Source organism: Paenibacillus sp. PvP094 (assembly GCF_040546835.1).
GTDB lineage: Bacteria > Bacillota > Bacilli > Paenibacillales > Paenibacillaceae > Paenibacillus > Paenibacillus illinoisensis.
Genome location: NZ_JBEPOM010000001.1, coordinates 6521048 through 6578718 on the forward strand (window position 1 = coordinate 6521048; position 57671 = coordinate 6578718).

The following is a 57671-nucleotide window of genomic DNA, read 5'->3' on the forward strand; positions in this document are numbered from 1 at the left end:
TTATATCAAGTCACGTCATCTGGATGACAAAGCTAGCGTAGCTGCCCTTTTCGGCATTTTGGAATCTGCTTATCGGGAAGGCTGGAAGCCTCTACATAACGTCTCACTGCTTATTTCGAATTACGAAGAAGTTGGACATGGCGCCTCGTATATCCCGTCCGAGATCAGTGAATTGATCGCCGTAGATATGGGGGCAATGGGTGACGATCTCAGCTGTAAAGAAACGGATGTATCCATTTGCGCCAAAGACTCTTCAGGTCCATATGACTATGACATGACGAGTCGCCTGATTGAACTTGCCAAACAAGCAAATCTCGATTATGTCGTTGATATTTATCCACAATACGGATCAGATGGCAGTGCTGCCTTGCGAGGTGGAAACAACATTCGTGCTGCACTGATTGGTCCTGGGGTACATGCTTCCCATTCGATGGAGCGCACGCACAAGAACGCCGTTGTGAATACAGCCAGACTGCTCGCTTCATACATCACAACCAAGTAATTACCCTCTGTATACTTCGGGAATATAGGAAGATGCCAGCAACAGCTCACATCGCTGTCTGGCATCTTTCTTTACCTATCATGTTCTCCTAACTGGACATCAACCTTAGTCAGCCTGTTCCACATACTGACGGTATTGCTGCTCGATTTGTGTTACTTCCCTCTCATGATCACGAATTTCGTTTTTTAACACATGTAATGTACGACGGACGGTATGACGGCCCTCCTCCACCTGGGATTCGGCTTTTCGGATTTTGTCTTGCACCATCCAGTCCACAAAGAGATTATCGAAGAAATAATCTGCAAAGGATAATAATCCCCCAAGCTCCAGGTCAGCGTGTACCGCCATTTTCACATCTTCAAGCTCCTTCTGGAATCGCTTCAAATATCTTCCCGCTTCAGTTAAGGCAGATTGAGCGTCATCCATGCGACCGCGTTTGATATGAGTGGATATCATACCTCCGCCCATCATGTCATACACTCCCCAATTCCCTGCAGACTTGAGCGCATCCCCCGCACGGTTAAGTGCACTTAGCAGGCGTTCCCCTTCGCGGTCTGCCTCCTTAAGTTCCTTCATTTCTCCGCGTAAATGCTCCAGATCCTCTGCCAATTGCCTAAGTTCATCGTGATTCGCCAGCAGTTGATTTTCCTTTTTACCCCACAGCACCTTGTAATCATTTTCCCAGAATCGATATTTACTCTGCTCATCCAGTTCGCGCTGCACTTCTTTCCTCTGCTCGTGAATGTCTTGTAACATTTGGCAGGCTGTATCATACTCAGCCTTACTCTCCATTAATTCGAGTTCTTCCTTCTCCAACTTCTCCTGCTTTTTGCCAATCAAGTTATAGAAAAATGCAGATAAGGTCATGCCATTCAGCCGGTCCACATCATTCTGCTCCTTCTGGAGATGCTCCAGGCGCCGCTGTACTTTTGCCTTCCACTCAGCTTCTTCCTGGTTCAACTTCTCCAGGCGATTGTTCCATTTCTCGTAAATTCTCCCCTTTTCCTTGAGCACAGCCAGTTGTTCATTCAATTCTTTATACATAAATGTGGTGTTCTCTCCTTTCGCTGGAATTAATGCCTTACTACTTACAACGAAATGGATATGGCTAACGTTTCATATAAAAAAATCGCCATCCTTCAAAACAAGGCGTTAAGCCTTATTTCAAATGATGACGATTTGTACTTTTCGATTAGGATTTGCTTTTCTCAATCTGCTCTGCAAGCTCATTCAGGAACGTCCAACGTTCCATCAGTTCTTCCAGATGACGTTCTGCTTCAGCCTGCTCTGCCATGAGTTCCTGCAAACGGGCTGAATCACTGAAGGATTCCTCCATCGCCGTGTTGATCCGCGCAAGGTTTGCCTCCGCTTTCTCAATATTCTCGTCGATCTGATCATACTCCCGTTGTTCCTTGAAGCTAAACTTCAACTTCGGCTTAGCCGTAGATGCAGCAGGCTTAACCTCATCTGTTTTTACTTTTTTCGCTGCTGACCCAGTATCGCTCATCTGAGAAGCTCCAGGTGCATTCTTCAGCATCCATTCCGCATATTCACTGTAGTCGCCAACATGTACCCGGATGGCTCCATTGCCCTCGAAGGCCAGCACTTTATCCACTGTACGGTCCAGGAAATAGCGATCATGGGAGACAACGAAAACAACACCAGGGAAGTCATCCAGGTAATCTTCGAGTACCGCCAGCGTCTGAATATCCAGATCGTTCGTAGGCTCATCCAGCAGCAATACATTGGGCGCAGCCATCAAAATACGCAACAGATATAGACGACGTTTCTCCCCACCTGACAGACGGGATATTGGCGTCCACTGCGACGCAGGAGTAAAGAGAAACCGCTCCAGCATCTGGGCTGCCGTGATCAGGGATCCATCCGCCGTCCGCACATTCTCGGCCACTTCCTTGATATATTCAATGACACGCAGAGATTCATCCATCTCCTGATGCTCTTGCGTAAAATAGCCCAGATTAACGGTTGGACCAAGGACGACTTCTCCAGCATCCGGTTCCAATTTACCTGAGATCAGCTGCAGCAGAGTCGATTTACCACTGCCATTCGGACCCACGATACCTACCCGGTCACCAGGGACGGCGATATAGTTCAGGTCCTCAATTAATTTGCGTCCACCTGCGGATTTGGATAAGTGTTCAATCTCCAGAATCTTCTTGCCCAAACGAGTAGAGCCTACCGAAACCTCCAAAGAGCCAGAACGATTCGGCCCCTGTTGATCCTTTAGCTGTTCGAAACGGTCAATTCTTGCTTTTTGTTTCGTAGTCCGCGCCTTGGCCCCGCGACGGATCCAGGCAAGCTCTGTACGGAGCAGGTTTTGCCGTTTTTGCTCCGAGGCTGATTCGCGCTCTTCCCGCTCAGCCTTGAGCTCAAGGAAGCGGGTGTAGTTTGCTTCATAACGAAACAAACGCCCATGGTCCAGCTCCAGCATCACATTCGCCACACGATCCAGGAAGTAGCGATCATGCGTAATCATGAGGAGTGCACCACGACGTTTTTGCAGATATTGCTCCAGCCAAACAACAGAATCATTATCGATATGGTTCGTCGGCTCATCCAGAATAAGAAGCTCACAGGGGTGAATCAGCGCAGACGCTAGAGCCACCCTCTTGCGTTGTCCTCCGGACAAGGTTCCCATTAGTGCGTCAAATTGACGAATACCCAGTTTGGACAGAATGCTTTTGGCTTCACTTTCCATCTGCCAGGTCTGAAGCTGCTCCATCTGTTGATTCAGACGCAATAACCGCTCTTGCAAGGCAGGATCGGATGGATTCAATTCCAACAGTTCCATCGTCTCCGTGTATTCACGCACTGTTTTCATCTCTGGGCTATCGCCCTCGAATACTTGCTGCAGTACGGTATTGTCAGGGTTAAATTCAGGATTCTGTGCCAAAAACTGAATACGTACATCATTTCCGATAGCAATCTGTCCCTCATCAGCCGGTTCCATGCCTGCAATTACACGCAGAAACGTGGACTTTCCCGTTCCGTTTACGCCAACGACGCCGATCTTATCCTGATCGCCCATGCCAAACGAGGCGTCCTTGAACAATATTTTTTCGCCATAGCTTTTTGAAATTTGCTCTACCGTCATTATGTTCATTGCTCGTTACCCACTTCTCTGTAAATTGAGATTCAAGAGTCTCTTGATTCCATGCTCATGATGATACTTATACTTGTAAAAAAGAACGACAACCGTCCAGAAATAGTGCCGCTGCAAAAGCAATCCGTTTATTCAGATCTTCCTCATTGAACTCCGGATTCAGCATAATATCCATCTTCAATCGATCCAAAATCCCGATATAGGCTTCTGCCAAAAGCACAGGCTCAGGTACACTTGCACTTTTCAGCACCTCACACACCATGCTCATATACTCATTCATAAAGGCCTTCATGAATTTCATTAGATCCGGATCGTTATTAGGTGCCATAAAAAACAGCTTCGTATGATTGCGCCGCTCGTAATAATAAGTCAGGTGAGTTTTGGCGATTGCGCCAAGCTTCTCACCTGTATTCTCCTGAGATTTCAAGGCATAATCAAGCCTGCTGATAAAACTGTTACAGTCCCGCTTGGAAACCGCGACGAATAGTTGTTCCTTGCTCTTGAAATATAAATAAATGGTGCCTTTTGCAATGCCAGCTTCTTCAGCAATATCGGACATTTTCGTCTCATAAAATCCTTTTGATCCAAAAATACCATAAGCCGCATCCAAAATAGCCTCCGACTTGTCTCCCTGCACAGTGCTCACTTGCACTCCCTCCCTACAGCGCCAAAATAATACCCAAACCGATAGCCACACATCCGCCGATCACCGAACTCAGCACGTTGACCAGATCGTTGCTCATCCACGTCCAGCCTCGTGCGCGAACGGTCTTGTGGCCACAGTGTTCACTGACCTCAACTTCTCGGCCGCATTCAGTACAGCGATACATCAACTGGACTGTTGCTCCAAGGTAGGAATCGGCAAATGCTCCAGCCAGTCCACCTACAAGTCCAACACACGTCCAGCTTAGAAATCCGAGCGTTTCAAAGTCTGCGATCCAAGAAAAGATAAATGCCCCTGCTCCAATTAGTGCTCCGCCTATTGCCGCCGCTGTTGTCCCAAGTAACGACACACCACCGGAAGCGCCCGGGGTAAGCACCCTCCAGCTCACCACAGAACGTGGCGGCTTGCGGCTCAGGCTTCCAAGTTCGGTAGCCCAGGTATCGGATGTTACGGTTGCCATTACACCAATGAAAGCATAGATCCAGGCCGGGTGTGGAAATATCCAGTATCCCAAACATAGAAGCATGCCCATTCCGCCGTTGGCAAACACTTGCCCTGCATCCCGATTGCCTGTCTTGGCATACGATTTCTCCAGCTCCTGCTTGCGTTCCTTACGATACTTGGACAACAAGGTTGAAGTTATGAAAAACAACAGCAGTGTGCCAAACCAAAACAAGTTGCCTGCCCCGTAATAGATCGTTCCCATCAACACAGCTGCCAAGCAACCGGACAGGGTTAGCGACTTCTTCGCGTAGGCTGCACCCGCCACAATAAAAGCGCATACGGCGCCGATAATCCAGTCCATAATCTCTCCTGCATGTGGCAGCATCTATGGTCCACATGACGTTTATGTTATTTTTGAAATTCAATTATACCACGGTTTGAGCCCAATGCCGAAACTCCCGTTGCAGGCATGACAAAAACCTGATCCGGCAGCATAGTAAGCTGCGAATCAGGTCTGCTAGATGAAATATAATTGATCGAAACTGCCCTTTTATAACAATCATCGCGTCGTCCGCTTCGCACGGTGTCAGCCTCTCTTGACCCCGCCGATGACACCATACCGATACAATACACGGCGACCAAACCAGTTGAACAAACGATCCGTGAGAAAACCCATGAATCCCAAGGAGATGAGACCAACAAAAATCCAGTCCGTCCGGAAAAATAACCGTGAATTCCATATCAGATAACCTACGCCTTCATTAGAAGCAATCATCTCTGCACCGATAATGGCCATATAGGAAGTTCCCATCGCCAATCGAATACCTGTGAAAATGTATGGGGTCGTAGCAGGGACAACCACATGCAGCAAAATCTGCCACTCATTCGCGCCCATACTGCGGGCTGAACGAATCTTATCCTCTTCAATGGACAGGACACCCGTCAGTGTATTCAGTACAACAATGAAAAATGTCGCATACATGATCAGTGCAATCTTGGACTGTTCCCCAATGCCGAACCAGACCAGGAACAATGTAATGAAAGCAATCGGCGGGATAAATCGAATAAAATTAAGGAAGGGTTCGGCAAACAGACGGATGATGTGAACCTTGCCGATAAGCAGCCCTACCGGAATGGCAATGACACTTCCCAGCACCCATCCGGCCAGTACACGTGTGAAGCTGATCCCGATATACTGCATGAGTGTGCCATCCGCAATTAATTCGCGAGCACCCTGCACAGTATCCCATGGACCAGGAATCACGTCCGGCCCGTAGAGCAATGCACCAAGCTGCCATATCAGAATGACTGTAACCCACAATATCGGTACAGACACCCACTTTTTCTCCAACCATTTCATGGTCCAGATCACCTCAGTTATTCTTCAAAATGGCTTTGAATCTGATCGTACAGGCTATTGAATTCAGCCGAAGCAATATTTCTCGGATAAGACTGAACGTTATGGTAAATGTCCGTTATATTCGACGAAGGTCCCACTGACATGATTCCGATCCGTTCACCGAGCAATAGAGCCTCTTGAATGTCATGGGTAACAAAAATAACGGTCTTATGTGTTTCCCTCCAGATATTCACCAGTTCCTTCTGCATGACTCTTCGAGTCATGGCATCCAGCGCACCGAAAGGTTCATCCATGAGCAGAATCTCGGAGTCATTGGCGAGCACCCGCGCCAGTTGTACCCGCTGCTTCATGCCTCCCGACAGCTCCTTCGGATACTTCCCTTCATGTCCTCCCAACCCCACGAGCTGAATGTATCGGTCCGAAATCGTACGGCGTTCAGATTTGGGCACCTTGGACATCCGAAGTCCGAATTCAACATTTTCCCTTACGGTAAGCCACGGAAAGAGTGAGGAATCCGCCTGTTGGAACACCATCGCACGATCCCTTCCAGGTCTGTCAATCTCCTTGTTATTCACTTTAAGCTGTCCGCCCGACTTGGAGATAAAACCGGCAATCATATTAAGTAACGTTGATTTTCCGCAGCCGCTGGGACCAAGCAGAACGAAGAATTCGCCGCCCTTGATCACCAGATCAACATCCTTGATAATGTAATGCACTTCTCCATTTGTTGGAGCGTTGTAGGTCTTTCGAAGCTGTTCAATATGAATCGAGTGACGATCTGCGGGTAAGGACATAAGGACACCTCCAGTACGTTTTGGGTTATTCGGTATATGTTACTTTATCCGGCAATGCCTGTTTCAGAAGTGCCAGGTTTAACTTGCCTTTAAGATCAAAATCCTGCTCAATGATTCCGTTATCCACCATGTATTGCTTTTGTCCCGCCAAACTATCATAAGCTTCCTGGGTAAAGCCAACGACCCACGGATTGATGGGAAGATCCTTCAAAGTTGCTTCCTTGGGTTGTTTTGTCTCCTTGTACATTAGATCCGCTACCTCATCAGGATGAGCTTGGGCATATGTTGAAGCTTGATCCAGCGCCACAAGAAATCCCTTTACCGTTTCCGGATTCGCTTCAATGAATTCATTGCTTGCAACCAATCCCATGCCAAGCCTTACCGGAGTCTGGGACATATCTGTCAGCTGGTGCACGCCTTCGAGCGTATCGAACTTGTCGGTTAATGCAGATCCGATAACCCAAGTGGCATCCAGTTCCCCTTGCTTCAATGCAATATAGGACTCATCGAAGGCCCCTTGCCCAATCTGCTTCACATCACCAAGCTCAAGCCCCTGATCCTTCAAATACTCATCCCACAGATAAGGAATGAATGTTCCTCGAATAAAGCTTACGCTCTTGCCCTTCAAGTCTGCACCCGTCTGGATCTCCTCCTTGGCATACAGCTTCCATGCAGCTGCTGCTTCATCCGTTGTCTGACCCGCAGAAGCGATGATCGAATAATCCCCTTTGGCCAGAGCGTTCAACACCGGGAAGTCAGCACCATAGGCAATGTCGACCTGTTTGATAAACAGTGCATTCACGCCTTCTGCCGGAGAACCAAACGTGATACTCTCTGCATCAATGCCTTGGCTTTCAAAGAACCCTTTGGCAATGGCTACCCTGAACGTCGGGTTTGTGCTCGTATCCGCTATGCGGATCTTTACCTTGGCGGCACTACCTGCGGAGCCGCCTTTCGCTTCGGACACCGTTCCGTTTGAAGAACATCCGGAGATGATAAAAGTTATGGAGAGGAGCAGCAGGAATGCTCCCTTTAAAATGGCTGTTTTTTTCACAACATGCACCCCGTTCAATCAATTTATCCTCGACTACCGTTAACTGCCTTGTTTTCCTTCATCCGATGTTGCTACGCAAGCTGCTCCTTCAACAAACGGCAGTGTTGCCTCTACACTGACTACCGAGTCAGAGCCTTTGGCTGCTGCTCCCGGCACTCTGTAGACCGATACATCAATGGCTTCGATCGCCACCTCTTCCGGCTTCTCCAGTTGAGGAACCCATTGATATGGAACCCGATACGAACGATAAACCATATTGGTATTACGCCCATCCTTGTATGGAGAAATATATTCCCACACCAGCTCATGCTCTGCTGTAACTTCAAACAATCGGCCATTGGACCCTTCGGTGATCAACGTGTTACCGTTAGGCAAGCGCTGGGCTGAGCTAATATATGGGCTGTAGAATTTATAAGAATCGGTTGGAACGGAAAAGCCAGCTTCGGCAGAGGTATATTGCCACACAACCTCCAGTGTCAACGGGTCAATCTCAAGTACGCGGGAATGATCACGGACCGCGTGTTTCAAGCCATATGGAGAAGCCGGATTCGGAAGACCATAACCTGCCCATCCTCCATTATCAAACACCAGCAGATTGCCCTCGCCCGGCAGTCCTTGTGGAATGATATGCGCATGATGCTGACCGATAATGGTGCCGATATGCTTCGCTTCAGGAGAGGAATAATCCGGGCCGAGTTTCCAAACAATTTTGCCGCTCTGTCTGTCCGTAATGGCAATAATGTTGGCTTCTCTGGCATCCCATATGATGTTATCCGGGTTAAAGCGCTCGTCTCCCGCTTCATAGAACCGGTTGGGGCCAACATAGGAAGCCGAGTTAATATGCAGCCAATCACCTACACCCCCACCAAGGTGACCAAATGAACGCGTATTCGGGTCACGGTACAATACATTGCGTGCAGCCTCGTCAAAGCCCAGTTCTTCAAAATGCTCGTTCGGAAGCCATTCCCACAACACATTGCCTTCCCAATCCACTTCAATAATGGCATCATCAAGTAAAGGTTTATCCGAAATTTGCGGATTGCTTACGTTTTTGTGCGCCAGGATCAGTGTCTTGCCACCTTGTGTTTTCGGAGCAAGACCAGGAGCATAATACCCTACCGGATTGCCCTCACGCTGATAATCATGGTGCTGGCGGGCGTACCACAATGGTTCGTATCCCGGATCTTCAATATGTTCGTAGCTATTATATTTCCACACGATGTTGCCATCCCAGTCCACCTGAACCAGGTCCACATTATCCTGAATACCGAACTTTGGATCTCTTCTGCCCGTGCTACCCAGCACATAACCTCCGGGGAAAATCTTAGCCGGAAATCCGAGCAGTCCTTTCCAGAGGTGAACTTCCTTCCCGTTCATATCAATTAATACAACGCCTTCTTCACCTGCCTGGTACACGGTGTAACCACCCCAAGCCTTTTCCGGATTATACAGCGTTGCTCCCGTTGGATAAATTGTTGAGTGTCCCATCGTTCTCATCTCTCCCTTGGATTGTTAAATTCATTCACTACAGTTCAAGCATTAATAACTGAGATAATTGTTCTTTCCGGAATTCCCCTTTCGCTTCTGTTCAAGGTCGTTGTCCACAGACGGATCTGTCTCATCTCTCGTGTTGCTCTCGGCAAGCTTCAGCAGTGTATCTGAGAATCCTTCCAGATTCGCGATCACCCGCTCATACAACTGGCTTTGCTGTTCCAGTTCCGCAGTGGTAAATCCCTCAAACAGAAGCGTGATACATCGGGCACCGATATTGCTATTGCGGGCATACATCTCCCTACCTTTGGCGGTTATATCGAGCAGGACAGTGCGGCGATCGTCTTCCTTGCGTCTGCGGATCGTTAATCCCTTTTTCTCCAGCTTGTCAGTCAATGCAGTAATGGCACCCGAAGTGAAATCCAATTGATCGGCCAGGTCCCCGAGCCGCTGTTCTCCTTCACGAATGATTTTGTGCAGGATGAGCATACCTGGCAGGCTAATGCCTTCCACCGTTATGCGATCCCGCTCCTTGACGAATCGTCTGACCATCTTGCGGAACAGCCAATCCGTTTTCTCCAACGCATCCCAATCACTCTCGTTCATTTCATTTCCTCCTATCCAACCGAAACGTTAGCAAGTGCGCAAAAAGGCTCCCGAAGACATTCCATATGGAGTAGTCCCGGGAGCCTTTGGTGGTCCAATCAGCTCGCATCCGTATTCAAATTTATTTCACTGTTCATTTAATGAGTGTTAAAATAATTGAGTTCATCATATAACCTACTAACCCAACCTGTCAAGTAAGAATTAAAAGTTATTTATTCTTTTTTTGCCTGTTAGGATTTATTTATGCCATTTTAAGTTTCACTTCAGCTTCTCCGGTTAAACTAATCTCAGATCAAAACAACAAGATTAAGCTACGATTCCCTTCGTACTTAAATAGAGAAGCGAGGATGACAAGAATGAATATAAAACGTGTAATGTTTGTGGGTACGATGATTGTAACCATGTCTTTTGCGGGAACCGCCTGGAGCAAATCAGCCATTTCTCCGATCCCCATGACGGAGTGGTCCATCGTAAGTATAAATACCAAAGATGATAACAAGGATGAGCTGCTGACTGCACTGAACCATTCCTCTGAGGAAGATCTGTATCAGGATCTGTACGCAGGCAAATCACTCAAAACCATTGCAGACGAGAATGATGGAGATTTCAGTCAGGTCGTGGCTTTGCAGGTCAACCAACTCAGGCAGCAGCTGGATGATCGACTGGCAAGCGGAAGTATCACCCAAGAGCAATATGAGGCACAACATGCGGAAATCGAACAAATTGTTCTAGAAAGCGCCCGTACCTCTTACGAGTGGGCCTAAACGTGTACAGATGCGTGTTCGTTTATCTTCTATGATCACGTCAAAAAGGAGCGGTTTCCCGCCCCTGAATGGATGACTGTATAATTATAATTCATACGGAACTTACAGGATTATTTCGCTGCTGCAATGGTACATTTCCCAACGGATTGACCATCCCAGGCGAGCTCAAGCACATCTCCCTCTACGGTTGGTCCCACACCCTCCGGTGTCCCGGTAAAGATGATATCGCCTGTACCAAGACCATAGTGATGTCCTACATAATCCACAATGTGTTGAAGGTCAAAAATCATGTTGCGAATGTTGCCTCGCTGCACTTCAACACCATTTTTGGTCAGCGTAAAGTCTTTTGCAAGCAAAGCTTCCGTACCGGAAAAGGCCTGAAAACCACTTACAGGTGCGGAATTTTTGAATCCTTTGGCCGCAGTCCACGGGTGGCCTTTCTTCTTGATGACCGACTGTACATCACGCAGCGTAAAATCAATGCCAAATGCATACGATTCGATCAAATCCTCTACAGCAACCCCTGGTTCATAACTCCGGCCGATTTGAACGACCAGTTCAGCTTCATAGTGAACTTCCCCACGGGAAGCAGGTAATTCAATCGCCTCTCCATTCATGGGTACAACCGCATGCGAAGGCTTCATGAAGATCATCGGTTCATCCGGAACCGCGTTACCCAGCTCTTCCGCATGAAGTTTATAATTGCGTCCTACACAGTATACGTTACGAATCGTTGAGAGCATCGGAATACGACCACCTTTATTGGATTAATTAGCGAATATGGACCCTGATCTTTATGCCCGATTGCTCGACTTTTGCAATGCCTGATTCCAAGCGTCAGGACGATTCGTGCACAGCATGAGCTCGGGATCAATTGCAGCGAGGCGCTTCATAATGATCTTATCATCTACGGTCCAGGCCATGACCTGAATGCCATCGTTCTTCATTTCCTGCATCAGTGATTTGTCCACGTTGGTGTAACCGATCGATAGGAACCCGCATTGCAGCTGACGAAGTCTCGCTAATAGATCTCCTGGACGTGCATCAATAATGAGACCTGTAGTGATTTCGGGTGCAAGTTTTTTGGATTCAGTCAGAGCAGCAGGTTCAAAGGAAGTGAAAACGACTTCGTCTTGCATATTTCTTTTTCGTACTTCCTCAATAACGGCTGCCGGCAACCCCGGATACATGTCTCCCTGTGTTTTCAGCTCAATGTTCAGACGTACTTTGCCCTTGCAGCTGTCCAACACTTCGCTCAGAGCCGGTACGCGTTCCCCCGCATAGGCCTTGGACTTCCAGCTCCCTGCATCCAGCTTCTGAATATCAGACCAGTTGGTCTCCCGTACAAGCCCTTCTCCATTCGTCGTCCGGTTGAACGAAAAGTCATGAATGACTACAGGCACGCCATCGCGGGACAATTGCACGTCCAGTTCGATCCAAGTTACATAAGGCTGCTCCATGGCCAGCTGAAAAGCTGCCATCGTATTCTCAGGTGCTGTGGAAGAAAATCCACGGTGTGCTACACATAGGTTACTCATGTATTCCCACTCCTTAGACGTATTCATTCTTGTATCAGCTTGTTGAAGCTACTCCATTTGCATCAAACCGAATGCCTGGTGAGAGCTTAGTCATCTGCTCCAATAACAGCTTATTGGCTTCACCTATCATTGGAATGGCCTGACCAAGCCCCGCCTCATATGGAATGACCTTCATGCTGCACTTCGCTTCAGCGCTGCATTCTGCCTGAAAAACAGCTGTTTTCCAGGTTTCTTCCGTCGTTGATTTCGAAAAAATAAAATTGCCTGTGCTATATGCGATCCACTTGCCCTTATAATACTCTACTCCTTGAAGCACGTGAGGATGCCCACCAATGACGAGATCAGCCCCAGCATCCACAAACTCATGTGCCAGTCTGGTCTGGTCATCATTGGGTGTACTGACTCGCTCTTCTCCCCAATGTGCTACCACGATCACAAGATCCGCCTTCTGACGAGCTTCTTGAATCGCGTTTACCGCCCCTGTAGAATCATAGGTTTCTGCAACACCAGCACGATTCCCTTCCGCTTTCCAGGTCGATTCCGGCACAACCCGGCTGAAGCCAAGCAGTGCGATCTTAATGCCTTTCCGTTCCAGATAGGCAGGCGCATACGCCTCGTCCCTGTTCATTCCGGCCCCAGTATGCGCAATATCATACTCCTGAAGGTAGGTTAGTGTGTCGACGAGTCCTTCAACACCCTGATCCAAAATGTGATTGTTGGCCAGATTTACTGCGTCAAATCCGGCAGCAGCCATCGCTGCCAATGCTTTTGGCGAAGATTTGTAAACAAATGATTTGTTCTCAGCAGCTGACCCACCCAGCGTCACGGGAGTCTCCAGGTTGCCCACGGTCAGATCATCGTTCTTGAACAGACCGCCAAGCTTGGCATAAGGGTAATCGTAGCCATTCTTATCCAACAATTCGGCCACCTTGCCAGAGAACTGAATATCACCAACAAAATTAATGGTTACGTTCTTCCCTGATCCTGTAGGCTGTGGAACCGTTGTTTGGGCTCCAGAACTTTCATTGTCCTTCGGATTTGATGGTTTGGCTGTTCCCGTCCCTGTTTGTCCTTCTTCGGACCCTTTAACCGACTCCTTACTGCCCGACTCCGTTGTTTCACCGCCGGATGAAACGCTCTCATCTTCAGCAGTTTCTGACTCCGGACTGGTTACTTCCATAGAATCTTGTTCTGCATCCGGATCTGCATCTGACTCCGCTTCAGGCGAATCCAACTCATCGCCACCTTTGGCATCCTCCTGATCCGCAGGTTGTTGCTCTTTTACCACAGCTTCATTTGTCGCCGGCTCCGCTTGCTGTTTCTGCATCTCTGCTGCGTAATATATGCCTACCCCTCCGATTGCAGCAATCAGAAACAGATTGATCATCCAGATAATACGTCTGCGTGCACGTTTTTCTTTTTTCTTTTGATTACTTCGATTAGATCTTGGGGGATACATAGGCAGCTCCTCTTCTTCTACAGCAATCCTTTATCATTATATCAGGCATATCCTGGATTTCCATCATTCAATTCACTTGTAAATAAATATCCTGCATGAAAAAAGCTGCCTCTCCTACAGAATGAATTCATTCCGCAGGAAAGGCAGCCTTATATTGGCTGCATTAGTGCACAGCCAGCTTTTGAACTGCCTGAAGCGACATTTCTTTTGCCTGTTTGATACAGTCCGGCAAACCTACTCCTTCATAACCAGCACCAGCAATGTAAACACCCGGCAGCTTACTGCCTAGTTCCTCACGCAGTGCTGCAATATGCTGAAGATGGCCTACGGGATACTGCGGCATGGATTTGCGTAGGCGGGTAATCTCCGAGAAGATCGGAACGGCCTCTACACCCATCGTTTCCCGCAGATCCTTGAGCACCAGAGCCGTCAGCGCATCATCGGGAAGTTCTACATTTTGCTCGTCTCCGGAGCGGCCGACGTAACAACGCAGCAGCACTTTGTCATCCGGACTGGTGTGCAGCCATTTGGTCGATGTCCAGGTACAGGCTGTAATATTCCGCCCTTCCTTGCGTGGAACGAGGAAGCCTGAACCATCAAATACATGTTCAATATCCTTTTTCTCAAAAGCAAGGACCACATTGGCTACAGATACGTAATTAATTGCATCCAGCGCAGAGGTGTCCACATGCGGTTTGAGCAGTTCAGATGCCACATACGTCGGGACTGTAACAATCACGTCATCCGCTTCAATACGCTCCCCGTTATTGAGCTGCACACTGTACCTCGTTTGACCACCTTGCTGAACATCCAATGATAGAACAGACGTATTCAGGCGTTGGTCCACATCCTGCATATCGTGAACCAAGGCGTGAACAAGACTCTGAAGTCCTTGGCGAAAATTCAAGAACGCGCTTTTCTTCGTTCCCGTATGTGTCTCTGCAGGTTTACGACCTGTCATCATGCCGCGGATCAGACTACCATAATCCCGTTCCACTTCACCGAATTGCGGGAATGTCGCCTGAAGACTCAGACGACGCATATCCCCGGCATAAATACCGGCAAGCAATGGCTCAGTCAGGTTTTCAAGCACCTCCGGACCGAGACGCCGTTCAATCATGTAACCGAGGGATTCATCTTCCGCGGTACGGCGCGGTGGAATAAAGAAATCCATCAACGCGCGCAGCTTCCCTGCCGGAGAAACCAGGCCACTTCTCAGAAACGGCTTCAACTCTGTTGGTATTCCGAGCACAAGTCCAGCAGGCATGGGGTGAAGCTTGCCCCGCTGCATAATATACGTTTTTTTGGATTCCGGATTTTGGCTTACCAGTTCATGATCAATTTCCAATTCCTTGGCGAGATCAATCATGGCAGTTTTGCGGGCCAGGAATGAATCGGGTCCTTTTTCAATGACAAATCCATCCCGGTGCAGCGTCTCAATCATTCCACCCATGGACGAACTTTTCTCAATCAGTGTAATTTGCGGTTCAATCCCGGCTTCCCGGTAATGCTTCCGAATATAAAATGCCGCGCTGAGGCCAGTCAGGCCTCCACCAACGACAACAACACGACGTTTCTGGTCTTCCATTACACATCCGACCCTTGCTGCCACTGGCTAATGATGACGTCACTTAACGTCTCCATATAGAGAGGATCACTGTTGAGCGAATCGATCCGCATTAGGCGCATGTCAATCTCCTTGGCAATCGCTTTGGCCTCAATATCCAGATCATAGAGTACTTCAAGATGATCAGAGACGAATCCAATGGGTGCAACCAGCACATCCTCAACCTGTTCGCGGGACAGTTCCTGAAGTGTGTCCAAAATATCCGGACCAAGCCACGGTTCAGCCGTACGTCCAGCACTTTGCCATGTAAATTGCCAGTTGCTAATACCTACACGTGATGCAATGACTTCGGAGGTTTCAAGCAATTGCTGCGGATAAGGATCCCCCAGACTTACGATCCGCTCAGGCAAGCTGTGTGCACTGAACAGGACTCGTACATCACCGCGCTTCGCCCCAGCCTCTTCAAATTCATCCAGCTTGGCACTGACACGGGAAGAGAGAGCCTGGATCAGCTTAGGATGCAGGTGGTAGCTCTCAACAAATGTCATTTGAATTCCCAGTTCCTCTGCTTTCTCACGAGCACGCTTGATGTAGCTGCCCACACTCATTGTGGAATAGTGAGGAGCAAGTACAACACCGACAGCTGTCTGAATTCCGTCCTTCGCCATCTGTTCCACACCATCTTCAATAAATGGATGAGCATGCTTCAGCCCTTGATAACAACGGAACTCCACTCCGTTCGTACGCTCATCTTGGCTCAGTGTCTCCTGCAGGGCCTTAACCTGATTATCCGTATTTTCACGCAGCGGGAAAACGCCCCCAACGATAGCCTCATACCGGTCCGTCAGTTCCTTCAGTTGTTCCGGCTCAGGCGGCCGTCCTCTACGAATATGTGTGTAGTACGCTTCAATACTTTCCATATTTTCAGGTGTGCCATAAGACATCACCAGTACACCTACGGTATTAGTCATTGCTAACCGTCACCCCCGTCTTCAAAACTTCTGCAGAATATTCATGAATATATGTCGTAAGTTCTCTCAATTTCTCAAGAGAAGCTTCCGGGAACAAGCCATGTCCCAGATTGAAAATATAACCTGGCTCCTTGATACCTTCATCAATAATGACTTTTGCCTGCTGCTTAATCAAGTCCATCGGTGCTGTCAGCACATAGGGATCCAGATTGCCTTGAACGGCAAATTTGCCACCCAGTCTCTTGCGGCCTTCTGTGATGGAAACTCTCCAGTCCAGACCGATCACATTGGCTTGCAGATCCGTCAGAGTTGGAAGCAGTTCACCGGAGGCCACACCAGGGAAATAGATTTTCGGTACATTCAAATCCGATAATTCGGTAAAGATACGGGTAATCGTCGGCAACACATACGTTTTGAAATCATTTGGAGAAAGGGCTCCAACCCAGCTGTCGAATAGCTGAAAAGCCTTGCCTCCATTAGCAATGTGTGCACGGACATATGTAATTACCATATCGCCTAGTTTTTGCATGAGCTTATGCCATACTTCAGGCTCGCTGTACATCATGGTTTTGGTCCGAATGTAGCCCTTTGAAGGACGACCCTCAATCAGATAACTGGCAATGGTAAACGGTGCGCCCGCAAATGTGATGAGGGGAACATCCAATTCCTTGTCCAGAATCCGAATGGTTTCCAAAATATGCGACAGGTCCCCCTCGACATCAATCGGACGCAAACGATCCACATCTGCTGCCGAACGTATAGGGTTATCAATAACGGGACCAATGTTTTTTACAATATCAAAATCAATGCCCAAAGACGCAACCGGATTCATAATATCGGAGTACAAAATAGCCGCATCCACACCGAGTTTACGTACCGGCATGAGTGTAACTTCAGCTGCTAGCTCTGGCCTGCGGCAAATTTCGAGCAAAGAGTACTTTTCCTTAATTTTACGATATTCAGGATCATAACGCCCAGCCTGACGCATGTACCATACAGGAACACGGTCTACTTGCTGCTTGAAGCTGGCTCGAATCAAACGATCATTATAGCTCATGTAAGAAGCCTCCAATAGTTTTTGGACTCATAACTCTCATTATGCCCTTTTTGAAGAGCTGTAACAACCACGTGCCGCTCTGTTCCGATGACAATACTATGACATTCCTTACATCGCATCATCCATATGCCAATTATGGTATAATGAAAGAATGGTGTTTTTTCCACGAATTACAGAAAGGGAGTGAAAGCACTTTGAAAACTTGGAAAGTAAACCTCATTGTGCTTTGGTTTGGACAGTTTCTGGTCAATTCGGGCATGACCATGATTACGCCTTTTTTATCCCTATACCTTGCCAAGGATTTAGGCGTTGTCGGTGAGCACGAGATTGGCATATGGGCGGGATTTATATTTGCTGCCAATTTCCTCACTTCATTTTTGTTCCAGCCCTTGTGGGGCAAACTGTCCGATAAGTATGGACGTAAAATTATGCTGCTGCGCTCCGGATTCGGGATGGCGATTGTGATCGCGCTCATGGGATTTGCCCAAAATCCCTGGCAGCTCCTCTTGTTGCGTTTGCTCAACGGTACCATCTCCGGTTTTAATCCGGCAGCCGTTTCCCTAATCTCGGGAACAACGCCCAAGGATCGCATGGGTTTCGCCATGGGTATAAGTCAGTCCGGACAGGTAGCCGGAACGATTCTCGGTCCGCTGATCGGCGGTTTGCTTGCGGATGCCGTTGGCTTCCGGCCCATATTCTACATTACAGGTGGCCTCATCTTTGCTGCATCGCTGCTGGCCATGTTCCTTGTTCGGGAAAAATTCGACCGCAAGGAAGCGGCCAAACTGCCTGAACAATCCGTTTTGTCCGGACTGAAGGAATTGAACAAGTCACCACAGCTGCCCGCATTGTTTGCTGTAACGTTCCTGCTGCAGTTTGCGATGATCAGCCCCATGTCACTCTTGCCGCTGTATGTACAGAAGCTGCATGCATCGGATGTAAACGTGGCATTCTGGGCAGGTCTTGTCGGTGCTGTTACCGGACTATCCAACATGGCCATGTCTCCAATACTCGGCAAGCTCAGTGATCGTATTGGAGCACACAAGGTATTGACCTTCTCTCTTATAGGTACGGGACTGCTGCTAATACCACAAGCCTTCGTACAATCGGTATGGCAACTCATTTTGGTACGTTTCGCCATGGGTGTATTCATGGGTGGTTTGCTGCCTAGCGTCAACGCCTTGATTCGAGCCTACACTCCAGATGGCATGATCAGTCGTGCGTTCAGTTTCAATACGAGTACGCTCGCTCTCGGGAATATGCTCGGAGCCGTAATCGGCGGTTTTATGGCAGGATTCATCGGCATCGAGGGATTGTTTATCGTATCTGGCGGACTCCTGTTAATCAATATGGTTTGGGTTCGATTCAAACTATACAAAAAGCCTGCTCTCGTCAGGGAATCCTGAGCAGGACTTCCCTTCACTTGGAACGCATCACAAAAGCCGCATTCATTGCCCTAGGGACAAAGAATGCGGCTTTTTAGTTATCATTTTGTTAAGACGGCTTAAGGCTTTCAAATTGGATAGGGTACTCCTTCACACCAAATACGAAAGCACTCTGGATCGGCTGCAGTGTCGTTCCCGGAACAAGCTTGATATCCTGCATCTGCTGCAGCATGGTGTGGAGTGCAACCCTCGCCTCCAGACGGGCTAGCGGGGCTCCCAGGCAAAAGTGAATACCAAATCCAAATCCCATGTGCCGGTTCGGTTTGCGATCCTCGACAAATTGTTCTGCATCGCCAAAGACTTCGCTATCCCGATTGGCCGAACCCACCCACGAAATAACCTGAGTTCCCTCCTGAATGGTCTGCCCGTTCAATTCAACCGTTTCTTTGGCTACGCGTCCAATCGCAACAATCGGCGGGTAGTAACGCAGCGTCTCCTCAACAGCTGATGCAACGTGCTCTGGATGTTCACGCAGCCGCTGCTGCAGCTCGGGTTGTTCAGCAAGAATGCGAACCGCATTGGTAATCAGATTGGTCGTCGTTTCATTACCTGCTGCAAGCAGCAAAATGCAAAAACCAACCAGTTCCTCCTCGCTCAGCTTCTCCCCTTCAATTTCTGCTGCCAGCAGCAAAGAGATCAAATCATCCTGCGGCTCTTGCCTGCGTTCTTCCATAATGGCTGTAAAATAGATGGCCAGTTCCTGTTGATTTCGTTTTTTCTCTTCCATAAGCTCCTGGAAAGCTTCATCACTGTCATCGCGTGCCCCCTTAACCAAGGCATCCGACCATACTTTAAACTTCTGCCGGTCTTTTGCAGGGACTCCCAGGAGTTCCGCAATGACGATAACAGGCAGCGGAGTCGCCAGATCATCGACCAGGTTCATTTGACCTTGAGACAACCGGGGAGTGATTAATTCATCGGCAATCTCCTGAATGCGCGGAGCAAGCGCTTCTATGGCCCTCGGTGTGAATGCCTGATTAACCAAGTCCCTTAACTGCTTGTGTTTGGGCGGATCCGTTGTAAGCATACTGGTGTTTGCACGATCACGTGCGGAAGAAAACAACTTGGGATTTTTCAGTACGTACTGCACATCTTCATAACGAAAGATATCCCAGCATTCACGGTGCTCATCGTATCGGACTGGAGTATTCTCACGAAGTTCGGCATACACCTGGAAGGGAGATAGCTGCTGCTCTACTGCTTCCAGTTCCCGGATCGGAATATAATTGGCATACTTTCTGGGTGCTCGGTTCATCGTCATTCCTCCAATCGCTAATATATATTTATTTACATATAAGAAACACCATATATTATAGACTTTACTGTATGGTCATACAAATATTTAGCAATAATTGAGCCTCTTCTCCTAGGGAATGCCATTTAAATCCCACGAACCTCATTTTTCAATCAGGATAAAAGTCTTAGATGTCATTTTAATTAACACAAAAACCCCTAGCGAGCTCTACCTCTCCTTTCATTTCTACTTTTAGCGGTTTATATTTATTCATTTAACCTTATAAATAATAGTTTTACTCTGAATATCTACTGATATAACGTTATAATCTCCGTTTTTCTACTATTGTCATATTAGTTAACATCAAATACAATCATCTCAATTGATTTACATAATCTTCTGAACAAACATCACATGTTACTAACCTGAAGGAGAGTGCTAATTATGAGTAAACATTCAAATCTTCGTCCCTGGGCTGTATGGAGTACTGCTGCTTTAACCGCTCTGACCATCTCTTTGTCCCCAGTCGGAACTTATGCTGCTCAAGCAGCTACTGTAGAAGTGAGCGGAACAACAAGTGCGGTACAGTCCACTTCGCCTAGTACTCCAGCACGGAATACATCCATTCCGGCCTTGCCTCAATCCTCCAAACAATCTGCATTACCTAATGTACTTGTCATTGGAACAGGCGGAACGATTGCCGGTCAATCCGAGGATGCAACCAGCTTCCAAAATTACAAGGCAGGCACACTCCCCATTGAAGAAATGGTTGACGCGCTACCCGACAAACAGAAGATAGCAGATGTTAGCACACTCCAATTCGGCAACTCAGGTTCTGGTTCATATACCATGGCAGATCTATACGATTTATCCCTTACCGTAGACAAGGCACTTGCACAGTATGACAGTGTCGTGGTTACGACAGGTACGGATACCATGGAGGAGATCGCTTATTTCCTTGACATGACGGTGCAGAGCGATAAGCCTGTGGTCATTACCGGCTCCATGCGACCATGGACCGTTATCGGTTCAGATGCCCAAGCGAACCTGTACAATGCCATCAAACTTGCGGGCAGCGGACGCACTACCTCGTTCGGAACGGTATTGATGCTGAACGACACGATTCAGCTTGCACGTGGTGTAACCAAAACGAATGACTATCGTACGGATACATTTGAGACGCCAATGCTCGGTGCTGTTGGTTACATCGATGAAGAGAATATCCGAATCTACCGTGCTCCGGCACGTGCACTGAAGCCTGAAGGCACAGCCAAGCCGGCATTTGATCTGAGCAAGATTACGAAGGCTGATCTGGCGAAAGTTGAAATTGCCATCTCTTATCAGGAAGCTGGCGGGGAAGCGATCGAAGGTTTCGTACGCGGCGGAGCCAAAGGGATCGTAACGTCTGGTACCGGAGCAGGCGGCATCTCCAGAGCAATGGGACAAGCCCGCACGAAAGCGATTGAAGAGGGCGTCATCTTCGTAACCACTACCCGTACAGGTTCAGGAAGCGTATATGGCGGCGGCAACGGTGTCATTGCCGGGGACAACCTCAGCCCTCAACAGGCACGTATTTTGCTCATGCTCGGCCTGTCGTTCAGTGATGATTTTGAAACGATTAAAAAATGGTTTGAAACATACGGTACACCTGAAGTTTAATAGCTCTAATACTTTTATCCTTATTTTATAAAATAGCAAAAAGAGATGAACCCAGGCCCTGTGATCAGGGATGTGTTCATCTCTTTTTTTGCGTTTTCAGAATGTGTGTATTACTTTTCAACAACGTGGTGGGCTATTAATCCATTCAAAAGCGCAGCGAATTGTTCTTCATAAAAAATTAATCAATCCTTATATAAATTCTCTGATTAATTTCAAATACATTCTTATTTAATAAAATAATACTTAAAAAGATAAAAAATCAAAAGAACTAACACTGCAATAAGTACAAAATAAACTGGTAGTATTAAAAATGGCGTGTATACGTTAAGAAAATGAAATACGAAACCTGAGATAAGAAGCAAAGAAAGAAAAATGAATAAAGGTCTCAATTTAACACCTCTATATATAGAAATTTATAACTCCTTTTGTACAATATTACCATAAAATTTCCTGAAAGGTAATTATGACACCTTCTTCACTAATAATAAATTCATATTTAGATAAGATCTCAATAAAAAATCATTCTTAACGATCAATATTTTTCAAACTAAAAAAACTCCGACAGAATCAAGAATTTCCTCACTAACACAAGAGCGTGAGATCATGATTCATCGGAGTTTGATCTTTAGAAAATTTCCACTTCTACTTCACCCAGGCCAGCGCCAAGCCATCATAATCCGGCAACATGGTGGTGACAAGGCGCGGGTCACTCGCCATCTGCTCATTGAAACGACGCACAGCAAGCACAGCAGGACCCTGCTTGTCCGGATTCAGCGTACGACCACGCAGGAAACAATTATCGCCTACAATAACAGCACCCGGCCGGGCCAGCTTAATGGCATAATCGAGATATACCGGATAATTCTCCTTATCTGCGTCAATAAAGAAGAAATCGAATGTGCGACCTTCCTGTTCCAATTGCTTCAGGCTGTCTGCCGCCGGGCCAATGCGATACTCTACCTTTTCGCCGAAGCCACCTTCCTCCAGATGCCCACGAGCCATCGCCGCGTATTCTTCTTTCAATTCCAGCGACGTCAGAGTTCCTCCTTCACTCATGCCGCGAGCAAGGCATATACCGCTGTAACCGCCCAATACGCCGATTTCCAGCACAGCCTCTGCCTTTGATGTCTTGGCGAGAAACGTAAGCAAACGGCCATATGCCGGTGCAACCGACACCTCCGGCATGTTGTTTGAACGGATGGCCTCTTTCACCTTTAATAACAGCTCATCCTCTTGAAATAATTGATTAACATATTCGTCAGGGGTAAGATTCACCACGTATATCCTCCTTGGACACTTGGACTGCTTTCCTTATGGATGCCAATGTTCTATAATGAATGTTTGTTATCAACACAGGCGGTTAGACTACAGTATCACCTGCTTCTTAGCGAGCTAGTGCTCACCGCATTTCTCATTGTAAGTTTTTTCACGGAATGCGGCAAGGCCGCACCGTTACTATACAGCTGGATGAAGGCATCGTCCTCTTCCGCTTGAAATGGAGTTGAAATGAAACACATGGCTCAATTGCAATTAATTGCGACCTCAGCAATGGGACTTGAGGCTGTTGTAGCTCGGGAATTGAAACAGCTGGGGTATGAGGATGTTACGGTCGAGAACGGCCGGGTTGTATTTACTGGAGATTATATTGATATTTGCCGCTGTAACTTGTGGCTGAGAAGTTCTGACCGCGTCCTTATCAAGATGGGTGAATTCCCGGCAACCACATTTGACGAATTGTTTGAAGGTACCAAGGCACTCCCTTGGGAAGAATGGATCCCAGCGAACGGTGAATTCCCTGTCGAAGGCCGCTCCCACAAATCCCAACTGAGCAGCGTTCCTGCCTCTCAAGGTATCGTGAAAAAAGCGATCGTTGAGAAACTGAAGCTGACACATAACACCGAATGGTTCCCCGAGAACGGGGCTCGTTATGTCATTGAAGTGATTTTGCTGAATGACCGCGCCCTGCTTACACTCGACACGACCGGACCAGGACTTCACAAACGGGGTTATCGTAAACTGGTGACGGAGGCTCCGCTGAAAGAAACACTCGCTGCAGCGCTTATTCAGCTTAGTCGCTGGAACGTATCCCGCCCCTTCTATGATCCGTGCTGCGGTTCAGGCACCATGCTGATTGAAGCAGCCATGATCGGTTGGAACATCGCACCAGGACTGCGCCGCTCCTTCAACTCCGAGAATTGGGATGTCATTCCTAAAGAACTGTGGGAACAGGCTCGCGAGGAGGCATTTGATGCTGTTCGTGACGACGTTCCATTGCAAATTTCGGGTAGTGATATTGACCCTGAAGCGATCGAGGTAGCGCAGGCAGCGATCAAAAGTGCAGGATTTGCCAAGGATATTGAAGTCAGTGTACTTCCTGCACACCGTGCAAGACCTCAAGGGCAGTATGGTGTAATTATCACCAATCCGCCATATGGTGAACGCCTGAGCGAAGAGAAGGACGTCTTGAAGCTGATCCGCTCCTTAGGCCGCAGTTATCTCGAGATGCCGACTTGGTCCTTTTTTGCCATCACTTCAACCAAATCCTTCGAAGAAGCTTTTGGCCGTAAAGCGGATAAACGCCGCAAACTGTTTAACGGACGCATTGAGACCCAATACTACCAGTACTTGGGGCCGTTACCTCCGCGGAATTCATCACCGAAACAGTAATGATACGATTTAAACAGAACGCTCCTGCCTTCGCGGCTGGGGCGTTTTTTTTGTACGGTTATGCAACCAACGATCTGCATGAAGCACTTCTGCTAGGGGCATAGTTGAAATGCCATGAAGGAGAGCTATAATGAATGGAGCCCTGTTTTTACACTCCGTTAACATTAAATGAACAAAACACTGCAACTGGGAGGGAACCTTGATGGTCATCTCACAGCCTACACGCAGCATGACGCCGCGTAGGCTTCTTAATCATCCACTTACGTTATATCTCATTTTTCTAGTACTGATGCTGCTGAAACTCATGTGGCTACATCACAACCTGCACGCCTATAACATCACTATGGGTCTTCTGGATAAAGTCATTGCCATCGGCTCTTTGCTGCTCCTGTCCTTCTGGACCTGGTGGCTGCCTAGACGGGGTATGATCTTGTCTCTTGTTGTGCTCAACCTGCTCCTCACAGCGCTGATCTATGCCGATATGGTTTATTATCGATACTTTCAGGACTTTCTAACGATCCCTGTGTTAATGCAGGCCAGACAAGTTGACGCTCTGGGCGACAGCATTGCTACGCTCATACACGCCAGTGACTTGTGGTTCTTCGCAGACTGGCTTGCCATCATTCCGTATGGGGCCATCCTGCTATTCAGCAGGCGAAATCGTATCTCCCGTTTGTCTACAACCAGTAATGGGTTGGGGAATTACTCCAATTACCGCAGCAAGAAAAGAGGCATGCGCAGACTCACTGCAGGCGGCATTGCCTTGGTGCTCGGACTGTGTCTTGCGGTGGGGCCAATCTATTTTTACAGTAAAACGTGGGCCAAGGGGCTGTTCGACAATAATTGGTGGAACGTCTCCATGTACAACGTGACCGGACTTCTCGCTTTTCATGGATATGATCTGTACAACTATGCAAAAGACCATATCGGTTCTGGCCCCGAAGCCGATCCTGCAGATGTCGAGCAAGCCAAATCCTTTTTTGCTGACAGACAGAATAACGCTTCTAGTGAAAATGCCCTGTTTGGCAAGTACAAGGATAGTAATCTCATCATCGTTCAAGGAGAAGCCTTCATGAATTTCATGATCGGGCAAAGTATCGGTGGTCAGGAAATCACGCCGCATTTTAACGAACTGATGAAGGAAAGCCAATACTACAGTCATTTTTATCACCAAACAGGTCAGGGCAGAACATCGGATGCCGATTTTGGAGCCAATATTTCACTCCACCCACTGCCTGTTGGATCAGCTTTTGTTCGGTACGCAGACCACGCGTATGATTCTTTGCCTTCAATACTGAAGGACAATGGATACAGCACCAATGTTTTTCATGCGTACGAGAGTGGATTTTGGAACCGTTATACAATGTATCAGAACATGAACTACGACAAATTTTACAGCAAAAATGATTTTGAACAGGATGATCCACTGGGCTGGTCCCTGTCCGATGAGTCTTTTTTCAGGCAATCCGTTCAGAAGATGGACAGCGAGATTACCGAGCCGTTCTATTCCTTCCTCATCACACTCAGCAGTCATCATCCATATGCACTCCCGCAGGATAAACAGCAGCTTGATGTAGGTGAGTTCGAGGGCACGATGTTTGGTGATTACCTGCAATCCGTTCATTATGTGGATTCTGCACTGGGCAGTATGGTGGAAGATCTGAAGAACCGGGGATTATGGGACAAAACCATCTTCATGTTCTATGGGGATCACGATAATTCGATCAAAGAGCAAGCGCAGTATGAACAGTTCCTTGGACGGTCACTGAATGAACTGGATATGGAGCAAATCATGAATGAGGTCCCGCTGCTGGTGCATCTGCCGGACGGAGCCGAAGCAGGAACCGTAGACCAACCTGCCGGACAACTGGATATCACTCCATCAGCGCTTCATTTGCTCGGCATCCCAGATGAATATTATCATATGGGGAACGACATCTACGACGGATCATCCCGAACCGTTGTATTGCGAAGTGGTGCATTTACTGACGGTTCCGTATTTTATATCCCTTCAGACGATTATATTTACGAGAACGGTTCATGTTATGATCTGTCCACCCGCAGCAAGACAGACATCAGTGCGTGCAATTCCGGACATGACGAAGCTTCGAAGAGATTGCATGTGTCCGATACCGTCATAACGTATGACCTGATCCGACGATTCCGTGAAGAGAACAACAACGCAGAACCCGCATCCTAGAGGATAAGGATATCTCTTCCACTGTTGTCGTATAGTAGCTTTAAATATAAGGAGAACTTGAATCATGACAACTCAATCAGATCCATCATCTATTGAACAAAAATTATATGATGAAGCGGCGAACTTTGTGAAGCATCGCTACCCTCAGGGTTGGGGCGGTGCAGCAGCAGTTTATACCGCAGCGGGTTCGCTGTTAATCAGCGTTGCTCCGGAAGTGATCAATGATGCCACACACCTGTGCATGGAGACGGGCGCCTACCTCGAAGCACATAAATTAAACGAGAAAGTTACTCACTCCATCTGCGTGGCACGAGATGACGAACATTCGGAATTCAAAGTGCTTACTCCTTGCGGGGTATGTCAGGAACGTTTATTTTTCTGGGGTGAAGATGTCAAAGCCGCTGTATATGACCCGGATGGAAGGTTAATCTATAAAAGACTGGACGAAATCCAGCCTTACCACTGGTCCCAGGCTTATCGGGACAAATAGGGATACAGTTCTGCTTCTTTATGTAATTCAAGTATTCAGGTACTTCCGAATCGAGCATTTCCACCTTTAATTACCACAAAAGTGTTAAGCGTGCAGCCCACTGCATGTTTAGCACTTCTTTTTTGGGACCAGCCCGATACCTGCCTTGCGTTATTTAGAAAGTCGCTTTATAATTGTAACTAAAATAGTTTCATTTATATGGAGGTTTAAAAAGAATGATTATTGAAATATGGTCTGACTTTATGTGTCCTTTCTGTTATATTGGCAAACGCCGTTTGGAAAATGTATTGGCTCAGTTCCCACACCGTGATGAAGTGAAACTGCAATTCAAAAGCTTCGAGCTGGATTCTAATGCTGAACTGAACAGCGGCAAAACGAACGCGGAATATCTGGCTGCCAAATACAATATGAGCGTGGAACAGGCAAAGGGCATGAATGCTCAAATGAATGCCAATGCCCGTACGGCCGGATTGGAATATAACATTGATGAGATGATCCCAACCAACTCGTTCTCCGCTCACCGCCTGACCCACTGGGCAGATACACAAGGCAAAATGCTTGAACTCAGCGAGCGTTTGTTCAAGGCCATTTTCATAGAAGGCAAACATGCTGGTGACACTAATGTACTGATTCAACTGGCCGAGGAAGTGGGTCTGGATCGCAACGCAGCTGCCGAGGTGTTGGCCAGCAATCAATTCGCGGAGCAGGTTCGTGCAGATCAGGCTGAAGGCGAGCAATTAGGCATTCGCGGCGTGCCATTCTTCGTATTCGACCGCAAATTCGCGGTATCAGGCGCGCAGCCGGACGACGTGTTTCGTGATGCCATTCAGAAGGCGTGGGATGAGCGCTCCCCTTTCACCATGGTTGAATCCAGCACAGCTAACGCCGATGCCGGCGGTGTGTGCACTGATGATGGATGCGAAGTACCGCAATCCGATAAACCATCCAAATAATACAAAAGCAGCAGGAGCAAGGGCAATCCCCTGAACCTGCTGCTTTTTTTCAACTTAAATCTAATTAATCCTTACGTAAAATTCATCCATATAAAATAAATAAAAAGTCCGACCTGCCTGACGCAGGACCGGACCCTATTTATATCCTTTTTTAGAGCAGCAGCCCTACGCACATGATCAGACCGCAGAGCACAGATGATTGCTGGGAAGCTCCCATAAGCGGCAGATACGTCTCGGACGGATTAACCTTGCCCAGTGATTTATAAACCTTATACATTGGGATAACGGAAATAATCGCGACAAGACCATAAACGGGCAAAGCATGGAACACCACACTTACGATCAAAAGGACATAAGCAAGGATCGTCATCAGCTTGGATAGACGAAGCGCCCGCTCTTCCCCCCACATGACGACCAGCGTCTTCTTGCCGATTTCACGGTCCGCACGCCAGTGCAGAAAATGATGGTTAAATAGCAGCATGGTGGTCAGCATGCCGACCGGCAAGGACAGCAGCAGCGGAGCAAGCGCAAACTCTCCTGTCTGTACATAGTAAGCACCCAGAACTGGCAGGATACCAAAGGAAACAAATATCCCGATCTCACTATAGCCTTTTCCGCGGTAGCCGAATTTAATTGGCGGCGCAACATAGAAATAAGCGATCAAAGCCCCAATCAGCGCAATAGCCAGGATCGGCCAACCGCTGACGATCGTAAGAATAAGACCACAGACCCCAGCCAGCACAAGGAATCCCCAGGTAATAGCCGCAAATTTCTTCTCGGTCATGGTTCCCGAAGTCAGAAACCCGGAGTGCGTCGAAATCGCACCTTCCGTCTCCGTTGCTTGGGTATCGGTTCCGTTCCGATAATCCCATAGATCGTTTACCATATTGGAAAAAATATGAGCGGACACCGCGCCTACTAGCGTCAACAAAAACAAAAGAAAATGAAATTCTTTCTGCATGGCGTAGGCAGAGATAGTGCCTAGTATTACCGGAACAACCATTACCGTTACGGAATACAGTCGAGTCATATTTTTAAATAAAGCCCAATTACTCATGATGTATTTATGCCTCCTATGATGCTAAATCTTTAACACTTTGTGACGACGTTCACATATTATTAGATTATACACCAAATTTACATTGTTGTGATAGGAAATTTTTGTTCGTTATTACGACTGAATCTCTTCGGTTGCATGCGTTAAACGTTTTCCTTTATCAGAAGCATCACTTAGGCAGCATCAGTCGGGCAGCAATTTTGAAAGAGAGAAAAGGCCCTCTCCTTCTTGAAGAGGACCTTTCAGTTTATGGCATAGATTGCTATCCTTGCTCAATCCCAAAAGAGTTGATCCGGATGCGGCCCGGTTCTCTTATCAGAATCCAAGGCATCAATCGATCTAAGTTCATCCGGCGTTAACTCAAAATCAAAAATGTCTGCATTCTCACGAATACGTTCGGGTGTAACGGACTTCGGTATGGTCACAATCTGATTTTGAATATCCCAGCGCAAAATGATCTGTGCCGGCGTCTTTCCATATTTTTGGGCAAGGCCCTTTAACGTGGATTCATTGTTCAGTTTTCCTCGCATGATCGGGCTCCAGGCTTCCAGCTGAATTCCCTGCTCCCCGCAGAAATCCTGCAGTTCCTGCTGAATCAGACCTGGATGCAGTTCCACCTGATTGACTGCAGGTACCGTTCCACCTTCATCTATGATTTCGCGCAAATGATGGATTTGGAAATTGCTCACACCAATCGCCCGTACGCTTCCTTCGCTATATAGACGTTCGAATGCTCTCCACGTCTCCTTGTACTGGTCTCTTCCTGGCCAGTGAATTAAGTATAGATCAATGACATTCAGTCCCAGTGCCTTCTGACTGGCCTCAAATGCTCTGAGCGTCGAATCGTAACCCTGATCCTCGTTCCAGAGCTTGGTTGTCACAAACAGCTCATTGCGGGCAATTCCACTACTCGCAATGGCTTGTCCCACTTCTTCTTCATTCCCGTAGACAGATGCCGTATCAATACTGCGATATCCTACTTCCAATGCGGTCTCAACCGCTTGCTGCACTTCCTTACCCTTTGCTCTATATGTTCCAAATCCTAGCCAAGGCATCGTTACCCCATTATTCAGAATCGTGCAATCTGTAATATGTTTGGTCATCCTGTACCTCCCGTATGGAATTTGGCTGCTCAAGGTTTATTAACCTTCTGACAGAAATTTAAGCGTTTCCTTATCTTCCTGTACAGCGACCGATTTCCGGGAGATTCTTGAAAAGGCAGCATGAGAATAAGAACCCGCAACGCTCTAAGGCATGCGGGTTCTGGTGTGACAGGAACAGCTATTGATTCCCTTGCCCGTTCTGACTCTGGATGGAGTTCAATCTTCTCTTTTCCTCAGAGAACATCTCTTCTGCCAGCTCAACACCCTGTCCTCCAAGCGAACGTTCAGCCTGAAGCATCGCCTGCTCCGTATGTGCCAATCGGCTCTCGGCCTGTTCAATGGTCTGCTCTGTTGGATGTGACATGGCTTGAGACACGGCAAAATGAAGTTTGTTCACTGCATTCTGCGCCTGAGATACGGTCGTATTCGCTTGCAAACTGGAATCATAACGCTTCGGCATGAGTTATTCCTCCTTGGGATCATGTTCCTGTTACCCCTTTAGGATGGATGATGAGGTCCTGCCTTATTCTTCTTTTGCATAAACAATTTATGAATGCAATGTCGTGACTCCATTTGAACCTTCATCATCCCCATGGTTGTAACCTTCCCCTAACTCACTGCGTTTATCTTATAGATGACTTTTTAGAAGAAAGAGGTGGTTGTTTGAAAAACCTGAGGATTCCGGTCATCATGTTGACTTTGTTATTGATAACCAGTGGCTGTGCTTCTGCAACGTATGAAATAACGGGTTATACAAGTTCCTCCATTATTGCCGATATTCCAGTTCCGACGAATGCCAAACCATTAAAAGTCACGACAGATTCAGCAAACCCCAATATCAAAATAAGTGAAACGTATGAATTGAAACATATCGGAGGTGAACAAGGCCTTTATACGCCTGCTGATTATTTTCAGAAAATACACGATGAAGGGTGGGTAGAGTTGGAGGAGAACCGAATGGGACATGTTCATTTCTTCAAAAAAAACGACACGGTAGTCGCTATCGAAATACGTGAGGATACCTTTGAAATTCATGAAATGAAAAAAGACGCTCCCCTATAATCCTCCCTAAGGTTCTTGGAACATTAAAAATACTACCAAGTTATCTCTGTGCACAAAAAAAGAGATGCATCAGCCTCTCTTTTACTTCACGAATTTTGCAACTTTTGTCAGTACTTCTTCTTCCGTCGGCGCACTAATGTACCGACCGTTGATAAACACAAAAGCACGCTTCGCACACGGACCACAGTACGATTTACACCCAATCTTGATCTCCGTATCCGGAGCCATCTTCTCCAGCTTGGGCACAATCGACTTCAGTCTGATATGATTACACTTTTCGCATACGCGGATATCGTTAGCCATGAGTTCCCCTTCTTCGCAGCCTTAGTGGTCGCCGTGGTTGCCTTTGGAAGGGTTCGTGATGACAAATCCTTCTTGAGGAAGGTACAGGTAGTCAATTTTAACGCCATCCAGAAGTGGTTGATCATTCTCAAGAATAACATCGATCTCTTTGTCCGTAGATACTACGGTATCGTTTTCTTTAGGCGTGTCCAGATCAAGACCGTAGTGAGCGTGGTCACCGTGAGCATGCGTGATAACTACACGAAGTTTTTTTCCTTCGTTTTCGGGCTTGTCCAGCTCCAATTTCAATACTTTGGCAGCATTACGAGTAATTTTGCAGTTCATTTCGACTTCATCTCCTATATTGTAATTGCTGGTTCCAACAATTTCAGCATTTCTAAACTCCAGCATCTATTGTAAAGAAAGTTACTCCGCTTCGCAATAACATTGATGCAAAATCATAGGTAAACCGTATCGATTCACCTTATGATTCCTTTAGGCGCGGGAGGGTAACACCGGATATTTACGCTCCGCACGGCTGACAAACCAGTTCATGAGCAGCAAAGTAACACCAATATCATCGATAGGCATAAAAGGCATGACATCCGGTAGAACCCAATACAGTATGACCGGGATGATGAACAGCAGCTTCTCATGCAAAGGGATCTGCGGAGCCCGCAATAGGCGGGGCAGTCTCTTGAACACTTCAGTCCATCGTTTGAACGACAGCAGTCTTCTCCACTTCATGTGAACCCCTCCATATTCTTCATGAGCCAATGAAGGCGCATGATCGTATTCCACTCATTACCCTTTTAAGAATAGTATGATAACCAAAAAAAGACGGGACGCTGTCACAGCGCCCGTATGTTATATACGAAATGGGAAGCTTGAAGTTTCATGACATGGCTTCTGTTCCGGTTTCCCCATCCGACAGCAGCTCAGCCAGCAGCAGACCTACCTCGACGCAGATATCATCAAACTGTTCAACAGGTAGTGGGTTGACGCCGAGTCCGACTTCCACCGTGAAGCCCGGCTTCCGAAACTGTTGAATGAACCAGTCCTTGTATCCCGCATCGCTTCCACCTAATTTAACTGCTTTGTAACCCGAGGCCCGTGCCAACCTGCGCGATAACGGCGCACTCTCTCTGGGCTCCAAATCACGGTAATTCCAATAGATCTCTTGCCCCTGACTGTGCAGGGAAACGACAGCAGCGAAGCTGTGTTGTTCTGTCCACTCTGCAAGTGCCTTTGCTTCTGGCTCAGATAACGGTGCCTTGCCTGCATAGTCTCGGGGACCGGGTGATGTAATACCTCTCCGCGCTGCCTCTTCCTCCCAGTGAGCCGGAAATTGATCGTTCAGATCAACCCCTCTGATATTGGCTTTCCAATGGGTAAAATGTGGACGTCCAGCATTCCATGCAAGCAGCTGCTTGGCATGTGGATGTCTATTTACAACCCCCTCCTGAACGAGCTCCACTCCATCCGGATTGACCATAGGCACGACCCACAATGTCGTTTCCTGCATCCAACGCTCTGTCCTGAATTGTTGCCAAGGCACGCTGTCAGTGTATGCCCTCGCATATTCTTCAACAAAACGCATGATTACCGCACTCGTAAGCCATTCATTGGCATGAACGGAAGCATTAACGTGAATATGGCGCGGTCCTTCCCCAATCTTTACGTAGGGTATAGCCTTCCCCATGACGCTTGCACCGATTGTACCTGTGGAGATGAACGGATAATGCTTCTCAAGCAAAGCGACATCCCGGCTCAATTCACGGTAACCGTATTCACCCTGTAACCTGACAATAGTTTTACCATTTGAATCCGGAATATGAATACACCGCCCACACCAATCCTCAATGTTCGCAAATTCGGGATTGGCGTCACGCAGCTCTTTTTCATTCAGGCCAAAACGTTCTGCGATCCACCCCACGTTTTCCCCAGGCTGAACAGCATATCTGCGACCGGTTCCCGGCAGGATTCGCAGCATCTGCCCGGCAAACAAGTAGGGTTGCGCTGCTGCCTCCGGGTTCAGGGCAGCCAGCAATGCCCTCGTCATGTGGTGCGCAGAGGCAATACGGGATAAGGTATCCCCTGACTGAACAATAATCCACTGAAGCTCCATGGTGTCTCCTTTCCCGGCAGGAGAATGCAGTTCTCCCCGTCCTATGCTCTTATTGTGCTACCCTAATATGTATGCGAACCCGGTTGTCCGTCATGTGACATGAATCACGCGAGCCTTTTTCATGCGCTGTTATTCGTGTAAATAAAAAACCGGAGCGCCAGGGCTCCGGAAATGACCGATGAGTGCAGTGGGTTAAGCTTCAACCTCAACTCCAATATGAATGGGTAATACTGATAAGTTACGTTAATCGGGTGACCTGCCAAACAACAGGTGTTTTCGAGATTTGTTCTCCCAACCACTGGCGGGTAATATTCTGGAACATGCGCGGGTCTCCCGTACAGAAAAATTGATGCACCGGTGTCTCATCCCCACTTGCCAGCTTTCGTTTATCATACAAAATCGTACTGATTTCCCTCGCCGTCTCATCTGCCGAACTGATCAATTTCACTTCCTGTCCCATGACTTCCTGGATCGTTTCCATGAGAAATGGATAGTGGGTACAACCCAAAATGAGACAGTCAATTGGCTGTTGTTTGATCTGACCCAACGACTGCTCCACCGCAAGTGTTGTTTGTTCGGAACGAAATTCACCCTGCTCTACCAGAGGCACCAATGCGGGGCAAGCCTGACTGACGACATCAATATAGGGGGATAACTGCTTAAGTGCCGAAGTATATGCACCACTTCCTATCGTTCCCACTGTACCGATTACGCCAATGCGCCCTGTTCGAGTAGCCGTAATGGCAGCACGTGCCCCGGGATGGATGACCCCAATGACAGGCACATTCACCTTCGCCCGGATATAGTCAAGGGCTGCAGCCGTGGCTGTGTTACAGGCGATAACGATAACCTTCGGATCGAACTGGATCAAGAAATCAACGATTTGTTCCGTAAATTGTTTAACTTGTTCGGACGAACGGGGTCCGTACGGTGTCCGGGCAGTATCTCCAAAATAAATGATCTTTTCCCGCGGGAGCTGACGCATCACTTCCTTGGCGACGGTCAATCCCCCTACACCGGAGTCTAATATAGCGATTGCTTGCTGCACGAACACACCGCTTCCTTCTTCATTGAATTGGTTCTGATAACGATTTGGGTTCCAGAGCTTTCTTCCTACCGTATGATTATTCCGGCAAAAAGGTACCTACATCTTACCCGATTTCATCTCAGGGTTCAAATAAAACACCGCACGCTGCGGCTTCCACATCATTGTCGCACACAACAAAGCAGGCTCTCCTCATTCTTCGAGGAAAGCCTGCTTATTGCCAAGCATTGCTTCAGATATTGTCTTTTGAATCATCTGCAGTCAGCTTCGCAAAGACCTCAATGCCAGACTCATTTTCATCGTTATTCACAGAAGAATCTACCGACGAATCCGAGTCGGTAATGACAGCAGATACACGTAATTCCTTCCCTTCAGCGCAATTCCGCCAGGATTGGATATCCTGGATGACAACGTCTGCCGTTTCTTTTACTTTGGATACGATCTGTGAGCTTTGTTCGCCGACCTTAACGGCCAGTTCCTGACCTTTCTCGGTGACCTGACGCGCACCTTCCGAAATATCCTGACGCAGCTCACGTCCGGATTTAGGCGCCAACAGCAGCGCTGTTACAGAACCCACTACCGAACCGATCAATGCTCCCCACAACAAACTTTTGTTTGAATCCTTCACGTTGCATCTCTCCCTTTACCTTAATGAAGTACCGGATACCAAGCAACAATACATCTTGATGCTTATTGATCCGGGCGAATGCCTACTCTGTTGATGCAGTATAAGCAGCAAGGGCTTGACCTGACACTCCAGATAGCAAAAACTTTTTAAATCCCTTATTGCGCATTAGAATGTCAGCATTAATGATGCCGAGAAGATTCGAGCGGCTGTGCAGCATGGGCATCTCCCGGATCGAGATCAATGACATAACGGCCAGGCGCAATCAGCGCAGCCTGATGCTCACAGCGCCAGCGTCTTCCTCCAGAAGAGCCCAGTGTCTGTCCGTCCTGTAGAACATCACCCTGATCGAATATGTAATAGGCTGCCCCAAGCAATGTCTGGGCTACCGTATCCGGATCCAGTCCCGTAAAGTGACACTGCACATCGGGAACACCGAGCGCGGACAACCCAACGGTATCCATAACCAGTTCACGCTGTTCTTCCGTTCCACCTGCCTGATACATGCGGACATTCATTGCTCCATAGAGATGTTCTTCCCGCTTCTGTGACTGAATGTAAGCCTCCGGCTCAACCAGCTTGTCACTGCCGTACCAATACATCCCCTCACAAGGCAGAACTTCCATGACTGCCTGGAGCGTATTCTGGAACAATTCCAGACGCTGTTTGCGAGACATGGCTGCAGAGAACATATCATGAAGCCGGATCGAATACTGCGCTGTCTTCACGGTCTCTCCTGCTTCCGGCCAGTGCCAGGCTTGCTGCACTGCCCCACCGAAGCGGGAACGATCCTTGATCTCGTTCACAGGAAGCATGCAGGTCTGTGCAGGTATATTCCCTTCCTCAAATGAAACCGGATGATCCATATGATAGAAAACAAGCATGTCCAGGTTATGCTCTGGAGTATCACTTTTCCCGATCTCCGTCGCTGCCTCATCCGTCTTATTCTGTGAGGCGCGTTGATCATTGACCTGCTTCACAGCCAGACGGACTTGTCCGGTATAACGAGTAAGTGCATTCTGCAGCCGGATCCGGTCTATTTTAGGTTGCTCTCGAAATAACAGCTCTACCATATAAACAGGGTGAAATCCGGAAGGAATATCATTCGCTTCATTTTTCTCTATTTCATCTTGCCTTTCATTTGTCATGCTGGTTCCCCTCATTCCTTACTCTGTCCCTCGGTCTGACCTTGCTGAAATGGACCAAGTTCTTTTTCCACATAGATACTAACCTGCTCAGCAAACTGTTCCAGAATAGATGGTACCTCTGCGCTTAACGGGTGCAATTCTCCCCGCTCCCAGCTGAAGTAATCCTGTACCAGCGGCTTGCGCAGCGACACGAGACGCTTCAGCACCTCGTAAGTCGAAACGTCAAATACCTTCTCTTCGTGATTGATTTGAATAATGTCATCATAACTGCTGGCATCCCGCATAATGAAACCATCAATAAGATAACTTCCCACATCCGTTACAATCTCAATAGCCAGATGAAGACAGCGTTCCTGGACCAGACCAAGCATAAGACTGCCATCCCAAGCTTGCGTTGCCCGGCGGAGCCCTTCGGCTACTTCCGGCACGGCAGCAAGTCTGCGGGCAATCTGTTCTCTGTTTACGTAATACAATGCAGTCACTTCCCGTTCAGTGAATTATCGATTCCGTTTCCCTCTTCGCTTAAGCCAGAATAGCATCACCGGACAAGCGATCAAAAACACGATAAAAATATATAAAAATTCCATAACGTCTCTTAAATCGCTCATGCCCAGTCTCCTTTAACAACTGCAGAATGAAATGATTAAATTAGATCTCGTAATCCACTGCGATCGACTGTTCTCTGACCTCGTTCATATACTGGATGACTTCCTGATGAAGCGGGTGGACCTGGTAGGCCTGCAGATCTTCCAGTGATGCAAATTCGGCTGTCAATGAGATGTCGAAAGATCTGTCAGAGCGAAGCACATCCACGCCAACTTCCAATGAGATCAGGACATCAATTTTGCCTTGCAAGTTGCGAAGAACGTTTGCAGCAGCCTCAATGGTTTCTGGAGAACGATCTTTCATTTTAAAAAGAACAATATGTTTAATCATTGAACAAGCACCCCGTTTGCATATATTAGTGGAAATGAATGAATTTTCGTGTAACCAAAATATATCATAACGTTAGTTATTGCGAAAGGATACTTGTAAACGTTCTCTAAACGATAAAACAATGCTATGCTGAACTGTTCTTTTTTGCATTATCTTCATCCTGTGCAGGAGATGTCTCTTCTGAAGGGGTTTTCGAATCAGCTTCAGGTGCCTCTACTTGCGGTTTGGACCACTCCCGATCCGAAAGGTCTTCCTGTTTCTTCAGCACGGCAATGGCTTGTCTGAGCTTATCAGGCAGCGGAAGACCAATCCTGGCATAGTTTTCTGTAATGGAAATTAACTCGTTAACCAAGTAGAAGTAGATGGCTCCTCCCTTGATAATGTCTGTTCCCATAAGCAGATCAATACGGTGAGCAAGAAGGATAACGGTCAGCATTAGCCCCTTGCGGGCAAGTCCCCAGAACCCGATGTTGCTATTTAACCCTGTTCCCGACCTCACCGCTGCAGCGAGACCTGTAACATAATCCACAGCCATCGCAATGACAAGCAGACTCAGCAATTCATCCCAAACGCCAAAAGCAAACGTTACGAACGCTCCGGAAATTGCAGCAAAGGTATTTACGGCTGGACTCACGTTTTCACCCCTCTCTCTGAATTGATCATTATACAAAATATGTAAGAATTAGAGATTTTGACAGACCAATCGCCCGGTTCAACTTGCGGATTTTATTTTCGGATTTGTGCACATCATTCCGGGATAAAGATTAGTACTGTCCCAATTTTTTGGTGGATTTTAGGTAATAATCCGCATCATATCAACTAAAATCAGAGAAAAGTATAAAAGTCCTATAAATAGTCTTAAGGACCTAATTTATTGGTTTTCATGTTCTCTTTGATCCCTGAAATTTAGTGAAACATTGTAATCTAGGAATATACTAGGAAACGAATTGCACATACCCTAGTCCATAATTCCCTCCTTTAACTTTCTCAAAGGATTGAGCCCAATCCAAACCAGTGCACCTGGCACTTGAAAGTACCCCGGTTCTTATTGTAGTATTTGGTTAAAAAAATCGGAGGAAATATGCCTAATCAACCAGAACAACATTCCATCCAGGCGTGGTCTCTGATCAACCGTAAATACTTGGGAAAAGGCGTCCGTGTTAAACGATTCCGTAAACCGACACGCTGTCAAATCCGAAACCGCGTTCTTCTAGCCGTGCTGATGGCCAATGATATCAAGTTGTCCCAGCTTGCCGAAGATCTATCCATCTCATCACGCAGCGTGAGCGCGTGGGTGTATGAGGGGCGGATACCCGGCAGTACCAATTTGGACAAAGCGTGCCAATTGCTAGGCTACCCGCGTCACATTCTCTTCAATGAAGAAGTGGTACGCAAAAGCCCGGTCATTTGTCAGCCCGAGCCTTCCCGTTTCATGAAGCGTACGGTGACCCGATCTCCGGTTAGCAACCGTATTCTGACAGGCTTGTGTATGGTCCATGATCTGTCGGTGACAGATGTCAGCCACTGGATCGGGGTTCATCCCGGCACTTTCCGCAAATGGCTGCATCAGGGAACGCTGCCTTCTGCCGCGTTTCAGGAACAAGCGGAACAATTTTTCCGCATCCCGAAAACCATCTTGTTCGCAGATGTCATCCTGAAAGACCGTCGCAACAACTAAATAAGCGAACAGACAAAAGGCTCTGTTCTTCCCACACGGGAAGACAGAGCCTTTTTAAATGGAGCATGCCTCTTGATATACCCGTGACGTGGATACACTTCACTTTGCTCCAATAACTTGTTCGAACTTATAATAAACCATTGTCATATTTGTACGTACAAATAAGACCGAAACACAGAGCCATTCCGATAATTTTTTTCCGATGTACAGGTTGGTTTTATTTTAAACTACGTTCAGAGATTCATTGATATATTTGAGTCCGGTATATCGCTCTCTAAGTGTATGTGCCGTTGCAAATGCATGTTCTACCATATCCGGTGTAACCCCAAGCTGATCTGTTGTGGTCGGACCCCCAACCTGCTCAAGCCATGCCGTAAGCTGTGACGCATCAGGTAAAGTAGCATACACATCAAAAACAGGTTCTCGGGACAGACTCGCAAGTTCCTTGTAGCGTTCTGTCAGAAGCACGCAAGCTACGCCGACTTTGGCTCCATGCAGAACAGGTTTCCGGCCCGCTACCATCAATTCCATCTCCCAACGATGAGAAATGTGATGCTCACCCCCGGATGCAGGACGGGAATGATCAATAATTAGCATGGAGGCACCGGAAATGATTAACGCATCCATCAATGCGGTTATACCCTCAGCTCTTCCTTCGGCGATGGCTTGTACATTTTCGATGCAGGCCGTCAGCGCTTCTTCCGTCATCCGATAAGCAACCGGGCAGAATGGCTCCCCGCCCAAATCACGCGACACAATCCAATCTGCCAGAGACGTATATTTCCCTAACATATCACCGAATCCCGCCGCCGTCATTGCTTGGGGAGCCTGCTGGGTAATGTCAATATCCGCAAAAATCGCTTCGGGCGGTACAGCCTGAAACGTCTGCTTGATGCCGCTTACAATGAGCGGCGCTCCTGCTGAAGTGAAGCCATCAACCGATGCCGCTGTTGGGACAGACAGAAATGGCTTGTTCATTTTGGCACAGACAAATCGCACCAGATCATGTATGGTCCCCGATCCCACTGCGATGATGGCCTGAGTCATTTGTTTTACACCAAGCAGTACCTGCACAATCGCAGCCTCATCGGCAATGATATCCCCCGCACTGTTCTCCGGCATCTGGAATTCATCCGCCATGAGGCCCGCATCCCGCAGGCTTTTTACCACCTCATAACCCGCCACCGGACCTGTCTGGCCATCATATACCACAGTAACCTGGTTATAGCCCTGTTCCAACAGGTACCCCGGTAATCTACGAATTGCACCATGCTCCAAAAAGACCTGCATTTGCACCAGCCGATGATCATGTCCACAGGTACACTGCTGCGCTTCCGCATTCCAAGCGGCAATGCGTTCGTTCATATTCATGTGTTCGTAACCTCCCGTTTCTAAGTTCATGCATATTTGCACTGGAAAAGCCACACAATGAGTATAGGAAAAATTTCAATGATTTTCCTGTTCACACTTTACTTCTTGTACCCGCATTTTGCAAATGTTTTGACAAACTATTTGAAGCAGGTGATCCAATGCAGCTCGGCAAAGATACAGGCCTATCTCTCGGTTTTCTTGCAGGAACGACCCTGGGCAGCGGGATTGCGTTCTTGTTCCAATTTCAGGCGTATGAAGTGGTCGGCAGCGTTTCCTTTTTCGGCATCATTGGTGCCTTGTCCGGACTATGGACAGCGATTTTCTTACGCCAGCGCCAGCGTCAACACTAACAACCGAACCAAGAGGACACATAACCAAAGCCTGTTTCAGGGCATTTCAATTCGTAGAAAAATAAAAAAAGGTTCGAGAGATTGCAAAAGCAATCTTCGAACCTTTTTTCTTCGATGCGGTCGAGAGGACTCGAACCTCCACGGGGGGTTAGCCCACACGGACCTGAACCGTGCGCGTCTGCCAATTCCGCCACGACCGCATAATATGTATCTTTTCATCCTTGATGAAAAGCATCCGGTTAATCCATCTCTCGTTTCACCGTAATTAAGAGTATACAGGCTCTGGAAGAAGAATGCAATACTTTTTTATGAACTGAAATTGATAGGACATATGTCCTTTTATAGAAATTAAAAACCTCCTATCGTAAACATCACCAACTGCCCTCAAGGACAAACAACCTATGGATAGAGAGGAATATGAGCAAACCTATGAACATGACACCTGAAATTATTGAAGAAGGAAAACGACATATTCATTGGACAGAAATGCATATGCCCCTCCTCGCTGCACTAAAATCCCGATTTTCCAAAGAACGTCCCTTTGCTGGCCTTACCATTGGAATTTGTATTCACGTAGAGCCTAAGACGGCGGTTCTATGCCGAACCCTACAGGCTGGTGGAGCCAACGTTGTACTAACAGGAAGCCCAGGCACAACCAAGGATGCAGTTGCCGCTGCACTTATCGCCGAAGGCATTCCCGTGTATGGACAACGTTCAGATGAACGCCGTCAGCATATGCACAATATTCATCGCGTGCTTGAACACCAGCCGCATCTTCTCATGGATAATGGAGCCGATCTGGCTCGCACTCTCATTCAGCACTATGACCATAGTGCGCTCATTGGCGGAACAGAAGAAACCACGACAGGAGCCAATCTGCTGCGTGAAGAAACAGGGGCGGAAGTGACCTTCCCGATTATTGTCATTAATGATAGTCCTCTCAAACGCATCATGGAAAATGAACATGGCGTGGGTCAGACCATTATTGAAGGATTCATGCGCACCACGAATCTGATTCTGCCTACAAGACGCTTCGTTATCGTAGGATATGGTTCCTGTGGACGTGGGATTGCCCGATATCTGCGTAATCTAGGCAGCCAGGTTATTGTGGTTGAGACCGATCCTATCGCTGGACTCGAAGCTGCTCTGGATGGATTTCGCGTAGCTAAGCTGGAAGAAACGTTCGCTTTTGCCCAGGTTTACATCACGGTTACAGGTCGCCCGAGTGCCATCTCAATGGAACACTTTAATCAGATGAACGATGGTACGATTCTTGCCAACGCTGGACATTTCTCCTGGGAAATGGACCTGGACGGACTTCGGCAGGAAGCTGCACATACCGAACGTCTTACAACAGGTATCGAACAATTCACCCTTGCGAATGGCCGACGGCTCATGCTGCTTACCCAAGGTGAGATGCTTAATCTTGCAGGTGGAAGCGGAAATCCTGCCGAGACGATGGATCTGGGCTTGTCCCTTCAGGCTGCATCCCTGCTCTATATTGTTCAGCAGCGTCAGCATCTGGTAAATGGACCACAGCCTGTTCCTCATATCGTCAACTCGGAGATTGCAAGCCAGATGCTGTACCATTTGAGCGAGAAAGCTGTTTAGATTGACAAAAATGGTTCGATCAACAATGAAGGAGAATGGTTATGACTCAAACGAATCTTTGTTTTATCGGTGCCGGATTTCATGCAACGACCAATATCTACCCTTCTGCTGTAGAAGCAGGGGCTACCATCCAGGCCATCTCCACTCGCAGTATTGAACGTTCTCAAGCCGCTTTGCTGCGATATGGCAGCACAGGATCAGCATATGATAACGCAACTCTCATGCTGCAAAATGAAGACTGCAACAACGTTGTTGTGGTAGCTCAACCTCAGGATCAAACGTCTCTCGCCATGGAATGCATCAAGGCAGGCAAGAATGTCTATGTTGACAAACCCCTTGGCTGGACTGCCAGAGAAGCTGCAGAAATTGCAGATGCGGCCGAAAAGGCTGGCGTTGTACTAATGGTAGGATTTATGAAACGCTATGCGCCTATATATATGAAATTAAAGGAACTGATTGATGGTGGTTCGATGGGTAGAACGCGTTCATTTCAGATGAAATTTGCTGTTGACAGTACTCCATTTTGCAAGAATGAAGAACAGTTTATGAAACTCGCTGCCATCCACATGGTCGATCTGATGCGTTTCCTCTTCGGCGAAGTACAGCACGTGACGGGTACCACAGTCAAGGATGGGGAACATATTAATCAGAGCATCTCCCTGAAATTTGATAACGGTATTGTGGGCAGTGCCTACTTCGCAGGCATGAGTGCATGGTCACGCGAAAGCGAAAGCGTACTGGTTACATTCGATCATGGTTTTGCGTCAGCAGATGAAATGAATACACTTACCGTTCATCACTCTCGTACCTCAGACAGCCTCCCCTGGAAGGCTCTTGAAGAGCAGGATACGGTCTATACTCCTTCCAGCTCTCCCATGTCAGGCGCATACCGCGATCTCTACCTTCGTGGATTTGTAGGCGAGATGGCGCATTTCATGTCATGCTGCCACAATAATTCGCTTCCGCATTCAAGCGGCAAGGATAATGTCGGAACGATGGCCCTGTGTGATACCATCTTGTCTTCACTGGTCTAACAACTAAATGTTACTGTATTCCCTCAATCTTACACCAACCCGTTGTTTCGTATAACGAAACCGGGTTTTTCACTATACATTGCACCTTTTCTTTAATCCGGTATCCAGGGTTTATAATCCGAATCAGACATGGTATGCTTTGAAGACAATATACACACATTTTAGGTACGTAGTGCTTAAATTGATACTATACACATAGCTGACGGAGGTGCAGATAGATGAAAAAAATTTCAACCGAGACTTGCCCCAAACCCTATGGCTGCGCCGTAGAAGTTACACTTAGCGTTATTGGAGGAAAATGGAAAGGAGCCATCCTGTATCACTTGTTTTCGGGTTCCTTGCGATTCAATGAACTCCGAAAGTTATTTCCCGACATTACGCAGCGAATGCTCACCTTGCAATTAAGAGAATTGGAGAGCAGTGGGATTGTACACCGGGAAATCTACCCTCAAGTGCCACCCAAAGTGGAATACTCACTTACGCCATTTGGGGAAACACTCCGTCCGATCATATTCAGCATGCGGGACTGGGGAGAAACCTATACAAATGAAGTCGTCCAAGCCAAGTCACAGGAAGTATAGTGAACGCAAAAAAAGCTGATTCCTTCTCATAAGGGATCAGCTTTTTATAGTGTATTTCATAGGCGATCTTCCCGGCCTGTTTATGACCTTTCTACGGTCTGAATGGTCACGGTACGATTGCGCCCTTCTTCCTTCGCCTGATACAGAGCTGTGTCCGCGAGATGGAACAGCTCCGTCGCTGAAGATGAATGCAGCGGATATTCGGCAACCCCTGCCGATATCGTCACGGAGCGATCGATCGGCATGATACTCTCCTCAACCGTTACACGAATAAATTCAGCAATCTGATAGGCGGTTTCAGCTCTGGTATGGCGAAGCAGCACGACAAACTCCTCCCCGCCGAAGCGGGAACTCACATCCTGCGGCCGAACGGCCAACCTGATCAGACCTGCAATATGCTTCAGAACCTCGTCTCCAGCATGATGCCCGTAAGTATCGTTAATGGATTTGAAGCGGTCAATATCCAGAACAATAATCGAGAATGGCGTCTGTTCATCAATCCATTGCTGAATGACTTCTTCAAATGTTCTGCGGTTCGTCATGCCTGTCAGCACATCCGTTCTGGCATCATAGGTAAGCTGGTCCGTTTGCTTGCGAAAGTTCACCAATGCACCCAAAACCGTGCGGGTTAACAAATCGGCCTCCCTGTTCCAATGCGGTTTCATCGTTGGCAGGTCCACTTTGCCCTGATCCACTTGATTAACCAGATTGGCCAGATAGACAAATGGACTCGCCAGTTTACGCGCTACCCGAATGACAATCAGGGTCAGGAGGAGAAACGGAACGGAAGTATACAGCAATAACATGCGAATATGCTCATTTAACTGATCATACACCGTCTGAGTTGGAGATACGACCACGACGCCCCAATCGGTAGCAGGCACCTTCTGATACCCGGCAAGCGAATCTATGCCAGCCAGATTTTTATACTGCTCCTTACCGGTTTGATCATCCATCAGCTTTTGTACAATTTCATTTTTTCTGATGTCCTCACCAATTCTTTTGGTATCTGGATGAAATAAAAGCGTGCCCTTGGCATCGACAATAAAAAAATATGAACCATTGCTTGTCCTCAGCTGACTTCCAAAAGAGAGGTTCAGGATATTATTCTCCTGCAGATAGATGTTACCGCCAATAGTCCCCTTAAATTGTCCAGCTGCATCGAAGATCGGTTCACTGACAAAAACATTTCTGCGCTTCGTCCTTGGGGTCTGATAGGCTTCGGAAATATAGGGCGCCTTAAGCTCCATCGCTTTTTTGGCTGCCTCAGATGAAACATGCGCCCCGACGGATAAACCCGAATACGGCGACATGCTGCGTATCACACCCTTCTCATCCACAAGGGCTACAGAGTTAAAATAATTGCTGCTGCGTTGGATCAATTCCAGCGTCGAATCCAACTTTTCCGTATCTGAATAGTCCATCTGAGGAAAATAGTCTGCAGCATATTTCAAGCTGCTCTGCATGGACTGAAATAGCGAATCCAGTGTCTGACTCATTTGAGCTGCGCTTGAATAATTAAGAGACAAGGTATTGTCAATGAGAGACTGCTTCTGCGTTGTGTAAGACGAAATAAACATGATTGTTAAGGTCATCAGCACCGAAATGGTGACCAGCCCACTGAGCAAGGCAGGAAGGCTGATTTTTTTATAGGTTCTCGCTTTTCTTCGCCATCTGGATGCTTTTTTCTTTGCGATCATTAGTGCTTTCCCCCGGATTTTCATGAAAAGGCATATTCTCACTATTCTATACGAAAGTTGTTATGAATGTATTAATTTTGTATGAATATTTTACAGTTTCTTCAATTAAAATTGACAACTCCATGACAAGCTTTATAAATCAGGCGTCTGTCTTCTTCTCCAGAATCAAAGCTCGTCCTCGATGATGTATCCTTCCCCAGGCTCCTGTTCCACAAACCCAGCCATAGAGCGCGATTGGAAGTCAATAGGAGCATCGCTTCCCACCAGAATTCGATTCTGTATCTCATCCTGCGTTTCCGCAGGCAGTGCAAATGAACGTGTGTAATCAAACTGGTCAGCCATCGTTGCATATATCGCGTTTACAAGTCTGTCATTGCCCGCACGCCCAAATACATTCAACAGTACGCTTCCACCAGACCGCAGCTTGCTTTGAGCCATCGTAAAGAAAGATCTGGAGGTAAACTGCTTCGGCGTTCCTGCTGCGGTAAATGCATCGATAATAATATAATCATACGTTTCTGCTGGTTCCTGCTGCAGCAGCTCCCGGCCATCTCCCACCATGACTGCAGTGCCCTCATATCCAAATAGCGTCTTGCTTAATTCAACCACTTCCTCGTCCAACTCGGCGATCTTCACCTGGCGGTTTGACAGATAAGTCGAGAGCGTACCAATTCCGTGCCCTACTACAAAAACCTTTTCGTATTCAGGCGTATTGCGCTCCATTAGATGAACCATTGCCCTTGGGTATTCAAGCAGCATTCGTGAAGGCTCATCGAGATCCATGGCTCCCTGAACAGCCTCGTTCGAAAACTCCAAAACCCGGAAATGCCCCTTTTCCCCATAAAGCCTGGTTGTATCATATACGGTTAACGCATGCTGCTCACTCATATTCCGATATAAAACTCTCACGAGCTGTACTCCTCTCAAGTTCCATCCATTACATGCAAATAAACTATTTTTCATTATAACAATTCTCTATCGCCGTACTCCATAAAAATGAGAAAAAAACCGTTCACGGTTACCCGGAAACGGTTTTGAATGGCTTGAGATAAGCTCACAAATTTTAATAATGACCAAACCCGAATACGGGAGTGGAGCAGGTTCGCATATTTTTCAGGAAAATCCCAACTTGTCCGTACAGTCAGGACCCTATGGCCTCATGCAAAGCTTTGACATATTCCACACCCAGATTGGAAAGAGAGGTGCTTTTGTGGCTGATCCAGCCCACATTGATCGATTCCTCGCACTCCAGCGGAACAGGAATGATCTCATTTCCGTTCAAATCAGCGCTGAGAACACCTGTTGAAATGGTATACCCATTTAGACCAATCAGTAGGTTAAACAACGTCGCCCGGTCATTGACCTGGATGCTCTTGGGATGGGATAACGTACTCAGAATCTCTTCGGAAAAATGAAAAGAGTTGTACTCCCCTTGATCAAATGACAGGTAAGGGTAGTCCTTCAGCTGCTCAATCGCCACAGATGCTTGCTTAGCCAGAGGGTTCTTCACACTAATGAAGATGTGCGGTTTGGCTATAAAGAGGCTTGTGAAAACCAGACCGGCATCCTTTAACAATTTGTTAATCACCTTGGCATTGAACTCGTTCAAATACAGAATCCCAATTTCACTTCGCAGGCTCTTTACATCCTGGATAATTTCATATGTCTTTGTTTCCCGCAGTGCAAGCTCATATTCATCTTGACCATACTGCTGTACCAGACGTACAAAGGCATTCACGGCAAACGCATAATGCTGAGTTGATACCGAGAAATGCTGTGGAGAAGGCTTGGCATTCAAGTAACGATTCTCCAGCAATTCTGCCTGCTCCACGACCTGCCGGGCATAACTCAGAAATTCCACGCCTTCTTTGGACAGCGAGATTCCCTTGTTTGTACGTTCAAAAATGGTAATGCGCATCTCTTGTTCCAAATCCCGGATCGCGTTCGAAAGGCTCGGCTGAGAAATAAATAGCCGTTTGGCCGCTTCATTCATGGAGCCGCGCGTGGCAACTTCAATCACATATTTTAATTGTTGCAGAGTCAACGTGTTATTCCTCTTTTCGTATAGTTGGTTCTATTATATACCAAAAGAGTGTTCGCCTTAAACGAGACTTGCTGTTGGTCTGACGACAATTTCATTGACATCTACCTCAGCAGGTTGGCTAATTGCATACAAGATGCTCTGAGCAATGGCCGATGCCGGGATGGAAATACGCCGATAATCCTTCATGAAATCACGCGCTCCGACATCCGTGATCGTCTCGGCAAGCTCCGATTCGGTTACCCCTGGAGAAACAAGCGTTACCCGAATATCGCCACCCACTTCCAGACGTAAACCCTCCGTGATCGCGCGGACTGCGTATTTGGTTGCACAATAGACGGATGCTGTCGGTGTTACGGCATAGGCACCAATCGAAGCGATGTTAATAAATTGGCCAGCACCCTGCTTTCTCATGACAGGTAACCCCGCTGCTATCCCGTGTAGCACTCCCCGAATATTGACATCAATCATTCGATTCCATTCATCCACTTTTAAGGCTTCAAGAGGAGATAAAGGCATCAAACCCGCATTGTTGATAACCACATCCAGACGACCATAGCGGGTTAGCGCCAGATCTACAATACTCTGCATTTCTTCCAGCCGGGTTACATCGAGTGCCTGAACCTCTACGGATCCACCCTCAGAACGGATGGAAGATGCGAGTGCATGCAAACGTTCAACACGTCTAGCCCCAATAACCACGTGAGCCCCTTGCTGTGCCAGCAATCGAGCCGTCGCTTCTCCAATTCCGCTGCTAGCACCTGTAATGACAACGACTTTTCCTTTTACATTAAACATGTGAAATCCGCTCCTTTACCATTAGTTATTTTTATTTGTTTCTCTGTACAAAACCATGCCTGCGTGATATAAGATACCTTCTACAAAGTCTCCATCCGCTGTAAAACCCGTATCATCCACATATTCAATATGATCTCCTTCCACGACATAACGTCCTTGATATGCACTTTTCCTCTGACCTCTGGCTTCATCATATCGACCATTCGGGAGCAGTTCATGGCGGATATAACCATCCTTTGTCACCCACATGCCAACATAAGGGTGTCCATGTTCCGGTCTGTTACCTGATGGATTGTATTCCATTTCCCAACCTCCTTGCTGTTTTTCAAAAGCTTCAATTGCTTATCCTTATTATGTAAGAGATCACCTCACACCAGATAGAAGATTCCCCCAACAATCTTGCCTATTCCTCCAGAAGATTCTAGAATAAAATAAACCGATTCGAAAAAAGGAGGTTGTATGCTCCATGACTTCATCACTACATATGGATGAGGATGTCACGTTTCAGATGCAGGAATTGGCTCATCTTATCGGGCGTGTTACCCTCAAAGACGGAATTCATTCCACGGCTATCCCTGCACTCTCTTTGATTCGTGCCTCGGAGATATCTCAACCCATATATTCTGTTCAACAACCTGCTCTCTGCATTGTCGCTCAAGGATCTAAGTTAGTCATACTGGGCCGGGAGAGTTATACCTATGACGAGACACAATATTTGGTAGCTTCAGTAAACTTGCCTATTTCAGGACAAGTGGTTCAAGCTACTGCAGATAAGCCATATCTATGTATGCGACTTGATTTTGACTCTGGTCAGATTTTCGATCTGATACAAGACCCGACTGCTCTACAATTCAAACCGGACAACTCAACCCAGCGTGGATTATTTGTCAGCTCTAACAAGGTCCCGCTTCTTGAAGCCATCATCCGATTGGTTCGGCTGCTCGATACTCCAGAAGATATTCCAATACTCGCTCCCCTGATTATCCGTGAAATTTTATATCGAATTATTCAGGATGAACACGGACATTCAATAAAACAATTTGCCGTTCAAAACAGCCACGCACAGCACATCGCCAAGGTGATCGAAGTCATCCAATCCGAATATGACAAACCGCTGCGCGTGGACCAGCTTGCCGCCATGGTTAATATGAGTTCCTCCTCACTTCACTACCATTTCAAAGCCATCACCGCCATGAGCCCCATACAATTTCAAAAACAAATCCGGTTGCAGGAAGCCAGAAGTATGCTCATTGCCGGTTCAACTGATGCTGCCGATGCCGCATTTCAGGTTGGATACGAGAGCCCTTCCCAATTCAGCAGGGAATATGCCCGAATGTATGGTCTGCCACCAAAAAGCGATATCCAACGTCTTCGTCATGCGCTGCAAATTTGAGTGTTAATCGCAATCAAAAAGAACCCGCGTCGTCCAGACGTGGGTTCTCGGGTGTAATGAATGTTATTGGAATGGTGTCCATCAGGAGAACATGTTCTTTTTCTCAAAAACCGACATCTGATTCTCTCCAGTTATAGGACATTCATCAGGAAACAAGCTCCGCTTGTTCAGCTTCTCATCGATAAAATCAACGACCTGCTGCAGCGAGGCAATCTGCGCTTCTATTTTCATTCGATGGCTCACCAGCATCTCACGCTCTTCCGGGAATTCGTCCAGATTCGAATCCATCGACATGTGCAGGTAAGGCTTCATATCCTCCAGAGACATACCTGTCTTTTTTAGACAAGAAATGAGTTTCATGGTCCGAATATCCTCTTGACGGTATACACGGTGCCTGTTCGCCTTCCGATCTGCCCGCGGCAGAAGCTGAATCTTCTCATAATATCGAATCGTATCTTCCGATAATCCCGCCTTCTCCGCTGTTTCCTTAATGGAATATAGTGCCTCATTACTCATCCGCCTCAGCCTCCTTTGCCCTCATACCTTCATCTTACAACTTGGAGTCAGCTCCAAGTCAAGCCGGATTCAGTCCTACAACCAATCCACATGAACGTTCAAAATTCATTCGATCCGACCGCTTGACTTGGAGTCGACTCCAAATTATAGAATGAGCGCAGCATACAGATTCGTTCTGTAATTCCCAACATAATGGAGGTAACTATGAATAAACCAAACAAACTTCACACCGCGCTGATTACGGGCTCAACCTCAGGAATTGGCCTCGAGCTGACCCGCTCGTTATTGGCCGAAAGATGGCAGGTCATCGGCCTCAACCGTTCACCTTTTCCGGCAGAGCAAGGCGATATTCAACGTGCATTACGTTCAGGGCAGCTTCATTTGGTTCAGGCTAACCTGACTAACTACGAAAGTCTGAAAATCGCGCTCGATCAGATTAAACTCCAATTGGATACGATTGATGTCCTCTTTAATAACGCAGGGGGCAGTGCGGCAGAGCTTCGTTTTTCTGACCAAGGGCATGAAATGCACTTTGAACTTCAAACCATCGTTCCTTATATCATTTATATGGAGTTATATGATCTTATACGCAGGAGCACCTTCAAGACGGTTGTTAATACTTCAACGAGTGCATTCAGTATGGTCCGACAGTTCAACCTGGACATTCTGGAACGTCCAACCGAATTCAAAAAGCTGTTTGGTCCATATGCCACCTCGAAGCTTGGCCTCTCCTTATGGACACGCGAGGCGGCTGAGGCGGCGAAGTCAGATGGCATTCGTCTTCTGAGCGTAGATCCTGGAGGTAACAATACTTTACGCGGCAGCAAAAAATCCGGTTTGCCGTTTTACATCAAGCCTGTCATGAAACTGTTCTTCCCTCCTCCAAGTCACGGTGCTTCGTTACTGTATAGTGCCGCATTCTCACAGACCAATCACGAATCAGGTACGTTCCTGATAAAAAATAAACCGACTGAACTTCGTTTCAAAGAGCAAGGTCCCTTCATTTTGAAGCGGGTACATGAAATTTACGAGCAAGAGTTTCTATTTTCAATCCCTGCAGGAAGTGGAAATCAAAAAAGCGATTAACAACTGGACATATTGTACTTTGGCAAGTAACATTCTCCCCGTGTCACCACGGGGGTCCTCTCCATTCCAGTTTAGTTCCCTGTCAAATCACTCTTCCTCCAGGCCATCCATTAAACTACGAGTATCCAACTGCTCATAGAAACGAGTCAAATCCAGCACAAATCTCTTTAAAAATTCAAGCTCCATTTTGTTATATTCCCCCAGAAAACGGAGGAATTGATTTTCAATCTTTTCGTGCAGATCGGCATGAACGTGAAACAGCTTTTTGCCAGGTGAGGTTAACCGGAAATAAATCTCCTTTTTGTTGTCATTTAACTGTGTTTTTCGAAGCCATCCTTGCTTCAGCAGTTTATGGGCCACTTTGGAGGTGTTCCCTTTGCTGAGTTCCATTCGTTCAGCTATGGAAGTCAGATTAATGGGTTCGTGATCCCCAATACACGCAATCACATGCACATCCGTCATGTTCATAGCTGCGTCTGATGACAGAGTCTCGCGAATAATATTCATGAAGAATAGATTTTCCTGGTCATCCTTTTGTTCTTTTTGATGCAAAAGCTTAATAAACAATCCATAAATGTAACGCAGATCCGTCTGTTCCTGATCCATAGTTTCCCCAACCTTTTCTTCTCTCGGTCTATTATGCAAGCTAGGCTTGAATAACTTATATTATACACCGAAGTTTGTTTCAACGGAAACAATATAATCAGAATTAATACGATATATATCAACCTCCTGTTCCGTGACTACAGCAGGGTAAGCTTTTGTTCAGCGGAAGTGCGCGACTTGGGTTTCGGTGTTTTGTCGAAGTACCCCATATGCAGCACACCGACGATTCGCTCATCTGTCTTCACGCTCAAACCCTCGCAAAAAATGGGGGAATGAATGTATTCCATCGTGGACCAAATCATACCTAGTCCCCGTTCCCAGGCAAGTAGTTGAAAATTCTGAATAACGCAGCTTACTGCCGCATAGTCTTCTTCCTGCTTATGGTGATCCTTTTCATTCTTCATTACCACAATAAGGTGCGCAGGCATGCGGCTGATCTTATTTTTCAGCGCCTGCTGCAGTTTGCCGGGCATCAACTTCATCAATTTCATGTTTTGCACCGATTCCAGCATCAGACTGGCCACATGTTCTTTTGCTTCTGCACGCTCCGCGAGAATAAAACGCCAGGGTTCTCGCATGCCATGATTAGGTGCCCAGACCGCATCATTAAGCAATTCAACAATTAAGTCCGTGGACACCGGTTGTGCAGTAAAGCTGCGGATACTTCGTCGAGAGCGAATCGTATCGGCTATTGTCATATGAACTTCCTCATTTCCGAATAAGTATGTATACCGTTTTTTCATTTTTTTGTTTCATATGAAACAATATAAGGGTACTATGAAATGCGATGAACGTCAATCTTTATGTTTCAAGCCACAAACGAGCAAATGCCAGAAGCGTCCTCCTTCATGTCTTAAGAGTTTGTGGCACAGACAAGCCATGGGTCCCGTCTCCCCCCTGTCTTTCATAATATCCAGGCCCTGCTTCATAAATGTATGAATGACGACAAGGTATGCTTCAGCATGATCTGAACTGGAGGGATAGACGAATGACAAAAGGATCACAACCTAACGGTAAACCAACCATTGTTCCACAACCAATCCGAAGAGACGGGGCAGGCGGGCCGGATTTGGGTCCACGTGATGTCATGAGAGACCTTGAAAATCCGGATATGCTGGTTCCTCCAGCAACGGATGCAGGGCTGCTCCCCAATCTGAAAATGTCCTTTTCCGATACACATATGCAGTTAAACCATGGCGGATGGTCACGCGAGATTACAGTACGAGATCTGCCCATTGCCACGACTCTAGCTGGGGTCAACATGAGTTTGACTCCCGGCGGCGTACGGGAACTCCACTGGCACCAGCAATCCGAGTGGGCTTATATGATCTGGGGAACGGCAAGAATCACATCTGTGGATCAGGAGGGTCGGAATTTTATCGCTGATGTCGGACCTGGAGACCTGTGGTTCTTTCCCAAAGGCCTGCCCCATTCCATTCAGGGACTGGAGGAGGGCTGTGAATTTTTGCTTGTTTTTGATGATGGTTCCTTCTCCGATCTCAACACGTTATCCATTTCAGACTGGTTCGCGCACACCCCTGCAGAGGTATTGTCTGTCAATTTTGGAGTACCTGAATCTGCATTTCAGTCCAGGCCGACAGATCAGGTTTATATTTTTCAGGATCAGGTTCCTGGTTCACTCGCGAGTCAGGAGATTCCTTCACCCTATGGTACTGTCCCCTTTTCATTCAAACATCGCTTGCTGGCTCAGGAGCCGCTTATAACACCGGGAGGAAGTGTGCGCATAGTGGATTCCACCAACTTCCCTATCTCCACAACCGTCGCTGCTGCGCTGGTTGAGATTAAACCTGGTGGCATGCGTGAATTACACTGGCATCCGAATGCGGATGAATGGCAGTATTATCTCACGGGACAAGGAAGAATGACGGTGTTCGGCGGCAATGGTACGGCACGCACATTCAATTACAGAGCCGGAGATGTAGGGTATGTTCCAGTAGCCATGGGGCACTATGTTCAAAACACAGGCAGCGATACCTTATGGTTTTTGGAGATCTTCCGAAGTGACCGTTTTGAAGATATCTCATTGAACCAATGGATGGCACTTACACCTCGTGAACTTGTCCGCGACAATCTGAACGCGCCAACGGAGCTGCTTGATGCCCTGCGCAAAGTGAAATGGCCTGTCGTTTAATTTCATATGTACCTCTATCAAATTGCTCCAAACGGGGTAATTCTCAGAGAACTACCAAAACGATAGGAGGAATATGAAGATGAGAGCCGTTACTTTTCAAGGAACCAAGGATATTCAGGTGAAGCAGGTTGAAGATCCGAGATTGCAACAAAAGGATGACATTATCGTTCGTATTACTTCTACAGCCATATGTGGATCAGATCTTCATATTTATCAGGGGGCATTACCAGCTGAAAAGGATTATGTCATCGGTCATGAACCGATGGGGATCGTGGAGGAAGTTGGTCCTGAAGTGACACGCGTAAAAAAGGGGGACCGCGTGGTCCTGCCTTTTAACATTTCTTGTGGCGAATGCTTCTATTGCAACCATGACATGGAAAGCCAATGTGACAATTCCAACGGTAACCCGGATATTCACACCGGTGGTTATTTCGGATTTACGGAACGGTATGGCAATCACCCTGGTGGTCAGGCGGAATTCCTGCGTGTGCCTTACGGAAATTTCATGCCGTTTGTCATTCCGGAATCCTGTGAATTGGAAGACGAAGCCTTGCTGTTTCTATCCGATGTTCTTCCTACCGCCTACTGGAGTGTCGAAAATGCCGGCGTTAAACCTGGAGATACGGTAACCGTACTGGGTAGTGGGCCCATTGGCTTGATGACCCAGAAGTTCGCCTGGATGAAAGGCGCGAAGCGGGTTATCGCTGTTGACCGCCTTCCGTATCGCCTTGACAAAGCCAAGCGTATGAATGATGTGGAAACCTTCAATTTTGAAGCTTATGATGACATGGGTGCACATATCCGCGAGATTACGGGTGGCGGTACCGATGTGGTCATCGACTGTGTCGGCATGGACGGCAAAAAATCCACTTTGGAGGAAATCGGACAGAAGCTGAAGCTTCACGGTGGTGCCCTGAGTGCCATTGAAATTGGTATGAAAGCCGTACGCAAATTCGGTACATTCCAGCTTACAGGTGTGTACGGTTCGTCCTACAACATGTTCCCACTGGGCAGTATGTTTGAACGCAACATTAATCTTAAAATGGGACAGGCTCCTGTCATCCACTATATGCCTGAATTGTTCCGCAAGATTACAGCAGGTGAATTCGATCCGACCGAGATTGTCTCCCATCGCATTGCGCTGGAAAATGCCAGTGAGGCGTATCGGATCTTCAACGATCATGAAGACGAATGTACCAAAGTTGTGCTGAAACCTTAATGTAGGAGCATGAGCACAGCAATAAGGCAGATGCCCTTGTACAGGTCATCTGCCTTTTGTGTTGTTATTCATATGCCAGACAGGATGAAAAATGGTATCCTTGTTGCATCTCTTGAACTATCTAGCTTTCGAGGCTTGAATGAGTACACTTTCTCCCCCAAAGCTTGACAGCTTATTCGGTACTGCCTCTTCGAACCGGAAGAACTTTTTAATGACCGAAGGTGCACATAGCATGCTTGCTTCAAGCTCCCGTACATCCGCTTCAGGCAGTCCGGCACGCTTGCACCAATCTTCAAAGAGGAAGGTTTTCTCGAAGGAAACCATTGCTTCCACGCGATATTCCGCCACTTCCATCATTCGAATCCACTCCGACTTGCGCCATGCACGAACATGACTGGGATCGCGGCGCTTCTCTACTTCATTGTAGAATTGATCATATTCATCACGCTCCGGTGCCACGTTGTCTATCAGCAGCAGTCTTCCGCCTGGTTTCGTTACCCGGAACGCCTCCGTTAGAAAAGAAAAAACATCGGAAAAATGGTGCGCAGCAATCCTGCAGGTGACGATATCGAAGACATCATCTTCGAAGGGTAAATGCTCCGCATCTCCCGGTACAAAATTCACGTTCTGATGACCGCTCTCCCTAATAAAGCGTTCAGCTACCTGGAGCATCTCCTCTGTCAAATCCAAAGCCGTTACCTGCTTAACAAGAGGGGCCAGTGCACACGCAACGTGTCCTCCTCCCGTTGCTATATCAAGTACATGCATATCAGGACTTGCCCCAGATGAAGCCACCAGCACATCCAGATCCTTGCCCTTGGCATGCAGGGGACTGGTCACATACTTCTCGGCATTTTTGCCGAATTGCTGCTGCACTTGTCCTTTCATTCCGTCATGAGTCATACTGCTTCCTCCTTGCCTAATGTTCCGATAGATGAAACATCGTTTCAAAAGTTAAATTATTGTAACTATTTTAGCACAGATCAGGGCCAAGCGAAAATATAAAAAGCATTCCCTGAATGAAGCCACTCAGGAAATGCCTTGGTATTGTTACATTAGAACACTGCTTATTTTACAACCGTTGGTGACTTTTTCCACAATCCCAATACCAGACCTGAGATTACTGCACCAATCGCAACGGCCAGCAGGAACAACAGAGCATGGTTAGCCAGTGCTGCTACGAAAATTCCTCCGTGCGGAGCTGGTACGTTAATGCTCCAGAGCTGTGTTAGTCCACCTGCAACCGCCGAACCAATGATACAGGATGTCAGTACACGCAGCGGGTCTGCCGCAGCGAATGGAATGGCACCTTCAGTAATGAAGGATAATCCGAGTACATAGTTCGTTAAGCCGGATTTGCGTTCTTGTTCCGTGAATTTGGACTTAAAGAACGTGGAAGCCAGAGCGATGGCCAGAGGTGGCACCATCCCGCCTGCCATTACGGCAGCCATCCAGGCACCGTCCGTGTTGCCGCTTGATGTGAATACACCAATGGCAAATGTATACGCTGCTTTGTTGAACGGTCCACCCATATCAATGGACATCATGCCGCCAAGCAATAATCCAAGCAATACAGCATTTCCTGTTCCGAGATTTCCAAGTGCATCTACAAGCCACGTGTTAAGCGAGCCAAAGATCGGATCGAAGACATAGTAACTGATTGCACCAACAATGAGCAATCCGAGTACAGGATACAGCAGAATGGGTTTCAGACCGTCAATGGCTTTAGGCAAGCCTCTGAGCAGCTTACGCAAACCGATAACAACATAACCAGCAAGGAAACCGGCTGCAAGTCCGCCAAGGAAACCAGCATTGGAGTTCACGGCCATCAATCCACCAACCATACCTGGCATCAGGGCTGGACGGTCACCAATACTCATTGCGATAAATCCGGCCAGTACCGGAATGAGGAAATGGAATGCACCCGTTCCGCCGCCAATCGTCTGCAGCAGCTGGAAGAGAGGATTATCCTCGCCCGCAAGCTGTTCGATCAGGAACGAAATCGCAAGGAGGATTCCTCCACCCACGACAAACGGAAGCATATGTGAAATACCGTTCATCAGATCCTTGTAAATCTTGCTGCCTACGCTCATTTTGCTCGCACTC

58 protein-coding genes, 1 tRNA gene and 1 pseudogene (2 of these 60 running past the window's edge) are annotated in these 57671 nt (G+C 47.3%); 18 read left to right on the top strand and 42 right to left on the bottom strand.

Going from position 1 to position 57671, the window contains the following annotated elements; genetic code table 11:
• Nucleotides 1-502, top strand: the 3' end of a protein-coding gene (locus tag ABIC22_RS29360; RefSeq protein ID WP_354485631.1) for a M42 family metallopeptidase. 539 nt of this gene lie to the left of the window's left edge; the window shows 502 of its 1041 coding nt (coding positions 540-1041); its start codon lies beyond the left edge, outside the window; its stop codon occupies nucleotides 500-502.
• Between the two features lie 105 nt (nucleotides 503-607).
• Here the strand turns inward: ABIC22_RS29360 and ABIC22_RS29365 are convergent, their stop codons facing one another.
• The 9 genes from ABIC22_RS29365 to ABIC22_RS29405 form a co-directional block, all read right to left on the bottom strand.
• Complete coding sequence (locus tag ABIC22_RS29365; protein ID WP_354485632.1) at nucleotides 608-1546, bottom strand: AAA family ATPase; 939 nt, start codon at nucleotides 1544-1546, stop codon at nucleotides 608-610.
• Between the two features lie 148 nt (nucleotides 1547-1694).
• Entirely contained in the window at nucleotides 1695-3626 is a 1932-nt protein-coding gene (locus tag ABIC22_RS29370) for an ABC-F family ATP-binding cassette domain-containing protein (protein ID WP_354485633.1), read from the bottom strand.
• A gap of 67 nt (nucleotides 3627-3693) precedes the next feature.
• A complete protein-coding gene (locus ABIC22_RS29375) occupies nucleotides 3694-4272 on the bottom strand; it encodes a TetR/AcrR family transcriptional regulator (RefSeq protein WP_095288031.1) in 579 nt (192 codons plus the stop codon).
• 13 nt (nucleotides 4273-4285) lie between these two features.
• Nucleotides 4286-5095 (bottom strand): DUF92 domain-containing protein, encoded by an 810-nt coding sequence (locus ABIC22_RS29380; RefSeq protein ID WP_095359220.1) that lies wholly within the window; start codon nucleotides 5093-5095, stop codon nucleotides 4286-4288.
• 225 nt (nucleotides 5096-5320) lie between these two features.
• Entirely contained in the window at nucleotides 5321-6094 is a 774-nt protein-coding gene (locus tag ABIC22_RS29385; RefSeq protein WP_095288032.1) for an ABC transporter permease, read from the bottom strand.
• A 17-nt stretch (nucleotides 6095-6111) separates the two neighbouring features.
• Nucleotides 6112-6888, bottom strand: a complete 777-nt coding sequence (locus ABIC22_RS29390) for an ABC transporter ATP-binding protein (protein ID WP_127536457.1) — start codon at nucleotides 6886-6888, stop codon at nucleotides 6112-6114.
• Nucleotides 6889-6913: 25 nt separating this feature from the next.
• Nucleotides 6914-7942, bottom strand: a complete 1029-nt coding sequence (locus tag ABIC22_RS29395; RefSeq protein ID WP_354485634.1) for an ABC transporter substrate-binding protein — start codon at nucleotides 7940-7942, stop codon at nucleotides 6914-6916.
• A 39-nt stretch (nucleotides 7943-7981) separates the two neighbouring features.
• Nucleotides 7982-9430 (bottom strand): aryl-sulfate sulfotransferase, encoded by a 1449-nt coding sequence (locus ABIC22_RS29400; protein ID WP_354485635.1) that lies wholly within the window; start codon nucleotides 9428-9430, stop codon nucleotides 7982-7984.
• A 51-nt stretch (nucleotides 9431-9481) separates the two neighbouring features.
• Nucleotides 9482-10039 carry a MarR family winged helix-turn-helix transcriptional regulator gene (locus ABIC22_RS29405; protein WP_127536460.1) on the bottom strand — a complete coding sequence of 186 codons (558 nt, stop codon included), beginning with the start codon at nucleotides 10037-10039 and terminating at the stop codon, nucleotides 9482-9484.
• 356 nt (nucleotides 10040-10395) lie between these two features.
• On the opposite strand from ABIC22_RS29405, the gene ABIC22_RS29410 reads away from it, so the two are divergent.
• Complete coding sequence (locus ABIC22_RS29410) at nucleotides 10396-10803, top strand: SHOCT domain-containing protein (RefSeq protein WP_354485637.1); 408 nt, start codon at nucleotides 10396-10398, stop codon at nucleotides 10801-10803.
• Between the two features lie 110 nt (nucleotides 10804-10913).
• On the opposite strand, the gene ABIC22_RS29415 is transcribed toward ABIC22_RS29410, so the two are convergent.
• The 6 genes from ABIC22_RS29415 to hemE form a co-directional block, all read right to left on the bottom strand.
• Complete coding sequence (locus ABIC22_RS29415) at nucleotides 10914-11546, bottom strand: fumarylacetoacetate hydrolase family protein (protein ID WP_127536462.1); 633 nt, start codon at nucleotides 11544-11546, stop codon at nucleotides 10914-10916.
• A 51-nt stretch (nucleotides 11547-11597) separates the two neighbouring features.
• Complete coding sequence (locus ABIC22_RS29420; protein WP_354485639.1) at nucleotides 11598-12341, bottom strand: glycerophosphodiester phosphodiesterase; 744 nt, start codon at nucleotides 12339-12341, stop codon at nucleotides 11598-11600.
• 34 nt (nucleotides 12342-12375) lie between these two features.
• Complete coding sequence (locus ABIC22_RS29425) at nucleotides 12376-13800, bottom strand: CapA family protein (RefSeq protein WP_354485641.1); 1425 nt, start codon at nucleotides 13798-13800, stop codon at nucleotides 12376-12378.
• Between the two features lie 163 nt (nucleotides 13801-13963).
• Nucleotides 13964-15388 (bottom strand): protoporphyrinogen oxidase, encoded by a 1425-nt coding sequence (gene hemY / locus ABIC22_RS29430; RefSeq protein WP_095358940.1) that lies wholly within the window; start codon nucleotides 15386-15388, stop codon nucleotides 13964-13966.
• On the bottom strand, nucleotides 15388-16338 hold the full coding sequence (gene hemH / locus ABIC22_RS29435; protein ID WP_154896008.1) for a ferrochelatase: 951 nt from the start codon (nucleotides 16336-16338) through the stop codon (nucleotides 15388-15390). Before hemH ends, hemY begins: the two co-directional genes overlap by 1 nt.
• Complete coding sequence (gene hemE, locus ABIC22_RS29440; protein WP_154896007.1) at nucleotides 16331-17395, bottom strand: uroporphyrinogen decarboxylase; 1065 nt, start codon at nucleotides 17393-17395, stop codon at nucleotides 16331-16333. The genes hemH and hemE overlap by 8 nt, the downstream gene beginning before the upstream one ends.
• Before the next feature lie 143 nt (nucleotides 17396-17538).
• On the opposite strand from hemE, the gene ABIC22_RS29445 reads away from it, so the two are divergent.
• On the top strand, nucleotides 17539-18801 hold the full coding sequence (locus ABIC22_RS29445) for an MFS transporter (protein WP_174818668.1): 1263 nt from the start codon (nucleotides 17539-17541) through the stop codon (nucleotides 18799-18801).
• Nucleotides 18802-18889: 88 nt separating this feature from the next.
• Here ABIC22_RS29445 and ABIC22_RS29450 read toward each other — a convergent pair whose 3' ends face one another.
• On the bottom strand, nucleotides 18890-20095 hold the full coding sequence (locus tag ABIC22_RS29450) for a cytochrome P450 (protein ID WP_354485644.1): 1206 nt from the start codon (nucleotides 20093-20095) through the stop codon (nucleotides 18890-18892).
• 423 nt (nucleotides 20096-20518) lie between these two features.
• On the opposite strand from ABIC22_RS29450, the gene ABIC22_RS29455 reads away from it, so the two are divergent.
• Complete coding sequence (locus ABIC22_RS29455) at nucleotides 20519-21733, top strand: asparaginase (RefSeq protein WP_127536470.1); 1215 nt, start codon at nucleotides 20519-20521, stop codon at nucleotides 21731-21733.
• A 642-nt stretch (nucleotides 21734-22375) separates the two neighbouring features.
• On the opposite strand, the gene ABIC22_RS29460 is transcribed toward ABIC22_RS29455, so the two are convergent.
• On the bottom strand, nucleotides 22376-23008 hold the full coding sequence (locus tag ABIC22_RS29460; RefSeq protein ID WP_127536631.1) for an O-methyltransferase: 633 nt from the start codon (nucleotides 23006-23008) through the stop codon (nucleotides 22376-22378).
• 240 nt (nucleotides 23009-23248) lie between these two features.
• Between ABIC22_RS29460 and ABIC22_RS29465 the strand changes: the two genes are divergently transcribed.
• The 4 genes from ABIC22_RS29465 (at nucleotide 23249) to ABIC22_RS29480 (ending at nucleotide 28043) form a co-directional block, all read left to right on the top strand.
• Nucleotides 23249-24400 carry a THUMP domain-containing class I SAM-dependent RNA methyltransferase gene (locus tag ABIC22_RS29465; RefSeq protein WP_095358946.1) on the top strand — a complete coding sequence of 384 codons (1152 nt, stop codon included), beginning with the start codon at nucleotides 23249-23251 and terminating at the stop codon, nucleotides 24398-24400.
• A 202-nt stretch (nucleotides 24401-24602) separates the two neighbouring features.
• Entirely contained in the window at nucleotides 24603-26600 is a 1998-nt protein-coding gene (locus tag ABIC22_RS29470) for an LTA synthase family protein (protein ID WP_354485646.1), read from the top strand.
• Between the two features lie 64 nt (nucleotides 26601-26664).
• Entirely contained in the window at nucleotides 26665-27090 is a 426-nt protein-coding gene (locus ABIC22_RS29475) for a cytidine deaminase (RefSeq protein ID WP_354485648.1), read from the top strand.
• 215 nt (nucleotides 27091-27305) lie between these two features.
• Complete coding sequence (locus tag ABIC22_RS29480) at nucleotides 27306-28043, top strand: DsbA family oxidoreductase (RefSeq protein ID WP_354485650.1); 738 nt, start codon at nucleotides 27306-27308, stop codon at nucleotides 28041-28043.
• Between the two features lie 151 nt (nucleotides 28044-28194).
• Here ABIC22_RS29480 and ABIC22_RS29485 read toward each other — a convergent pair whose 3' ends face one another.
• The 3 genes from ABIC22_RS29485 to ABIC22_RS29495 form a co-directional block, all read right to left on the bottom strand.
• Entirely contained in the window at nucleotides 28195-29100 is a 906-nt protein-coding gene (locus tag ABIC22_RS29485) for a prenyltransferase (protein WP_127536472.1), read from the bottom strand.
• A gap of 272 nt (nucleotides 29101-29372) precedes the next feature.
• A complete protein-coding gene (locus tag ABIC22_RS29490; protein ID WP_354485652.1) occupies nucleotides 29373-30203 on the bottom strand; it encodes an aldo/keto reductase in 831 nt (276 codons plus the stop codon).
• Between the two features lie 178 nt (nucleotides 30204-30381).
• The gene (locus ABIC22_RS29495; protein ID WP_354485654.1) at nucleotides 30382-30663 is read right to left on the bottom strand and encodes a hypothetical protein; all 282 of its coding nucleotides are present in this window, start codon (nucleotides 30661-30663) and stop codon (nucleotides 30382-30384) included.
• 203 nt (nucleotides 30664-30866) lie between these two features.
• Between ABIC22_RS29495 and ABIC22_RS29500 the strand changes: the two genes are divergently transcribed.
• Nucleotides 30867-31265, top strand: a complete 399-nt coding sequence (locus tag ABIC22_RS29500; protein WP_354485656.1) for a hypothetical protein — start codon at nucleotides 30867-30869, stop codon at nucleotides 31263-31265.
• Nucleotides 31266-31346: 81 nt separating this feature from the next.
• Here the strand turns inward: ABIC22_RS29500 and ABIC22_RS29505 are convergent, their stop codons facing one another.
• From ABIC22_RS29505 to ABIC22_RS29550, 10 genes and pseudogenes are all read right to left on the bottom strand, one after another.
• On the bottom strand, nucleotides 31347-31568 hold the full coding sequence (locus ABIC22_RS29505) for a YuzB family protein (RefSeq protein ID WP_127536475.1): 222 nt from the start codon (nucleotides 31566-31568) through the stop codon (nucleotides 31347-31349).
• Between the two features lie 21 nt (nucleotides 31569-31589).
• Nucleotides 31590-31892 carry a heme biosynthesis protein HemY gene (locus ABIC22_RS29510; RefSeq protein WP_095288056.1) on the bottom strand — a complete coding sequence of 101 codons (303 nt, stop codon included), beginning with the start codon at nucleotides 31890-31892 and terminating at the stop codon, nucleotides 31590-31592.
• Nucleotides 31893-32042: 150 nt separating this feature from the next.
• Entirely contained in the window at nucleotides 32043-32294 is a 252-nt protein-coding gene (locus tag ABIC22_RS29515; protein ID WP_095288057.1) for a hypothetical protein, read from the bottom strand.
• A gap of 148 nt (nucleotides 32295-32442) precedes the next feature.
• Nucleotides 32443-33675 (bottom strand): M14 family metallopeptidase, encoded by a 1233-nt coding sequence (locus ABIC22_RS29520; RefSeq protein ID WP_354485658.1) that lies wholly within the window; start codon nucleotides 33673-33675, stop codon nucleotides 32443-32445.
• Nucleotides 33676-33913: 238 nt separating this feature from the next.
• Entirely contained in the window at nucleotides 33914-34723 is an 810-nt protein-coding gene (gene racE / locus ABIC22_RS29525) for a glutamate racemase (protein WP_095288100.1), read from the bottom strand.
• A gap of 229 nt (nucleotides 34724-34952) precedes the next feature.
• A complete protein-coding gene (locus ABIC22_RS29530) occupies nucleotides 34953-35348 on the bottom strand; it encodes a YtxH domain-containing protein (protein ID WP_354485660.1) in 396 nt (131 codons plus the stop codon).
• A 179-nt stretch (nucleotides 35349-35527) separates the two neighbouring features.
• Nucleotides 35528-36493, bottom strand: coding sequence for a DUF4261 domain-containing protein (locus ABIC22_RS29535; RefSeq protein ID WP_354485662.1), 966 nt, complete (start codon nucleotides 36491-36493; stop codon nucleotides 35528-35530).
• 11 nt (nucleotides 36494-36504) lie between these two features.
• Nucleotides 36505-36966 carry a HepT-like ribonuclease domain-containing protein gene (locus ABIC22_RS29540; RefSeq protein ID WP_154895997.1) on the bottom strand — a complete coding sequence of 154 codons (462 nt, stop codon included), beginning with the start codon at nucleotides 36964-36966 and terminating at the stop codon, nucleotides 36505-36507.
• Nucleotides 36967-37141: 175 nt separating this feature from the next.
• A complete protein-coding gene (locus ABIC22_RS29545; RefSeq protein WP_127536480.1) occupies nucleotides 37142-37429 on the bottom strand; it encodes a Dabb family protein in 288 nt (95 codons plus the stop codon).
• Between the two features lie 250 nt (nucleotides 37430-37679).
• Nucleotides 37680-38063: pseudogene (locus ABIC22_RS29550) on the bottom strand (phage holin family protein); the annotation flags it as partial.
• A 447-nt stretch (nucleotides 38064-38510) separates the two neighbouring features.
• On the opposite strand from ABIC22_RS29550, the gene ABIC22_RS29555 reads away from it, so the two are divergent.
• Nucleotides 38511-39107 carry a helix-turn-helix domain-containing protein gene (locus tag ABIC22_RS29555; protein WP_095288064.1) on the top strand — a complete coding sequence of 199 codons (597 nt, stop codon included), beginning with the start codon at nucleotides 38511-38513 and terminating at the stop codon, nucleotides 39105-39107.
• 222 nt (nucleotides 39108-39329) lie between these two features.
• Here the strand turns inward: ABIC22_RS29555 and ABIC22_RS29560 are convergent, their stop codons facing one another.
• Nucleotides 39330-40478: a sn-glycerol-1-phosphate dehydrogenase gene (locus tag ABIC22_RS29560; protein ID WP_354485665.1), complete on the bottom strand. Its 1149-nt coding sequence runs from the start codon at nucleotides 40476-40478 to the stop codon at nucleotides 39330-39332.
• Nucleotides 40479-40636: 158 nt separating this feature from the next.
• On the opposite strand from ABIC22_RS29560, the gene ABIC22_RS29565 reads away from it, so the two are divergent.
• Nucleotides 40637-40828 carry a hypothetical protein gene (locus tag ABIC22_RS29565; protein ID WP_095358960.1) on the top strand — a complete coding sequence of 64 codons (192 nt, stop codon included), beginning with the start codon at nucleotides 40637-40639 and terminating at the stop codon, nucleotides 40826-40828.
• Between the two features lie 115 nt (nucleotides 40829-40943).
• Here ABIC22_RS29565 and ABIC22_RS29570 read toward each other — a convergent pair.
• Nucleotides 40944-41028 (bottom strand) — tRNA-Leu (locus tag ABIC22_RS29570).
• 217 nt (nucleotides 41029-41245) lie between these two features.
• Here ABIC22_RS29570 and ABIC22_RS29575 point away from each other — a divergent pair.
• The 3 genes from ABIC22_RS29575 (at nucleotide 41246) to ABIC22_RS29585 (ending at nucleotide 44054) form a co-directional block, all read left to right on the top strand.
• On the top strand, nucleotides 41246-42439 hold the full coding sequence (locus tag ABIC22_RS29575; RefSeq protein ID WP_354485667.1) for an adenosylhomocysteinase: 1194 nt from the start codon (nucleotides 41246-41248) through the stop codon (nucleotides 42437-42439).
• Between the two features lie 41 nt (nucleotides 42440-42480).
• Nucleotides 42481-43473, top strand: a complete 993-nt coding sequence (locus ABIC22_RS29580) for a Gfo/Idh/MocA family protein (protein ID WP_354485669.1) — start codon at nucleotides 42481-42483, stop codon at nucleotides 43471-43473.
• 218 nt (nucleotides 43474-43691) lie between these two features.
• Nucleotides 43692-44054, top strand: a complete 363-nt coding sequence (locus ABIC22_RS29585; protein ID WP_095288069.1) for a winged helix-turn-helix transcriptional regulator — start codon at nucleotides 43692-43694, stop codon at nucleotides 44052-44054.
• Nucleotides 44055-44134: 80 nt separating this feature from the next.
• Here ABIC22_RS29585 and ABIC22_RS29590 read toward each other — a convergent pair whose 3' ends face one another.
• The 5 genes from ABIC22_RS29590 to ABIC22_RS29610 all read right to left on the bottom strand — a co-directional run bounded on the left by ABIC22_RS29590 (nucleotide 44135) and on the right by ABIC22_RS29610 (nucleotide 48896).
• A complete protein-coding gene (locus ABIC22_RS29590; RefSeq protein ID WP_354485671.1) occupies nucleotides 44135-45754 on the bottom strand; it encodes a sensor domain-containing diguanylate cyclase in 1620 nt (539 codons plus the stop codon).
• 165 nt (nucleotides 45755-45919) lie between these two features.
• The gene (locus ABIC22_RS29595) at nucleotides 45920-46663 is read right to left on the bottom strand and encodes a spermidine synthase (protein ID WP_246058084.1); all 744 of its coding nucleotides are present in this window, start codon (nucleotides 46661-46663) and stop codon (nucleotides 45920-45922) included.
• A gap of 232 nt (nucleotides 46664-46895) precedes the next feature.
• On the bottom strand, nucleotides 46896-47798 hold the full coding sequence (locus ABIC22_RS29600) for a LysR family transcriptional regulator (protein ID WP_127536487.1): 903 nt from the start codon (nucleotides 47796-47798) through the stop codon (nucleotides 46896-46898).
• Between the two features lie 57 nt (nucleotides 47799-47855).
• Nucleotides 47856-48593: an SDR family oxidoreductase gene (locus ABIC22_RS29605; protein WP_127536488.1), complete on the bottom strand. Its 738-nt coding sequence runs from the start codon at nucleotides 48591-48593 to the stop codon at nucleotides 47856-47858.
• A gap of 21 nt (nucleotides 48594-48614) precedes the next feature.
• Entirely contained in the window at nucleotides 48615-48896 is a 282-nt protein-coding gene (locus ABIC22_RS29610) for an Atu4866 domain-containing protein (RefSeq protein WP_354485674.1), read from the bottom strand.
• Nucleotides 48897-49059: 163 nt separating this feature from the next.
• On the opposite strand from ABIC22_RS29610, the gene ABIC22_RS29615 reads away from it, so the two are divergent.
• The gene (locus tag ABIC22_RS29615) at nucleotides 49060-49986 is read left to right on the top strand and encodes an AraC family transcriptional regulator (RefSeq protein ID WP_354485676.1); all 927 of its coding nucleotides are present in this window, start codon (nucleotides 49060-49062) and stop codon (nucleotides 49984-49986) included.
• An 81-nt stretch (nucleotides 49987-50067) separates the two neighbouring features.
• Here the strand turns inward: ABIC22_RS29615 and ABIC22_RS29620 are convergent, their stop codons facing one another.
• Nucleotides 50068-50502 (bottom strand): MerR family transcriptional regulator, encoded by a 435-nt coding sequence (locus ABIC22_RS29620; RefSeq protein ID WP_127536491.1) that lies wholly within the window; start codon nucleotides 50500-50502, stop codon nucleotides 50068-50070.
• A gap of 204 nt (nucleotides 50503-50706) precedes the next feature.
• On the opposite strand from ABIC22_RS29620, the gene ABIC22_RS29625 reads away from it, so the two are divergent.
• Entirely contained in the window at nucleotides 50707-51588 is an 882-nt protein-coding gene (locus ABIC22_RS29625; protein ID WP_354485679.1) for an SDR family NAD(P)-dependent oxidoreductase, read from the top strand.
• 87 nt (nucleotides 51589-51675) lie between these two features.
• On the opposite strand, the gene ABIC22_RS29630 is transcribed toward ABIC22_RS29625, so the two are convergent.
• Entirely contained in the window at nucleotides 51676-52194 is a 519-nt protein-coding gene (locus ABIC22_RS29630) for a MarR family transcriptional regulator (RefSeq protein ID WP_354485681.1), read from the bottom strand.
• Between the two features lie 137 nt (nucleotides 52195-52331).
• Nucleotides 52332-52892 (bottom strand): nitroreductase family protein, encoded by a 561-nt coding sequence (locus tag ABIC22_RS29635; protein WP_127536494.1) that lies wholly within the window; start codon nucleotides 52890-52892, stop codon nucleotides 52332-52334.
• A gap of 290 nt (nucleotides 52893-53182) precedes the next feature.
• Here ABIC22_RS29635 and ABIC22_RS29640 point away from each other — a divergent pair, with 290 nt between their 5' ends.
• Both ABIC22_RS29640 and ABIC22_RS29645 read left to right on the top strand, forming a co-directional pair.
• Nucleotides 53183-54346, top strand: coding sequence for an oxalate decarboxylase family bicupin (locus ABIC22_RS29640; RefSeq protein WP_110759596.1), 1164 nt, complete (start codon nucleotides 53183-53185; stop codon nucleotides 54344-54346).
• Nucleotides 54347-54425: 79 nt separating this feature from the next.
• Nucleotides 54426-55565, top strand: a complete 1140-nt coding sequence (locus tag ABIC22_RS29645; protein ID WP_354485683.1) for a zinc-dependent alcohol dehydrogenase — start codon at nucleotides 54426-54428, stop codon at nucleotides 55563-55565.
• Nucleotides 55566-55682: 117 nt separating this feature from the next.
• Here the strand turns inward: ABIC22_RS29645 and ABIC22_RS29650 are convergent, their stop codons facing one another.
• Complete coding sequence (locus ABIC22_RS29650) at nucleotides 55683-56468, bottom strand: class I SAM-dependent methyltransferase (RefSeq protein WP_354485685.1); 786 nt, start codon at nucleotides 56466-56468, stop codon at nucleotides 55683-55685.
• Nucleotides 56469-56632: 164 nt separating this feature from the next.
• Nucleotides 56633-57671, bottom strand: the 3' portion of a protein-coding gene (locus ABIC22_RS29655) for a PTS fructose transporter subunit IIABC (RefSeq protein ID WP_354485687.1). 929 nt of this gene lie beyond the right edge of the window; the window shows 1039 of its 1968 coding nt (coding positions 930-1968); its start codon lies beyond the right edge, outside the window — the gene reads right to left on this strand; it ends in the stop codon at nucleotides 56633-56635.

Bases quoted from the DNA above. Each gene is read 5' to 3' on its own strand.
- ABIC22_RS29365 (WP_354485632.1), bottom strand. From the start codon at position 1,546: ATGTATAAAGAATTGAATGAACAACTGGCTGTGCTCAAGGAAAAGGGG.
- ABIC22_RS29370 (WP_354485633.1), bottom strand. From the start codon at position 3,626: ATGAACATAATGACGGTAGAGCAAATTTCAAAAAGCTATGGCGAAAAA.
- ABIC22_RS29380 (WP_095359220.1), bottom strand. From the start codon at position 5,095: ATGGACTGGATTATCGGCGCCGTATGCGCTTTTATTGTGGCGGGTGCA.
- ABIC22_RS29385 (WP_095288032.1), bottom strand. From the start codon at position 6,094: ATGAAATGGTTGGAGAAAAAGTGGGTGTCTGTACCGATATTGTGGGTT.
- ABIC22_RS29390 (WP_127536457.1), bottom strand. From the start codon at position 6,888: ATGTCCTTACCCGCAGATCGTCACTCGATTCATATTGAACAGCTTCGA.
- ABIC22_RS29400 (WP_354485635.1), bottom strand. From the start codon at position 9,430: ATGGGACACTCAACAATTTATCCAACGGGAGCAACGCTGTATAATCCG.
- ABIC22_RS29405 (WP_127536460.1), bottom strand. From the start codon at position 10,039: ATGAACGAGAGTGATTGGGATGCGTTGGAGAAAACGGATTGGCTGTTC.
- ABIC22_RS29410 (WP_354485637.1), top strand. From the start codon at position 10,396: ATGAATATAAAACGTGTAATGTTTGTGGGTACGATGATTGTAACCATG.
- ABIC22_RS29415 (WP_127536462.1), bottom strand. From the start codon at position 11,546: ATGCTCTCAACGATTCGTAACGTATACTGTGTAGGACGCAATTATAAA.
- ABIC22_RS29420 (WP_354485639.1), bottom strand. From the start codon at position 12,341: ATGAGTAACCTATGTGTAGCACACCGTGGATTTTCTTCCACAGCACCT.
- ABIC22_RS29425 (WP_354485641.1), bottom strand. From the start codon at position 13,800: ATGTATCCCCCAAGATCTAATCGAAGTAATCAAAAGAAAAAAGAAAAA.
- hemY (WP_095358940.1), bottom strand. From the start codon at position 15,388: ATGGAAGACCAGAAACGTCGTGTTGTTGTCGTTGGTGGAGGCCTGACT.
- hemH (WP_154896008.1), bottom strand. From the start codon at position 16,338: ATGACTAATACCGTAGGTGTACTGGTGATGTCTTATGGCACACCTGAA.
- hemE (WP_154896007.1), bottom strand. From the start codon at position 17,395: ATGAGCTATAATGATCGTTTGATTCGAGCCAGCTTCAAGCAGCAAGTA.
- ABIC22_RS29445 (WP_174818668.1), top strand. From the start codon at position 17,539: ATGAAAGAATGGTGTTTTTTCCACGAATTACAGAAAGGGAGTGAAAGC.
- ABIC22_RS29450 (WP_354485644.1), bottom strand. From the start codon at position 20,095: ATGAACCGAGCACCCAGAAAGTATGCCAATTATATTCCGATCCGGGAA.
- ABIC22_RS29455 (WP_127536470.1), top strand. From the start codon at position 20,519: ATGAGTAAACATTCAAATCTTCGTCCCTGGGCTGTATGGAGTACTGCT.
- ABIC22_RS29465 (WP_095358946.1), top strand. From the start codon at position 23,249: ATGGCTCAATTGCAATTAATTGCGACCTCAGCAATGGGACTTGAGGCT.
- ABIC22_RS29470 (WP_354485646.1), top strand. From the start codon at position 24,603: ATGGTCATCTCACAGCCTACACGCAGCATGACGCCGCGTAGGCTTCTT.
- ABIC22_RS29475 (WP_354485648.1), top strand. From the start codon at position 26,665: ATGACAACTCAATCAGATCCATCATCTATTGAACAAAAATTATATGAT.
- ABIC22_RS29480 (WP_354485650.1), top strand. From the start codon at position 27,306: ATGATTATTGAAATATGGTCTGACTTTATGTGTCCTTTCTGTTATATT.
- ABIC22_RS29485 (WP_127536472.1), bottom strand. From the start codon at position 29,100: ATGAGTAATTGGGCTTTATTTAAAAATATGACTCGACTGTATTCCGTA.
- ABIC22_RS29490 (WP_354485652.1), bottom strand. From the start codon at position 30,203: ATGACCAAACATATTACAGATTGCACGATTCTGAATAATGGGGTAACG.
- ABIC22_RS29495 (WP_354485654.1), bottom strand. From the start codon at position 30,663: ATGCCGAAGCGTTATGATTCCAGTTTGCAAGCGAATACGACCGTATCT.
- ABIC22_RS29505 (WP_127536475.1), bottom strand. From the start codon at position 31,568: ATGGCTAACGATATCCGCGTATGCGAAAAGTGTAATCATATCAGACTG.
- ABIC22_RS29510 (WP_095288056.1), bottom strand. From the start codon at position 31,892: ATGAACTGCAAAATTACTCGTAATGCTGCCAAAGTATTGAAATTGGAG.
- ABIC22_RS29515 (WP_095288057.1), bottom strand. From the start codon at position 32,294: ATGAAGTGGAGAAGACTGCTGTCGTTCAAACGATGGACTGAAGTGTTC.
- ABIC22_RS29520 (WP_354485658.1), bottom strand. From the start codon at position 33,675: ATGGAGCTTCAGTGGATTATTGTTCAGTCAGGGGATACCTTATCCCGT.
- ABIC22_RS29535 (WP_354485662.1), bottom strand. From the start codon at position 36,493: ATGACAAATGAAAGGCAAGATGAAATAGAGAAAAATGAAGCGAATGAT.
- ABIC22_RS29545 (WP_127536480.1), bottom strand. From the start codon at position 37,429: ATGATTAAACATATTGTTCTTTTTAAAATGAAAGATCGTTCTCCAGAA.
- ABIC22_RS29555 (WP_095288064.1), top strand. From the start codon at position 38,511: ATGCCTAATCAACCAGAACAACATTCCATCCAGGCGTGGTCTCTGATC.
- ABIC22_RS29560 (WP_354485665.1), bottom strand. From the start codon at position 40,478: ATGAATATGAACGAACGCATTGCCGCTTGGAATGCGGAAGCGCAGCAG.
- ABIC22_RS29565 (WP_095358960.1), top strand. From the start codon at position 40,637: ATGCAGCTCGGCAAAGATACAGGCCTATCTCTCGGTTTTCTTGCAGGA.
- ABIC22_RS29575 (WP_354485667.1), top strand. From the start codon at position 41,246: ATGAGCAAACCTATGAACATGACACCTGAAATTATTGAAGAAGGAAAA.
- ABIC22_RS29580 (WP_354485669.1), top strand. From the start codon at position 42,481: ATGACTCAAACGAATCTTTGTTTTATCGGTGCCGGATTTCATGCAACG.
- ABIC22_RS29585 (WP_095288069.1), top strand. From the start codon at position 43,692: ATGAAAAAAATTTCAACCGAGACTTGCCCCAAACCCTATGGCTGCGCC.
- ABIC22_RS29590 (WP_354485671.1), bottom strand. From the start codon at position 45,754: ATGATCGCAAAGAAAAAAGCATCCAGATGGCGAAGAAAAGCGAGAACC.
- ABIC22_RS29605 (WP_127536488.1), bottom strand. From the start codon at position 48,593: ATGTTTAATGTAAAAGGAAAAGTCGTTGTCATTACAGGTGCTAGCAGC.
- ABIC22_RS29610 (WP_354485674.1), bottom strand. From the start codon at position 48,896: ATGGAATACAATCCATCAGGTAACAGACCGGAACATGGACACCCTTAT.
- ABIC22_RS29615 (WP_354485676.1), top strand. From the start codon at position 49,060: ATGACTTCATCACTACATATGGATGAGGATGTCACGTTTCAGATGCAG.
- ABIC22_RS29620 (WP_127536491.1), bottom strand. From the start codon at position 50,502: ATGAGTAATGAGGCACTATATTCCATTAAGGAAACAGCGGAGAAGGCG.
- ABIC22_RS29625 (WP_354485679.1), top strand. From the start codon at position 50,707: ATGAATAAACCAAACAAACTTCACACCGCGCTGATTACGGGCTCAACC.
- ABIC22_RS29630 (WP_354485681.1), bottom strand. From the start codon at position 52,194: ATGGATCAGGAACAGACGGATCTGCGTTACATTTATGGATTGTTTATT.
- ABIC22_RS29635 (WP_127536494.1), bottom strand. From the start codon at position 52,892: ATGACAATAGCCGATACGATTCGCTCTCGACGAAGTATCCGCAGCTTT.
- ABIC22_RS29640 (WP_110759596.1), top strand. From the start codon at position 53,183: ATGACAAAAGGATCACAACCTAACGGTAAACCAACCATTGTTCCACAA.
- ABIC22_RS29645 (WP_354485683.1), top strand. From the start codon at position 54,426: ATGAGAGCCGTTACTTTTCAAGGAACCAAGGATATTCAGGTGAAGCAG.
- ABIC22_RS29650 (WP_354485685.1), bottom strand. From the start codon at position 56,468: ATGACTCATGACGGAATGAAAGGACAAGTGCAGCAGCAATTCGGCAAA.